The organism is Nocardia jiangxiensis NBRC 101359, assembly GCF_000308615.1.
Classification (GTDB): Bacteria; Actinomycetota; Actinomycetes; order Mycobacteriales; family Mycobacteriaceae; genus Nocardia; species Nocardia jiangxiensis.
In genome coordinates this window covers 1-57,003 of the sequence record NZ_BAGB01000164.1, presented here as the reverse complement: position 1 = coordinate 57,003, position 57,003 = coordinate 1, and the positions used below count along the sequence as shown (strand labels likewise).

Here is a 57,003-nt window from a genome sequence, read left to right as displayed (position 1 = left end):
ATGAAGCCGGCCAGCGTGCGGAGCGGATATCCGACCTGGGTGCTCTTCGCCTCGGCCAGGGGGACGCCGAGGTCCGCGCTCACGATCTCGGCGATGGTGTCGGTGCGCTCGGCGAGTATTTCGGCGATCCGGCGCAGTAGCTCGATGCGTGTGCCGACGGCAGTCTGCCGCCAGCTCGGCAGTGCTTCGGTCGCGGCGGCTACAGCCTGATCGATGTCGGCTGCTTCGGCAGCCGGAATATTTGTGATTACCTGTTCGGTGTAGGGGTTGATCACCGGGTGAGTGCGTCCACTCTCAGCGGGACGCCAGGTGCCGCCGATGTAAAGACTCTGGTAGTGCTCCACCGTGTCCTCAGCTTTTCGCATAGGTCAGTGCCGGTCTTCGGGAACGCCGAAGAAGGGCGAGTCAGGCGGGTACAGGTCGCGCAACAGCGGCCGATCCGTGTTGAGCGTGCACAGTTCGAACGTGATGTTCGACGGCCCGCGGAAAAATCCGGCGCGAGTGGGCTTCGACCGGTCCGGTGAGACACCGCAGCACGGCCAGCCGAGCGTGTCGAGGCGAGCCTCCTCCGACCAGAAATCTTCGGCCCACACGCCGACGTGATGGAAGGGATTTCCCGGGGTCGCCGCGAGCGGAGTCCCGGGATTTTCCTCGAAGAGTTCGATGACAGTGGGGCCCGGGGTCGAGAACGTCAGCCGGGTGTCGACTTCGTGGACTACCCCGTGCTCATCTCGCATCTTGCCGGCGAAGCCGTAGATATTCCGCCATTGGACACCCATCGCATCGCTGAGTTCTTTCATCGTCTCTTCGAGCCGGGGAACAGCGAACGCAATGTGGAAGATCTGAGCCATGGAACTCCCTCGTTCCGCTAGATTTTGTGTCGGTTGGTTACCGCGCTGCGGCAATGACCGCCGCTACGTCCTTGCCCTCTGCGATGGCGGCCGCTGCTGTGCCTGCGTTGCCGGCGCGGACATCCCCGATCGCGTACAGCCCGGGGGTCTTCGTTTCGTAAGCCGGACCCGTCAGGACGCGCCCGGCGACGTCTCGTTCGACTAGCTCGGCGACGAGCTTCGTGGTGGGCACCCGGCCCACGGATGCGAACACGGCGGCGACTGGAATGGGCGTCGTGGTGGTACCGGTGTCGACGACCACCGCCTCGACCTTGTCCGCCCCGTCGATCCGCAGCGCATTCCCGGTCACCCGAGTCACGTCGCGTTCCGGATCGGAAAACAACGCGGGATCGTCGATGGTCGAGTCCGCGATGACGGTAACCGGGATGCCGAAATCGGTTAGCGCACGGACCTCTATCGGCGCCCAGCGATCAGCGGCGACCACAGCCACCGGGGATCCGGCGTAGAGCGGCCCGTCACAGGGTGCGCAGTACGACACCCCACGCCCCTCCCACTCGGCGCCACCAGGGATGTCGAGCTTGCGCGGTTCGCTTCCGGTCGCGAGCACGACGAATCGCGCATCCCAGCGCTGCGACGGGGAGATCACACTGAATCCGTTCCCGCTGTGTGTGATCTCCTCGACTTCGGCCAGATCGAGCGCGGCGGTTGTGCGGTCGAGCGTGTCCAAGAGGTCACCCGCGGCGTCCTGACCGGTGAGCCCGCCGTCTTCATCGAGCGGGAACGGATTGCTCATCAGCTCACCGCCCGGCCCGAGGCGTTCGATCAGCCGGGTCGTCAGGCCGAGCTGCGCGCAGGCCGTGGCGGCCGACAGTCCGGCAGCGCCGGCCCCCACGACTACGACGTCCCACACCATGCTCACCATCGCACCCTGGTCGGGATCCGTGGTCCGTGCACGTGGTTGTTGACGTAGTACTTCGACTGATTGCGCGCAGAATCGCCGTTCACCACGATGGCGAGCCGCTCCGGAAACGGGATGACCGGCACCAGACGGTCCGGGTCATCCGATTCGCGGTAGGCGTCGCGAGCCGTGCCGTCGACAAGCCGCTCTTCGAGGTCGGACACCTGGAGTCCGACCGCCGTCGTACATCCGATCCACTGGCTCCACGGGACACGGGCGCGTTCGCCGAGCTCACGCCGGATGTCGTCCTTGCTGTAGCCATTGCGTGCGAACACCGTGGCGATGCCGGGTGACATCACCAGCAGCGGCTGCCATTCCTTGAACGTCAGGCCGGTGTGCGACCAGTGCCCGCTCGCACCCGCGATGTGCTCGGCGAGGACCCGCAGGTGCTCGTCGACGGTTTCGCCTTCGGTGTAGATCGGCAGGCTGAATCCGACCACGCTCTGTACCGCGACCGTGGTGTCTTCCGGTGCGAACCCCTGCTCTTCGCGCAGGGTCGGCCATCCGAGCTCACGGGTGACCTCTTCGTTCTCGGCCAGTGCCACATGGGTCGGAGCCCCGAAGGTGGCCTTGTCGGTCGCTCCCGGTGGGCCGACCAGGCCGGCGACGTTGTGGAAGAACATCCGAAGGAAGCGGCCGATCGTCGAGTTCGCCCGCGTTCCCAGCCGAAGTGACGCGGTCGAGCTGTTGAAGCCGAGCTCGCCGAGATCAGGTCCGCTGATCAGCGCGAACGGCTCCCACCCTGGGGTACATCCACCGTGTTCGATGCCGAAGCGCGGATCCAGGATCGACTCCACCGCCGCGAGAAGCATCGGCAGATGACGCGGATCGCAGCCGGACATCACCGCGTTCACCGCCACGTTCCACACGGTGGCCTCTTGGTTCGCTGGCAGGGCGACCCCGAGCACCTCGTGCGGATCACGAGTGGTGTGCGCCAACATGTTCGCGATCGCGTCCAGCGTCGGCGGGAGTATCGGCAGCCCGTCGGACCACAACCGGTCTTCGAAATACCGTTGCACCGCCTCGAGCGTCCCGGTGAACACCACCTGCTCGGGCCGGTACGGATCCGCCGACTCGCTGGAGCTGTCATCGGTGGCTTCTGCCCGGCGGAGCAGACCGTCCATCGCTTCAGGGACCATCGATTCCCCCACCTTGCGGTGAAAGGTGTCGAGCCCATCTGTCATCACGACGCCCGGATATCGGGCGATGACTTTGTCGGCCAGGCCCAGGGCGCGCCCGATCGCCTCGGCCTGCCGGACGAAACCTTCGGCGATGAGGCCGACGGCGGGGATACCTTCTCGCTCGGCCACTGCGCACGCTCGCATCACCGCGGGCGTGCAGCTGCCGCAGGCGCCGACGCCGATCACCACGGCATCGACCTCGGCCTCCTTCAACCGGGCCGGGAGCTGGTCCATGACCTTCGGTTCTTCGGGACCATGGAAGTTGCCGAAAGCAGGGTGGTCCACGAAGACGACCTCGTGCCACTCCTGGCGGACCGCTGCGAGGATCTGCTCCATCATCAGGTCGCCTCGGAAGAGGTGGTTCCAGACGAAGCCGATCCGCTTGCCGGAGAGGGTCGGAACTCCTTGTGCGCGGGTGATCGCCGAACCACCGAATCGCCCAGCGGGGGAGACGACGGCGTACTCACCTTCGTAGCTCATCGGGGTCAGTCACCTTCGCCGAGGAGGAACTTGATGTGCAGGTCGTTGAACTCGTCAGCCTGCTCGTACTGCGGCCAGTGTGATGCGTTCTCGATGAGCTTGAACCGGACGTCCGGAATGTGCTGAAGGTGCCGCTGGGCGTCGGCGAAGCTGTGGATCGGGTTGTGATCGGTCCACACCACGAGGGTCGGCGCCTTGATCGAAGCGAGCCGCTCGGGGGTGAGGACGTAATGCTTTTGGTCCTGAGGGTCGAACAGTTTGCGGAACAGCTTGTGCAGAGCCGCATTGACATCCGGCCGGGAATAGATTCGCTGGCGGAGAGCGACGAACTCCTCGGGAACCGCCGTTGGATCGGCGAACAGCCACTGCATCCGCTTGCGCACAGTCTCCGGGCTCGGGTCCCGCAGCGCGCTGGTCATGCGGGCCAGCAGGTCCTCGACGTCCTCTTCGTGCCGCTTCTCTTCGACCGGCAGACCGCCCGAGGTGTTCAGCACGAGCCGTTCCACCCGGTCCGGCTGGGTCATCGCCACCCATGCCGCGACACGACCGCCGAAGGATTCGCCGCTGATGTGCACGCGGTCGGCACCGATCGTGTCGAGGAAGTCGGCCATGAAGGTGCCGAAGTCGTCGGTGGAGTACTTGCCGTCGGCCGGTGCATCGGTGAAGCCGTGGCCGAGCATATCGGGCGCATAGCAGCGGAAGTGCGGCGCGTGCGCGGCGAATTGCCGGATGTACGCCTCGGCGTGCCCTCCACCACCGTGCAGGAACACCAGCGGCGGACCGTCTCCGGCCTCGAGCACCCGGGTGCGGATACCGCCGACCATGCGGTATCCCTGCGTGATCTCGGTGCCCAGCACGTCGAGCCAGATGGATTCAGTAGTCATGACATACTCCTCACACAGGGGGTTGTTCATGCTTACGGTAACCATAGTTAATGTGCCCCGCAAGCCTTGACTCCGAGGTGAAAGGCAGTTAAGTATGACTATCTTATGTACTTCATGACCATCGAGAGGGTAGTGGGGCAGCAGCTCGAAGGTGATCCGACGGATGAGGTTGGGTCGGCCCTGCCCTCGGGCAGCTACGCATCGGTTGGGGGAGCGCTCAACCGTCGAGCAGTGCCCGGACGGTCTCGACTGCGGTAGCGCGACGGCGCTCAGGGTCGGCTGCCGGGTCGATCATGGGGCTCAGGGGGGTGCAGACAAGGGACAGATGGATGATGACCGTGAGTAGCTCGTCCGGAGGGAGCGTGCTGGCCAGGTCTCCGGATTCCTGGGCCTCGAGGATGCGCTCGGTCTTTTGCTTGACGCTCTCGTGCAACGCCTCCGGCATCGGGTGACTGGGATGTTCGAGCTGTCGCCAGGCGGTCAGCCGGACCACCTCGGGGTGGCTCGCGTAGTAGTCGAACAAGGCGCCGACGTACCCTGGCAGGTTTCTTGCATCCATGGGTACGTCGTCCACGGTGTCCTCTATCAGCCGGCTGAAGACCGTATCGAACAAGTCGAGTTTGCTGCCGAAGTAGCGGTAGAGCAATGCGTTGTTGACCCCGGCGTTCTTGGTGATGCGATCGACCCGGGCGCCCGCGATGCCATACCGGGCGAACTCCTCCATGGCGGCGTCCAGGATCTTCTGACGTGTTTCTTCTGCGCTGCGTGCCATGCCTTCAGAGTAAGTAGGTAGGTGGTTACTTGACAAGCTGCGCAAGGCGTTGCTAGCTTCTTCGTTGTAAGTAACTTCCTACTTTCAACGGAGACAGACAGCCATGAACAACACCGTCGTCATCACCGGCACTGCATCCGGCATCGGCCGGGCCACCGTGGAGAAGTTCGTAGCCGAGGGGTGGAACGTTGTCGCGACCGTCCGCAAAGACGCCGATCTCGAGGTTCACCAGCACCTCGACCGGGTTCGCACCCTGCTGCTCGACGTCGACGACGAGTCGGCCGCGCCGGGCTTCGCCGAACAGGCCATCGCCCAGTTCGGTCAGGTCGACGTCCTGGTGAACAATGCCGGCTACTACCAGATGGGGCCGCTCGAGGCCTCCACTTCGGATCAGATCCACCGTCAGTTCCAGACCAACGTCTTCGGCTTGATCGCGCTGACTCGCGCCTTCCTGCCGCACTTCCGCACCCGGCGGACCGGTGTGATCGTCAGCCTCTCCTCGATCAGTGCCGAGCAGGGCTATCCGTTCACCTCGGTGTACCAGGCTTCCAAGGCCGCAGTGGCCAGCCTCACCGAGGGGCTCAATATCGAGCTTGCGCCGTTCAACGCCTCGGCAAAAGCGGTCTTCCCGGGCAGTCACAACACCCGGATCTTCTCGAAGATGGATATCGCTCAGGACATCCCGGACGACTATCAGGCCGCGCTGGACGCGTTCTTCAACACGCCCCAGGCCTCGTACGGCTCCTCGCCGGAGGTTGCCGCCGGGGTGATCTACCGCGCCGCCACCGACGGACAGCCGCAGCAGGTGCGCTACTACGCCGGCCCGGACAGCGAGATCATCCCGCGGGCCAAGCAGCTGCTCGGTCCTCAGTGGTACTGGGAGGAGTTCCGTGCCGCGAACACAACCGGCGGTAGCGTCCTGTGGTCGAGTCTGAACCGGACCGGTGACGGGACCGCCCTCGAAAAGAATCTGTGATCAGTCCAGCGACACTGGGGTGCAGGGCCATTCGATCGAATCGGGTGGCCCGCACGATCATGAAGACCGTTGATATCTCGACGTTACGGTAGATCTCGAATAAGCAAATCGGCGGCGGTGGACATCGCGCCGCTCATCGGAACGAACATGAGAAACCTGTTTGAGTGCCGCAGCCCACGAAATATGCGGCGAGGAGATGGCGAGCATGAATGAGCAATTCTCGGGAAAAGTGGCTCTGGTAACCGGGGCCGGGTCTGGTATGGGCCGCTCGACGGCGCTACTTCTGGCGGCGCGGGGCGCGGCTGTAAGCATTGTCGGGCGTCGACCCGACAGGCTCGCCGATGTGGTTGATCAGATCACTTCGGCCGGAGGACGAGCCCTCGCCATCCCCGGTGACGTCAGCCTCCCTGAGACCAATGAACGGGCAGTCCGTCGAACCGTCGAAGAATTTGGTGAGCTACACTACGCTGTCAACAACGCCGGTGTGACAGGGGTCTTCGCGGATATTCCCGACATTACATACGAGCAATGGCGTAATACGGTCGATATTGATCTGAGCAGCATCTTCTTCGGGCTCAAATACGAAATTCCCGCGATACTTCAATCGGGTGGTGGTGCAATCGTCAACGTATCGAGTGTGTTCGCTGATCGTGGTGGACCGACGGCCGACTACTCCAGTGCAAAGCACGGTATTCGCGGTCTGACCAGGACTGCCGCAATACAATATGGCGGTCGCGGCATCAGGGTGAACGAGCTGCAGCCCGGGGTGATTGATACAGAAATGACTCAGAGGGATCCCGAGGGAACTCGGCAGGTTGCCGACACCGGAATTCCGATGGGGCGTGTTGGCAGCGGTGACGAGATTGCTACCGCAGTCGCTTTCCTCCTGTCGGAGGAGGCGTCGTATGTCAACGGCTGCCACCTTGCGGTCGATGGAGGGTTCCTGGCGTGAGCTGTATCCCTGCGCGGGCGTTTCCGACTGCACGGACCTGCGGGCGCATCAGGAGGACCGTGAGCGGCTCGACGAGAAGGAACCCGTCATCCTCACCACGTGGAGGCTGCCGACGGCACTGCTCATGAAACAAGCTAGACGCGAATACGACTACGGCCCGCCGATCCCTGTGAACAGGGATCGGCGGGCCGTAGTCGTGTGGAACGGTTACCAGTTCAGTGTGGACAGCGCCAGTCGGCGTAGCTTGTGACCGCGCGCGAGAACGACGCCGCCGTCGAATGCCTCACGAAGATCCATGCTCTCCTCCTCGTTCAGCGGCTTGCTCGTGTCGAGATCCCGCAGCTCGACTCCGATGTCGGCAGACAGCGGAACTGCCTTCGTCGTGCTGCACCCTCCTGCATGTGGTGGAGCCGCCGCGGCCCTGGTCGAGCAACCGGATGGGCCTGTCGCTGAAATTATGATTATGTTCGCCATTCCTGGACGGATAAACAGGCCGCCTGTGTAAAGTGCTGCGAGCAGGACCTACCGCGCCGGTGACAGGAGAGGCCGGGAAGTACTTGGTGCAGCAGGGCGAGGCCCGTTGGCGCTGCATGTCCGGGTAGTGATCCCGGTCGGCTCTCAGCAGGGGCGGCCCGGGAGTTGGGTTCGGCCTCGGTCGTACCCAATTCGTCTGCGCCACATGCAAATCCGCTATTCCAGCTGGACGCGGACCTATGAATGAGGATGTCATGAAGAAGCTGAACTACGCCGTATCCGTCGCAACGTTGGCTGTGGGCACCATCGGCGTCATAACGGTAGGCTCTGCGAACGCCGCCGTTCCTGTCGCGGCAACACCTGTACCTGACCTGAGCACTCTGAGCGTGTCACTCGCTCCGGGTGTGCGCTATGCCGCTAATACGCAGGATCGTTCCGCGGTGCTGTCGACTCCGCTGGGAACACTCACTACCCGAGGCGGTGTGGTGCAGGTCACGGACGCAACGGGCAGGGCGGTCGTTGGGCAGAAATTCGATACGCCGCCCAAGGCGGCAAGCGACATTCCGGCCGTCGCCGCCACTGGAATTCCCCGACGAGAAGCAGATTCACCCATAGCTGCACAGCCCGTGCTGAATCCCGCACCGGTCCAGCAGGTCGACCAGCAGGCCGACTTCAATGCCGCGCTCGGTCAAGCAGGCGCCCAATTCGGACTGGCCAGCGGTGTGGGCGCGATGGTTGGTGGCGTGACCGGGGCAGCGATCGGATGCCCGCTCGGCGCTATCACGGGCGGCGCACTCATGGCGGTCGCTCCGCCGGTTACCCCACTCGCCGCGATCGGTGGCTGCATCCTGGGCGCGGGCGCAATGGGAGGTGTGGGCGCAATCCTGGGCGGGGCCCTGGTCGGCGGTACGGTCGGTGTGGCGAGTGCGGCCCAGATGTACAACACCCTGCATGCAAAGGGCGAAGCATAGAGTCGCCTCGGCGCAGTAACGAGTCGATCAGGGCGATCTGGTGGCTCCGCGCGACTACACATGATGTATGTGCGGGACCTGCCGCTCGGCTCGAGTTCTTCGTGACCGAGCGGTGATCCCGCACAACTCGTTGGTCGTCGCCTCGTATGCGGAGTCGGCGAATTCGAGATTTGGAATAGCTGTCCAATCGTCCGGCGAGGACAGAGGTGACCGGGGCGCCACGCCGTCGGTGCGATATACCGCACCGTATCGCCATCTTCGACGCCCTGGTCACTGCCGATTTCGTTCGTGGAACCGACCTATCTCACTACAGGCTCCGTGGCATCACTGCTGCCCGCTTGGGAGATTCGGCGCGGCAGGCGGCGGTCGGCGACGACGAGCACGACGCTCAGCAGGCTGGTCAGGGCGAGTAGGTTGCCCAGTGTGTGCAGGCCGTCGGTGCTGACCGTGGGTGAATAGACGAGGCTGATCAGACTCGAGGAGAACACTGCCCCGGTGTAGGTGAAGGTGCGCAGTAGCCCCGCGGCAGGTCCGATCTGTGGGGCTGGAGTCTGGTCGTACATGGACGCCTGTAGGCCGAGGGGGCCGAGTGTGAAGCTGACGCCGAAGGCGATGGTAGCCATCAAGATCAGCACAACTGGGGTGTGCACGTCCATCAGGCGTAGGCCGATCCCAACCGCCAAGGCGATGATTGCCGAGGCGAGCAGCGGGCTGCGGATCAGGTTGCGGCGGGATACGGGGCCGGAGACAAAGATCGCCACGGCCGACATCGGCAGCATAACCAGGCCCGTGATCAGGGCAGATAAGCCCTTTCCGTCCTGGAGCCACTGGGTGACGCCGTACATGACGCAGTATCCGCCGAACAGGCTGACCACGGTCCGGAGGTAGGTGAGGCAGAGCGGTCGGTTGGCTGCCAGCATCCGGACGTCGATCAGCGGGGCCGCAGCGCGGCGTTCCCAGGCGATGAGGACGGCGAACAAGACCACAGCCAGCCCCAGCGTGATCCAGTTCGGGGCGCGCAGGCCCATGAGGAAGATCAGCAGCGAGCTGAACGCCCCGCCGAACAGGAGGATTCCTGCCGGGTCGACATCCGAGGCGATGGACCGCAAGCTGGGGCGTGCTTCGGATGGTGCATCGCTGGGAATCCAGCGCCAGGCCATGGCCGCCGCGATCAGGGCGAGCGGAATGTTGATCGCGAAAGTGACTCGCCAACCAGCCGCTCCGACCAGCAGTCCGCCCAGGGGTAGACCGAAGGCGGCCGTCACCTGAGCGGCCAGGGTCAGCTGACCCAGCACGCTGCCCGGCGCATCGATGCCAGTATCAGCGGCCCTGCCGCGGATGAGGTGCATGGCGCAGGGATAACCGGCCGAGGTGCCGATGCCGAGGATGACGCGGGCCACGGTCAGCGTCGCCAGACTCGTTCCGATGGTGCCGAGGATGCCGCCCGCCAGCACCAGAATGATGCCGGCCAGGAACACCCGGCGGCCGCCGAACCGGGCCGCGAGCTTGCCCATCGTGGGCTGGGCGATCCCGCTGGCCACGTATAGGGCCGCGACCAGGATTGTGGCTCGTCCCGCCGAGACGTCGAAGGTACGGGCGATCGGGGTCAGCGCTGTGGCGATGATGCTGCTGTTGATCGGGTTGAAGGTGGACCCCACGAGAAGTGGAGTCGTGAACCGCCAGGTGAAGGGTGATCCGGCTGGCGGTGACTGCGTCGTCTGGAGTGCGCGAGGTTCGGTCAACTGGATCACTCTTTCCTTCTCTCAGGTATATTAAACAGGATACCTGTTCAGGTTACCTGTCTATATTACCGATATGCGAACAGCTGGTAACCATGCGCCCCAGGGGCATCGAGGAGTGGGTCGCTGCGGCGTTGGCCACCGATCCTGATCGGAAAGTTTTGCCGCACAAGCGAAGCTGATGGAGGTGTACGAGATGCGCGGTGTCCGTGTGACCGATATCGAAAGTCGGCTCATGACGGCGAGTCCGCCCTCGCCGCGATGTCCATCCAGCGTGGGCGGCGGGACGACTGTCGTGACCGTCAGCAGGCTTCATTGCGGCTGGTCCGACTGAATGATGATCATCATTAGGGACGCCGGCGAGGTCGGCTCATCGGCTGGATGGAGGGTGCACGGCTACTCTGCCGATTGCCTCGACGAGCGGAACTCGGTGTCTCGTCTGGTCGTGTTGGTGAGCTGTGCACCTGTCCCAGATTTTGCTGGTTGCCGAAAGGTTCGGGACGTAGCCGTCCACGTGGTTCAAGGCGTCTTCGGTGTTCGGTGACGCCTTGAACGGATCGTGGCCCGGCCTGGCAGTTCGACTACGTGATCAGTCAGGATTCGCCCGAGGGTTCGGCGGCCGCCCGAAGGCTCAGGGCGCGAGTGGGGCACGAGTCGATCGCTTCCGTGACCTGCGTCGAATCGGATGGGGCGATGCGAGCTCGGATTACCGCGACCACTCCGTCGCGTACTTCGAAGTGGTTCGGTGCGACGTACGCGCACAGGCCCGAGCCGGCGCAAACCGCGCGGTCAGCGTGTGCGATCTGTTCGTCGTTGCTCATTGGACTCCCTTGACTGTCGACAAAGTGTGATTATAGTTACTTAAGTAATCATGTTAACATTACTTCGGTACTGGGGAGTCTGCATGGACGCAGCTAACAACGTCGACTTGAGGGATGCCGTGCGCATCGAAGACCCAGCGTTCTACCTCGACGACCCCTGGACGACCTTCGACCGAATGCGTCGCGAGGCGCCGGCCTTCTACTACGAGTCGCTCGACACATTCGTGCTCACGCGGTATGCCGACATCCGCGACGTGGTGAGCAAACCTGAGGTGTTTCGCAACCGGGAGGGACAATTCCTGAACGATGTGAAGTACAAGGACCAGTTGGGCGATACCACCATGACCGATTCCTTCTTCCCCAAAGGGGGCGAGCAGGTCGGCACGACGGACGGGGTGCGACACCAAGATCTACGCAGGGTTCTGGCCCCGGCGTTCTCGGCCTCGGCGATGGAGGCGATGAGCGGGCCGATCGCGGAGTACACCGCTGAACTGCTCGATGAGGTGCCGGTCGGGGAAGCCTTCGACTGGTCGGTCATTGCGACCAACATTCCGATCAGGGCGGGATCCAATCTGATCGGGCTTCCTGCGGCGGATCATGACCGAGTTCTGGCCTGGAGTGAAGAACTCGAAAAGCTCGGCGGCAATCTCACGTTCGAGGAACTACAGGCGGCGGTCGCCGAGTTTGCCAGCCTGCAGCGCTTCATCATCGAGAACATCGAGCACAAGCGTGCGCATCCGGGTGATGCGGACCTGCTCACGGTGCTGCTCGATGCGGAACTTCACAATGACAAAGTGTCGCAAGCCAACGTCGTAACGTTCGCCATGACGATGCTCGCTGCGGGGAGTGATACAACCAGGTCGCTGCTCAATGGGCTCGTCTATCACTTCGCGCGCAACCCCGACCAGTGGGATGCTCTGCGAGCCGACAGGTCGCTGGTGCCTTTGGCTGTGGAGGAGACGCTGCGAATGGTTACTCCGGCGCGGGCGTTCGTCCGCACTGCCGCTGAAGATCATGAGATTGCTGGTCAAACCATCAGGGAAGGACAGCATCTGTACCTGGTCTACATGGCTGCGAACCGCGACGAGACCGTATTCAGTGAGCCGCATCGCTTCGACGTCACTCGCAAAGAGGCGGTCAAACACCTGGCCTTCGGTGGTGGCGCCCACGTCTGCGCCGGCTCTCGCCTGGTGCGACTCGAGGCGCCGATTGTTCTCAATGGGCTGCTCGATCGATTCTCGCGGATCGAACCCGCGGCAGATCCGGTGCCCGTCATGCACGTAGTACGTAGCGGCTGGGAGACCATGCCCGTCGTGCTCCACGTCTGACCGCGGGCATAGTAACTGTGGAGTTGCCGGTGAAAGTGCTTCGTCGTCGATCAGCCCGACCTGCTTACGAATCGGAGAAGGTCGGGGGTTGAATCGCTTCGGTCGCGCAACCGGCAGGAGGCCCTTTCGCTCGACGCGGAGGGGCCTCTGTCATTTCACCGGCGACACCGTGTGATGACACCCCACCGTCACGGTCGGTGCTGGTGCCGTCTGAATGGCGCTACGCAAACCATCGGCCTCCGTAAGCTTCGTCCGGCGCGTCGGCCGCGTTCTGACCATCTGGTGGAAGGCCGACCGGACGGCCCGATGCGGTGACCGCGCTATATCCTTGGAACTTTAGCTGGAAACCTACTAGGTAGGTATGGTGGACTGGGTGAGGATGGTGTCAGACCCGAGGAGGTCGCGATGAAGGTCGTACCGTACGACGAGAGCGCGTATCACATGGACCACCCCATGGGTACGGTGGCGTTCAATTATCTACTGTCGGGCGATGATTCGGAGACGACGGAGAACTTCCGTTACGTGCTGGGCCGGCAGGAGGGCGATTTCCACATGCCGCGGCACCGGCATTCGTTGGAGCAGATCAGGCTTCCGATCGTCGGTGATATGAACCTGGGCGAGCAGGGAATTCTGCACGAGGGGGAGATCGGATACTTTCCGGAGGGCGTCTACTACGGTCCGCAGGACGATCCGCTGGGTGACCCGAAACAACTGCAACTGGTGCTGCAGTTCGGCGGGGCGTCCGGACTGGGTATGGGGATGCCCACCGATGCACAGAAGGCAGACGCGGCCCGCGGCACCAGGCGCCCCGGCGAGCAGTTGATGCCCAGGCCCCGCTACGCGGACGTGATCAAGTTCGACCCGGCGAATTACAACTACCTGCCGGTGGCGGGCCAGCCGGGTGTGCAGCGAAAGTTCTTCGGCGCCTTCACCGAGCGGGCCTTGCGGATCGAATGGGTCAAAATCGAAACTGGGGCGCAATGGGTTTCGGCAGAGGATTCGCGCCGTTTCGTCGTCGTGCTCGGTGGCGGCGGCGTGGTCGCCGATATGCGGGTCGGATACCTGGCCGCTGTTCAGGCGGAGGTCGGTGAGACGCTGACCGTGACCGCCGAACAGGACCTCGAACTGCACGTGGTCGCCGTTCCGCCAGTGCTTCTGCCCGAGATCCCGCAACAGCATGACGTGGTGATCTCCAGGGGCGCAATCGAATTCGAGACACCCCGAGATCTGAGGAAGGCCGAAGCTGTCGCCGCCTCGAACGCGGCGCGCCGAGGCTGAGCGCCGGCCGCACTGCGGCGCTGCGGCCGATCCATCGATGCCGGGGATTTCTGCGGCCCTGTGGGATCGAGGATCCCCCAGGGCCGCGGCGGGCTTACTCGAGCGGGCCCAGATAAGGCTCACCGTCGAAAGCTTCGTCGTCGTCGATGGTTTCGGGCCAGCCGGTCGTGGCGGTGTCGAGGGGCGATTGCTGGTGTACCTGGCGCATGGTGTCGTAGAGTTCGATGAGGTGGCCGTCAGGGTCACGGACGCGGAACGCGCGGGGGATTCCGGGGAACAGCTCCGGAGGCAGCGTCACCTCCGTCATCCCGTTGCCGAGCAGATATGTTCTGGCATCGCGCAATTGGCGATAAGTGCCCACCTGCATCCCGACGGAGAATGTGGTGCTGTGCGCGCTCAGGTGCAGCCGCTCCCGCAGCTCGATCGGATACAGTGCGACGGCGTGGTGCTCGGTGCCAGCCCGCAGGAATACACAACGCAGACCCTCGTACCGGATCTCCTCGGTCAGCCGCAGGCCCAGTACGTTCCGGTAGAAATCCCGGGCGGCCTCGACGTCGGTGACGAACAGCCGCAGCGGGCCGATCCGCACGATCTTGAACGGCCGGGACAGCAGTACGCCGCCCACGTCGAAACGGCCCGCCTCGTCGGGCACGTCCCGCAGGCCCTCACTCAGGTCGACGTCGCTCGCGAGTGCGGTGGACACCTCCTCGGTCTCCGAAATCTGCGGCAGCGTAGGTGTTTTCCGCAACAGATACTTGTAGAAATGCAGCGGTTTGCTGATGCCGGTCCAGCCGACCTGCTCCATGCCGTAGAACAGTTCGTTGGTGTGCCCGTCCGGATCGGTGAAATACGTGTGCCAGTTGGATCCGGGCATATCCCGGCCGGCTCGCTGCACCGAATTGCCGGTATCGCGCAGCCAGGCCTCGCCGTCCACGACCTCCCGCAACGAGCCGACTTGCCAGGAGATCTGGTTGATCGTCACCGGGCCGGTGAGGATCTGCTGCCCGTTGATGGCGGCGTGCACGCGCCGGTTGAACAGGACGAAGCTGTGGTGCTCGGTGCCGTGCCGCATGAAATACCCGCCCGGGTCGCCGAGCCCGGCCAGGATCGCCGGATCGGATACGCGCCGGGAGAAATCGAGCCGATCCGAGATACGCAGGCCCAGCAAATCCCGATAGCAGCGGATACTCTCATCGATCAGGGTGCAGTTCAGGCCGATATGGCCGAGCCGGCGCACCCGGAACGGCCGCTCGAGCCGGTAGCCGCCGACATCGAAGAGCTCGGGACGTGGTTTCTCGGTAGCGGTCATACGGTGCCTCCGGTGACTCGGGTGAGTAGGTCGTCGGGATCCGGGAGTTCATTGCCGCGCCACCCCACATGCTGGTCGGGCCGGATGAGCGCGAGGTCGCTGCCGTAGAGCTCGGGGGCTTGCGGCAGGGTGAGATCGACGACGGCCAGTGGAATCCCACGTCGCCGCGCGGCCGCGACCAGGGGTTCGGCGGACGCGGCGTCGGAGTGTGTGCGTAACAGGGTGAATCCGGGGCCGAGCACATCGAACAGCGACTGCGACTGCGACAACCACAGGTGCGGGGCCAGCGCGCCGGGACGCGCCGTGGGCACATAGACGTCGTAACTGCTCTCCGGTTCGGGCGTCCCGTCGGGCCAGATGATCGGCGAGCCCTCGTACCGGGTGCCCAATTGCACTCCGAGCGAGGCGAACTCCTCCTTCTGATCCTCGAGGAAGCGCCCGAGCTCGGCGCGCGCCTCGCGCCCATTCGGGGTATCTGCCTCCAGGTCGGGGTCCAGCGTCACGTCCTTGACCGAGCGCCCGAGGTTGACCGCCGCGCCGGTATTGCGTAGGCCCGCGGGCTTGCGCTCGGCCTCGAAGCTGTCCACCAGATGTGGCCCGGCCCAGCCCTGTACCGCGCCCGCTAGCTTCCAAGCCAGGTTCGCCGCATCGTCGATTCCGGTGTTCATGCCGAAACCGCCTGTGGGCGTGAACAAATGCGCGGCGTCGCCGCAGATCAGCACGCGGCCGCGCTGATAGCGCTGCGCGACCAAGGCCAGACCCGCCACCCAGTCCTGGGATCCGAGGATCTCGACCTCGACGTGCTCGCCGACGCTGTCGTCGATGAATTCACGTAGGGCCTCGTCACTGTCCACGTCACCCCTGATGACGCTCATGCGGAATTCGTCGCGCCCGTTGAGCGAGATCAGGGTTGCGATCCGACCCGGCCGCAGCAGCCAGTACTGCCACGCTGGTGCGCGGATGACATCCGTGAGAAGGTCGGGTATGCGTAGGTATTTCGAATGCCGCGGGCCACTGAGGAATCCCAGGTCCTCCTCGCTGCCCGCATAGGAGATGCCCAACTGCCGGCGGACCCGGCTGTGCGCGCCGTCGCAGCCCACCAGATACCGGCACGAGACGATTTCTTCGGTCTCACCGCCCACCGGCCGGACGCGCGCATTGACCCCGCCGCAGGTTTCCTCGAAGCCGAGGAATTCGGTGCCGAGCCGGAAGGTGATCTCATCGGTCCGCTGTACATGCTCGAAAAGCACCTGTTCCACGTACATTTGGTTGGCGCGGTGCACGGGCTCGGGAATCTGGCCGGTCACCGAGTGCGCCGCCGCCTCCACCATCTTCTCCGCGGCCGAGGGCATCCGCAGCCGGTGCAGTTCGTGGCCGTTGAGCCTGGTCATGTAGACCACATCGGTCGGGTATCCGGGCGGCAGACCGACCGCGCGGACGGCATCGGCCAGGCCGAGGCGACGGTAATGCTCCATGGTGCGGGCGTTGTGGGTATTGCCCTTGGGGTACGCGCGGTGGGACGCGTTCTGCTCGATCACCGTGGACCGGACGCCCTTGGCCGCCAGATCGAGGGCCAGGAACATGCCCACGGGCCCCGCTCCGATGATGACCACCGGAGTATCGACGGGGTGCTGGTCGTCCCGGGAAGATGGATGTGTCACTGGTGCGCTACCTCACGGGATATTCGGAAGTTCGGCTCCTGGTCGCGTCGCGAAATCATCGCTCGGTGAGTGGGTTTCGTGCGAGGGCAGACCGAAGTGCGTGCGATGGACGGTGCTGGGCGTTGGCCTCGACACCACGTCCACCTCGGTGCCGGAGCGAGAGGAGGCCGGTAGTACCGGTATGACGAACTTCCGATCCGGACACCGAGGTGAACGCCGTCAGCATGCCAATCGGGGATGGCCCGTGACCATAAGCGTTCCACTCAATGATCGGAAGGCGTTGGGCGTCTGGACGATCGGCTTTCTTCTCCTATTCTGAGCAGACCGGTGCTCCGGCCTGTGCGCTCGGCCGGTACGCCGGGTGGCGACGGTTCACGTCGCTCGCCGTCGACACGTCCCGTCGAGGCGTACCGGAACCGTCGAATTTCCGCCTGGTCACGCCATCGAGGCCGTGCCCGATGATGCGCAGAAGGAGTTGGCACGCACTATGCGAATGACCGGTGGCGAGGCACTTGCCGCACAGTTGGTGCGGGAGGGCCAGCGGACCGTATTCGGTGTTCCAGGTATCCAGCTGGACTACGCGATGGATGGGTTGGCGCAGCAGCGCACCAGGATTCGCTTCGTCGGGGCTCGGCACGAGCAGGGCGCGGGCTATTTCGCGGACGGTTTCGCGCGCGCCACCGGTGATCCCGCGGTGTGCATGGTGGTTCCCGGGCCTGGGTTGCTCAACGCCGGGGCGGCGCTGTCGACGGCCTATGCGTGCTCGAGTCGCGTGGTTCTTCTCGCCGGGCAGATCCCCTCGCCGGCGATCGGGCAGGGACTCGGGATGCTGCACGAGATTCCGGGGCAGAGCGAGTTCGTCGCGTCACTGACGAAATGGTCGGCCATGGCCCGCACACCGCAGGAGATCCCGGCCCTGGTGCGCCGGGCATTCCACGAGGTGCGCTCGGGCCGACCGCGACCGGTCGGGCTGGAGATTCCTCCCGATGTCCTTGCGGCACAGTCCGATATCACGCTCGTCGATCCCACGCCCGCCGAGCACCCGGCCCTCGACGCGGACGATATCGAGCAGGTCGCCGCGCTGCTCGCCGCCGCCTCGCGTCCGGTGATCCTCGCCGGTGGCGGCGTGGTGGCCGGTGGGGCGTCGCGGGCCCTGGCCCGGCTCGCTGAAACCCTGGACGCACCGGTCGTCACCACCCGCAACGGCCGGGGTGCGATCAGCGATCGGCATCCGCTGGCCCTGACGATGCTGGGTGGGCGCCGGGTGCTGCCCGAGGCCGATGTGGTGCTGGCCGTGGGAACCCGGTTCATGACGCTGCGGGGCAGGCCCCTGATCACCGCGCCCGGTACCAAGGTCGTCCTGGTCAATGTCGAGCCCGCCGATCTCGGCGGCCCGCGCAAACCGGAGATCGCTGTCCTGGCTGATGCGTTATCCGCGCTGGAGGCGCTGGCCGATGCCCTGCCCGCGCGGTCCGGGCCCTCCCGACGGGCGGCCGAGGTGGCGCGGGTTCGGGCCGAATGCACCGAACAGTTGACGGCGATCGCGCCGCAACTCGCGTGGCTGACCGCGATTCGCGAGGCGCTGCCCGACGATGGCGTGCTCGTCGAGGAGCTGACCCAGATCGGGTACGCCTCGCGGATCGCCTATCCCGTGTACGAACCCCGAACCTTCATAACCCCGGGCTACCAGGGCACCCTGGGCTACGGCTTTCCGACCGCGCTGGGGGCGAAGGTCGGCCGCCCGGACGTTCCGGTGGTCTCGATCACCGGTGACGGTGGATTCGGCTGGGGCCTACAGGAATTGGCCACCGCTCGCAAATACGGCATCGGCTTGATCACGGTCGTGTTCGCCGACGGCTACTTCGGCAACGTGCGGCGCATTCAGCAGGAGGATTTCGGACGCACCATCGCCACCGAGCTGGTCAACCCCGACTTCGTTGCTCTGGCAAGAAGTTTCGGGATCAGCGGATTCCGAGTGCAGTCACCCGGGCAGCTATCCGGCGTGATCCGCGAGGCTGGGTCCGAGCCGGTGCTGATCGAGGTGCCGGTGGGCGAATTCCCGTCTCCCTGGGAACTTCTCGCAGAGCCCACCTACGGCGGCCCGGTCGCGGCCGGGTAGCGGAACACCCATCATTCACCCGATCGGATGGACTTTCGATGACGAGTCTCGAACGACATTTCCCGCGCTTGGAGGATTTCGCGCCGCTGCTGAAACCCGCACCCCGCGAACGCGATTCGACCAAGCGCCGACTGGCTGAGGCGCACAACATCTGGGATCTGCGCCGAATTGCCAAGCGCCGCACCCCGTCCGGTCCGTTCGATTACGCCGATGGCGGCGCCGACGGCGAGGTCGGTCTCGGGCGTGCGCGAGAGGCCTTCACGGATCTGGAATTCCGGCCCGGAGTGCTGCGCGATGTCTCCAAGACCGACACCTCGACCACTGTGCTCGGCAGGGCGTCCGCGCTGCCATTCGGCCTCGCGCCCACCGGATTCACCCGGATGCTGCATTCCGCGGGTGAACGCGCGGCGGTGGCCGCCGCCGCGCGTGCCGGGATACCCTTCTCACTCTCGACCGTCGGCACGACCTCGATCGAGCGGATCGCGGCGATCGCGCCCGAGGCCCGCAAGTGGTTCCAGCTGTATCTGTGGAAGGACCGTGATCTATCGCTCGAGCTGGTACGCAATGCGAAGGCCGCCGGATACGAGGCCCTGCTCGTAACGGTCGACGTGCCGGTCAGCGGCAATCGCCTGCGGGATCAGCGCAACGGCATGACGATTCCGCCCCGGCTGACCGCGAAGACCTTCCTGGACGCCTCGTACCGGTGGCGCTGGTGGTTCGACTTTCTGACGACCGAGCCGTACAGTTTCGCCTTCGACACCACTGGCCGCGGCTCCACCAGCGATCTGGTGCGCCGACTGGCCGATCCGAGTGTGACATTCGAGGATCTGGCGTGGGTGCGCAAAGCATGGGACGGGCCGTTACTGGTCAAGGGCATCCAGACCGTGGGCGATGCGTGCCGCGCGCTGGACCACGGCGCGGACGGCGTGATCGTTTCCGGTCATGGCGGGCGCCAGCTCGACCGCGGCCCGGTGGTGCTCCATATCCTCCCCGAAGTCGTTGCGGCCGTGGGTGATCGGGGTACGGTGATGCTCGATACCGGCATCATGAACGGCGCGGACATCGTCGCGGCCCTCGCCCTGGGCGCGGATTTCACCCTCGTCGGGCGCGCGTTTCTCTATGGCCTGATGGCAGGTGGCGAGGCCGGAGTCGCTCGTAGCTTGGAGATCCTGTCCGCGGAGATCGAGCGGACGATGAAGTTCCTCGGGGTCAGTGCCATCGACGAACTCGAGCCAGCTCACGTGCGGCTGATGAGCAGGCGAGGGCCCGTGGGTAGCCAGAACAGTTGACCCGGACAGCGAAACCCGGTTCTGCTGGTGGCAGGACCGGGTTTCCTTCGTTGGAAAGGACTTTCGTGCGGACGCCGTGGCCGCGCGCCACCGCCGTTACTGAAGCCCGATCCAGACGCTCTTCACCTCCGTGTATTCCTCGATCGCCTCCGCGCCCATCTCCCTGCCCCAGCCGCTGGCCTTCACCCCACCCCACGGGACGGCCGGATCGAGGCTGGCAACGATATTCACCCGCACGCAGGCGGCCTGGATCTGCTCGGCGAGCCGATGCGCCAAGGCCAGGTCCCGGGTCCACACCGAGGCCACGAGTCCGAACTCGGAGTCGTTCACGCGTGCCGCGATCTCGTCGAGGTCGTCGAAGGGCATGACGGTCAGGACCGGCCCGAAGATCTCCTCCCGGGCGATTCGCATATCGTCCCGTGCGTCGGCGAAAACGGTTGGCGGATAGAAGCTTCCCGCCGCGAGGTCGCCGTCGGCGCGCTTCCCGCCGGTCACGATGGTTGCGCCCTGCGACACTCCGCTGCGCACATAGCCGTCCACGCGGGCCAGATGTTCCTCACCGACCAGCGGGCCCATCTGCGTGCCCACGTTCAGTCCGGGCCCCACGCGCACGGCCGCGGCTGCGTCCGCCAACCGCTGCGTGAACTCGTCGTATCGGGAGCGCGCCACGTAGAAGCGCGAGGACGCGCCGCAGACCTGCCCGGAATTGTTGATGCCGCTACGCAGATTGGCGGGCACCGCGACATCCAGATCGGCGTCGGCGGTGACGACGCTCGCGGCCTTGCCGCCCAGTTCGAGGGACAGCCGCTTGAGGTTTCCGGCCGCCGCGCGCACGATGTCGCGCCCGACTTCCGTGGACCCGGTGAACGACACCTTGTCCACGCCGGGATGGTCCACCAGAGCCCGGCCGGCGTCCGGGCCGCCTGTCACCACGTTCACCACGCCGGGCGGAAATCCTGCCTCGGCGAACAGGTGTGCCAGCCGCACCGCCGAAAGTGGTGTCTGCTCGGCCGGTTTGAGCACGACGGTGTTTCCGCAGGCGAGCGCAGGCGCCAGCTTCCACGCGGCGATGAGCAGCGGGAAATTCCACGGTGTGATGAGGCCGCACACGCCCACCGGCACGCGCGTGGTGTAGTTCAGCGCCTGCGGAACCGAATGCGCGGGCACCCGGCCGTCGATCTTGGTCACCCAGCCGGCGAAATAGCGGAAGTGCTCGGCGGCTCCGGCGACGGAGACGGCACGCGCGATCGGCAGTGGCTGCCCCTGGTCGCGAGTCTCCAACTCGGCGAAGGCATCCGCGTCGCGCTCGAGCAGTTCGGACACGCGCCAGAGCAGCCGGGCGCGTTCGGACGGCGGCATCGCGGCCCAGCTCGGATTGCGCAGGGCCGCCCGTGCCGCGGCGACCGCGGCATCGACGTCCTTCTCGCCGCCGTCCGCGACCGTCGCGAGCGCCTCGCCCGTGGCCGGATCGACCGTGGTGAGCGTCGCCTCCGAGGCGGCCTCGCACCACTCCCCGCCGATCAGCAACTGTCCGTTCCGCATCCGCGCCTCCGTGACTACTACGCCGTGGTCGTGCCGACAGACGATTGTGTACGCCGCAGCGCGGGCGCCTCAATGCGTTGCCACGAGTTGCCCACGGTTGCAGGAAGTTTCGCTCAGTGGATGGTATTGATCAAACCTTTTATCGGTGTGCGGGCGGTTGTTAGCGTGCCATGACGCGCACCATCGGGCGCATTCTGGCGGTTCTCGGACGAGAGGCAACGATGACAATCGTCGACGTGCACACCCATATGCTGAGCGAGGCCTTCCTCGACGCGCTGGCCGCGGGCAGCGGCGGCAAGTATCGAGTGGGTCGGGTTCCGGCGGGCGATCGGGCGATCTTCACGAGGGATACCGCGTTCGTGACGCTGACCCAGGGCATGTTCGATTACGAACTACGTGTGGCCGCAATGGATTCCGCCGGTGTCGACATGGCGATCGTATCGCTCACCTGTCCGAACGTATTCTGGGGCGACGTGGCGGCGAGCACCGCGGCCGCGGAGCTGATCAACGACGATATGGCAGCGGCGCAGACGGCATATCCGGACCGGATTCGCTTCTTGGCCACCATTCCTTGGCAGTACCCGGACCGCGCGGTGCAGGAGCTCGAACGGGCGTGTGCGCGCGGCGCGGTGGGAGTCATGGTGCTGGCCAACATCGACGGGGTGTCGCTGACAGATCCGCGGTTCGCGCCCGTCTGGGACGAGATCGACCGCCGGGGGCTGCCGGTGCTGGTGCATCCCACCTCGCCCATCGGTGAGTATCAGCTCGACATCAGCCGGTACCACCTGGTGTGGAGCGTGGGCTTCACCTTCGACACCACCCTGGCCCTGTCCCGGATGATCATGGACGGATTCTTCGACCGCTACCGGAATCTGAAGATCATCGGCGGCCACGCGGGCGGCTACCTGCCCTTCGTGATCAGCCGCCTGGACGCGGGTTTCCGGTCGTTCGAGTCCTGCCGCGCCGCGATCGACCGGTTGCCCAGCACCTACCTGGAGCAGATCTACGTCGATTCGATCGTCTATTCACCGGAGGCGCTGGCGATGACGCTCGAGGTCATGGGGCCGGAGAACGTGCTGTACGGCTCGGACTACCCGCACAAGAACGGAAAGATGGAGGAAATCATCGAGATTGTCGGCGCCGCACCGGGTTTCGCCCACTCGGGGATCATGAGCGGCAATGCGGAGAAGATCTTCCGGCTCTGATGGGCGAATGCCCGCCGTCAGAAGCGCTTTCGAGAGGCGGTGTCATTGACGCCGTGCATGAGTTTGCCCAGCAGCCCGATCAGGATCTGCCGCTCCGGTGCGCTCAGCGCGCCCGCCCAGGCGCGCTCGCGATCGTTGTGATCGGCGAAGGCGTCGACGATGGCGGCGTGACCGGCGTCCGTCAGCGCGATCTGCACTGCCCTGCGGTCGTATTCGGCCCGGGTCTTATCGATCAGGCCGTCACGTTCGAGCGTGGCGAGCAGCGCCGAGACCGCCGCGCGGCTCATGCCGGACAGCTCGGCCACGCGCTTGGCCTCGAGCGGCCCGGCCAGCCACAGCACGAACAGCACCCGGAATCCCGCCCAGCTCCATCCGCGCGGCCGGTGCACCGCCGATTCGAGGTCGTAGACCAGCGCGCTGGTGACCCGGTGCAGCGTGAGTACCAGCCGCATCGCCGTTGCATCGACCGAACCCAGCTCGCGCGTGGCCTTCTCGACCGCGAAGTCCACGAACGACAGATAGTCGAGCTGGTCCGGGTCGATCGGCGGTTTGCGCATGGACCCAAGAGTATGCGTGATCGGCGCTCACCCATTCAGTGAGCAATTGGCCCGGAGGGCTTCTCCGAGAACACGTGCGCGAGTTACGTTGAGAGACAAAGCAATCAAAGCATTGATCAAATCGAAGTCATGAGAGAGGTGTCAGCGGTGACCACCAAAGCCTTCGCATCCTCCGCGGACCTGGGGGAGAAACAACAGCGACTGGAGGTCCTGGCGGACGGTGTGTACGCGCTGACCGCCGAGGGCGACCCCAACATCGGCGCTATCGAGGGCGAGGATTTCCTCGTCTGCTTCGAGGCGCTGGCCACGCCGGTCGCGGCAGCCGAATGGCTGGCGACGCTGCGCGAGCACACCGATAAACCGGTTCGGTATCTGGTGCTGTCGCACTATCACGCCGTGCGGGTGCTGGGCGCTTCGGCGTTCGACGCGGAAGAGATTGTGGCCCATGAGAATACGAAGGCCCTCATCGCCGAACGCGGCGAACAGGACTGGGTCAGTGAGTTCGCCCGGATGCCGCGGCTGGCCAAGGCCGCGGAGTCCGTGCCCGGATTGACCTGGCCGACAGTCACATTCGCCGACCGGCTCACCATCGATCTGGGTGGCGATCGCGGCGAACTGGTGCTGCAGTACTGCGGCCGCGGACATACCGAGGGCGATATCGTGGCCTGGCTGCCGCGGCACCGGATCCTGTTCGCCGGGGATCTGGTCGAGGCCGAGGCCGCGCTGTACACCGGGGACGCATTCCATCGGGACTGGTCCACTGGAACCCTGGACCGGGTCAGCGAATTCGGCGCGGAACAGCTGGTCGGCGGCCGCGGCGGGGTGAGCCGGGGCACTGCGGCGGTCGAGGCCGCGATCGAGCAGACGCGGTCGTTCCTGCGGGTGATGATCCGCGAGGTGGGGGCGGTACAGCGCGCGGGCGGCACGCTGAAGGAGGCATTCGAGGCCACGCACACGGCGCTGGTGGGCGACTATGGGCACTGGCCGATCTTCGAGCACTGCCTGCCGTTCGACGTCTCGCGCCTGTGGGACGAGCTGTCCGGCATCGAGCGTCCGATCATCTGGACCGCCGAGCGGGACCGCGAGGTGTGGGATCAGCTGCAGGACTGACCGCGAGAGCCGAATTGTCATGAGCACCAACACTGATCGGCCGGCCGCGGTCGCGGTGCTGGGCAACGGCCCGGTGGGCCAGACCGCCGCGCTGCTGCTCGCCCGCTGGGGTGTGCCGGTGATCCTGCTGGACGACCGGCCGCATCGTGACCCGATCGGCTCGAAGGCCATCTGCCAGCAACGGGATGTGCTGGATATCTGGGAATCGGTGGGCGTCGGCCACCGGGTGGCACGGGAGGGCCTGACCTGGACCACGGCGCGCACCTTCTATCGCGACCACGAGCTGTTCGCCTACTCGCTGCCGGACCCGGGCCGCTCGGTGTTCCCACCGTTCGTCAACATCTCCCAGGCGCGCACGGAATCCCTGCTCGACGAGCGGATTCGCGCCCACGAGTCGATCGACGTGCGCTGGGAGCACCGGGTGGTCGCGATCGACCAGAACGACGAGCGTGTCCGCATTGCGTGCGAAACCCCGGGCGGCAGCGTGGATGTCGCTGTCGGCTATGCGGTCGCCTGTGCCGGTGCGCGCGGCGAAGACATCCGGGGGATGCTCGGCCTGAGCTTCGACGGGCACTCCTTCGACGATCGCTTCCTGATCTGCGATATCCGGGCCGAATTGCCCGGATGGGCAGACGAGCGCCGGTTCTACTTCGATCCGGAGTGGAATCCCGGGCGGCAGGTGCTGATTCACCCCTGCCCGGAATCGACCTTCCGCATCGACTGGCAGGTGCCCGCCGACTACGACCTCGCCGCCGAGGAGCAGGACGGCGGCCTCGACGCCCGCATCCGGGCGATCATCGGGGATCGATCGTACGAGATCGTGTGGAAGTCGGTGTACCGCTTCCACTCTCGCGTGGTTGACCGAATGCGGGTTGGGCGCGTGCTGATCGCGGGCGACTGCGCGCACCTGGTGTCGCCGTTCGGCGCCCGTGGCCTGAATTCCGGTGTCGCCGACGCGGAGAACGCCGCCTGGAAGCTGGCCTATGTGCTGTACGGCTGGGCGGGCGACGTACTACTGGACAGCTATCACGACGAGCGGCATGCAGCGGCGCTGGAGAACCTCGAAGTCACCACTGCAACAATGGATTTCCTGGTCCCGCAGACCGAGGATCAGCGTCGTCGCCGCCTGGTGGCGCTGGGCCGCGCCGATGCCGATCCGAGCTATCGCGCCCGGGTCGATTCGGGGCGGTTGGCCGAACCGTTCTGGTATGTCGACTCGCCGCTGACCACCCTCGATCCGGCGCGTCTGTTCGGTGGGCGCCCTGCGCGGGGCAGTTCCGTGCCCGCCGGGCCGGGCATCCTCGTTCCGGATGTGCCGATCGCGCCCGTATCCGAGAGTGCACTCGCTGCGGTCCGTGATGCGCAGTGCGCGATGATGTCCGACGGGTGGCCCGCCTTGGTCTCTGGTGCCGAACGCGGATCGGCGTCCGGTGCGCCGTACACGGGGACGGGCATGCGGCTGCGTGCGGTGGCCAGGTCGGGCCTGCTGATCCTGGCCGGTCCCAAGGTGGACCCCGTCGTACTCGAGCAGGCGGCCGGCGCGGCGGCCGGCCCTGTGCGTGTTGTGGACCTCGCCGAGATCGACCCGGGCGGTACGCTGACGCACGCGCTGGGCGCGGGTGCCGGTGAGGTCTGGGTGATCCGGCCGGATGCTCACGTCGCCGCCGTGCTCGACCAGCCGGACACCGCGCGGCTGGCTGCGGCCCTGCGTCGGGCCCTGGGTGCGGGCATGGTGGAGGCGAGCAAGGAGGTGCGTTTTCGTGAGGAATGAGGCGATATTCGGCACGATCTGCGACGCCGCCGCGGTGTTCCCGCCCCGCAATCTGCCCGAGGGTGCGCGGTAGACGAACTTTCCGCGGCCGTACGAGAACTCGGGCCGGAGGTCACTCGATGCGTCGAGGTCCCGCGCGACTCCCGTCGCGGCTCGCTGCTGGAGCTGTCCTGGGGCGGCAAGGGACCGATCACCCTGTCCGACAGGAGGATTCGCAGCTTCTCGAGAACGGCGGTGAGGTCTCCATCACCGCGACCGCGCCGGGACCCGGGGACGCGACGATCGGGTTCGCCGAGGTTCCGGGCCGGATTCTCCCGGCGGTCGATGTCTCATAACATACGCACCGTGGATGTTTCCATTCAGCGAATGAAATAGCGTTTTCCGCAGAGCAACCGGCGGCCCGGCAGTTGAATCGGCAGGATGGGTACACCGCACTCCGACCTCGACCCGATCACGCGCGGCGGCAGGGGATTTCGGGCCCGCGTCATCGCCCTGTGCGTCGCGGTGGTGGTGCTCGACGGCTTCGACACCCAGGAGATCTCGTTCGCCGCGCCCGCCATCGCGCGGGCCTGGCACGTCTCACCGGCGGGCTTCGGCGTGATCTTCGGCATCGGACTGTTCGGCGGGCTGGTGGGTGCGGTCGTGAGCGGGGCGGTTTCGGACCGGTTCGGGCGTAAACCGGCGCTGGTCGTGACCGTTGTCCTGTTCGGTGTGGTCACGCTGCTCACGCCGCTGGCGCGGGATACCGCGACCCTGGGCGTGCTGCGCTTCGTCACCGGCCTCGGGGTGGGCGGGGCGCTGCCCGGTGCGATCGCGATCGCAGCCGAGCATTCCCCGCAGCGCTCGCGCGCCGCGATGGCGACACTCACCGTCTGCGGTATCCCACTCGGCTCGGTGCTGGGCAGTGTTGTTGCCGCACAGCTTATTCCGCGCTTCGGCTGGGGAAGTATCTTCATCGTCGGCGGTGTGCTGCCGCTGCTGCTCGCGCCCGTTCTGCTGCTTTTCGTACCCGAGCCGACCCGCTTCTCGACTCTGCGCGCGGGCCGGTCGGGTGCCGCAAGGGGTGATGCCGGTCCGGTGCCGGCACGGGTTCCGGTGTGGGCGTTGTTCACCGGTGGCCGGTTGGCGGGCACGATGCTGCTGTCGGCGGCGCTGTTCCTGACCCTGCTGATGGCCTTTTTCCTGGTGAACTGGCTGCCCACGGTGGCGACTCGTGCCGGAATCGGTGCCTCGGCGGCAATTCTGACGGTGGGCGCCTGGAACACCGGAGGCATCCTCGGCGGCCTCGCCCTCGTCCGGCTGGCGCCGCGGTACCGGCCCGGTCGGGCGATAGCCCTGGCGTATGTGCTGGGCGCGTTCTCCGTCGCCGCAGTCGGTCAGGTTGCCCGGTCGGGCGGCTGGCTCCTGCTGACGACCTTCCTGGCCGGATTCCTGGCCATCGGTGCGCAGATGTGTACCGTGTCCCTGCTGGCCACCCATTACGACACCGCGTTGCGCGCGACCGGTGTCGGTTGGGGGATGGGCTGCGGGCGTGTCGGCGGCATTGTGGGGCCCACCCTGGGCGGCTGGCTAATCGGCGCGACCCACAGCACCGGGCCGATCTTCGCAGTCGCGGGCGTGGTCTGTCTGTCCTGTGCCCTCGTGGTATGGCTCTTCGGCCGCCTGACACAAGCGCCGGGCGACCAACTCGCCGGCGGGTCTCTATAGCGCATGGCCCGCGTCCGCCGTGCGAGGAATCAGTTCCTGCTTCCAATAGATGGAATCTCGGTAGTCGTACAGGCGGCGGTGACGAGATGCTGGAGTCCATCGGGGAACTCTTGCTCCCGGAGTTGTCCTGGGGCACAGGGGAAATCATTGAGGAGCCTGGTTGATGCGAACTCGTGTGGTGATCATCGGTGCGGGCCCGTCCGGGTTGTTGCTATCGCATCTGCTCGGGCTGGCCGGCATCGAATCGGTGTTGCTCGAGCGGCAGGCCGCCGAGCACGTACAGGCCCGGGTGCGGGCCGGAATTCTGGAATCATCGACGGTGCAGTTGCTGCGGCAGGTGGGGCTGGGCGAGCGTCTGGACCGGGAGGGGATCGAGCATCGCGGCATCTACTTGCAGTGGCCACAGGAGCGGCATCATCTGGACTTCGTCGAGCTGACCGGTCGTTCGGTGTGGGTGTACGGGCAGGCAGAAGTGACCAAGGATCTGATGGCTGCCCGAGCCGAGGCGGGGCAGGTTGCGTACTACGAGGTTTCGGACGTGGAACTGCACGACGTCGACAGCGATCGGCCCGCGGTGAACTTCGTCGACTCGACGGGTCGGCCGCAGCGGATCGACGCGCAGATCGTGGTCGGCTGCGACGGGTACCGCGGGCCGAGCAAACAGGCCATCCCGGGGCGCGAGCGCCAAACCTACGAGCGCACTTACCCTTTCGCGTGGCTGGGCGTGCTGGCCGAGGTCGAGCCGTCGACCGATGAGCTGATCTATGCCTGGCATCCGGATGGGTTCGCACTGCACAGCATGCGCTCGCGCTCGGTCAGCCGCTTCTACCTTCAGGTGTCCCCCGCAGAGGACATCTCGCAGTGGAGCGACGACCGGATCTGGGACGGTTTGGCAACCCGGTTCGCGCTCGACGGCTGGACTTTGAAGACCGGCGCCATTGCGGAGAAGAGTGTGTTGCCAATGCGGAGCTTCGTCACCACCCCCATGCGGTACGGACGTCTGTTCCTGGCCGGCGACGCCGCGCACATCGTGCCGCCGACCGGTGCGAAGGGCTTGAACCTGGCGGTGGCGGACGTGGATTTGCTGTCGCGGGCGATCATCGCTTGGCTGCACGAGGGTAATACCGGGCCGGCCGCAACGTATTCCGAGACCGCCCTGAATCGGGTCTGGCGGTCCACGCACTTCTCCTGGTGGATGACGACGATGCTGCACCGCCACGGTGATGACTTCGACGCCGAGCTGCAACTGTCGCAGTTGCGCAGGATTGTGCAATCACCTTCCGCCGCAACTGAACTCGCAGAGAACTATGCCGGGCTACCGCTCGAAAGGGTAACTCGGCGGGCTCAGTCGACGGAGTACGCCACCGGGGTCGGCCCTGCGTATGCGGGGTATCTGGATCTGGACAAGGTGTCGGCACGGGCCGAATTCCGTGACGATCCGGACCTGACGGAATCGTCGGTGGATGATGGCTGGGAACCGTTGCTGCGCGGCTGGATCGAGGAGGCCGCTTGCGCGGGAATTGTCGAAGCGACCGCCATGCTGGTGTCGACCGTGGAGTGCACCGACAACGGTCCTCGGCCGACATCGCGCACGGTACTGTGTTCGGGGTTGTCATCCGGGGGAGTGGTGTTCTTCACCGATCGCGGTTCCAGCAAGGGCCATCAGTTGACCGACGTGCCTTATGCCTCGGTCACCTTCGTCTGGCCCGCGCTGGGGCGACAGGTGCATCTGCGCGGGCCGGTTCGGCAGGTTCCGGCGGAAGTGACTGCTGTGCATTGGCATTCGCGTCCACGCGGTGTGCAATTGGGGGCATGGGCCTCGCAGCAGTCCCGGCCCATTGCTTCGCGTGTGGAGCTGGATCGGGTGAGCGCCGAGATCGCGGAGCGTTTCGCGGATGTGGAACGGATCCCGGTTCCGGCACGCTGGGTCGGCTACCAGGTACAAGCGGAGCAGGTCGAATTCTGGCAGCGGCGCCGTGGCCGGTCACATAACCGGATCCGAGTCGATCTGGATGTCAGCGGCAACAATGCGGCCATACGGATCACCCGCCTGCAACCGTGAGCGGCCCCCGATGTACGCCGCTGCAACCGTGCTGAATCATCGGGTTGTGCAGAACAGGATCGGGGTTGCCGGCTCCGCCGGACGACCGTGATCAGTGGTGCGAATCCGGCGCGGCGTCGGGGCTGATGTTGGTACCGAGCCAGGTGGCCAGGAGCTGGGTCAGTCCGGGGTCGGTTTTGCTGATCTGTTTGGCGCGGGGAAGGTTTCGTGTGCGCTTCACGACGTTCTGATGGTATTCGCGGACCAGATCGGGGGTGGCGGGATCGCGGCGGGCGAGTGCATCGACGATGGCGATGCGGGCCTTGTACATCGCGCCGGCGACGCTGCCCCAGCTGCCGGACTCGCCGCCGGACAGTTCGACCGCCAGGCCGATCTGAATTTCGCTGAGCGCCTTGCAGAGCGCGGAGAGCAGCGCGTTGTGCGAGGCGACCGAGAGCGCGACGAAGAACTCGCGCAGGGCCGCGGCGGAGAGACGGACCTCGCTCGTATCGGCGGTTCGTTCGGCCGCGGCACGGAGGGCGGCGATGTCGTCGTCGGTGGCGTATTCCACCGCGAGCTCGGCGGCATAGCTGTTCAGAACGCCGAGCAGGCCCAGCACATCACCGGGACGCATCTTGTCGAACTGCACAACGGAGGCGATGGACATACGCAGCAGGCTGTCGCCGTTGGCGGTGACCGTGGTGCGGCTGCCGTTGCGGGTGTGGAGCAGGCCCATCACGGTGAGCACCCGGATCGCCTCGCGGACGGTAGGCGCGCTGACGTCGTAGTGTGCAGCCAGCTCGCGTTCGGAGGGCAGCCGGGCGCCGTCGGCCAGCTCGCCGTCGAGGATCTGGCGGCGCAGGTCCGCGGCGATCTGGTCGGCGACGCGGCCGCGATAGAGCTTGGCTCCCGGTTGTGTCATCGTCTCCTCTTCGACGGATCCGCAAATACGGACAAAGCATTCAGAACACCAATCTACCTGGTAGGTATCACCTGAGCGGCATCCTCCCCGGACGTTGCCCTGCCAACTCATCCCGCACGAGGGCAGGATCGGCTACTTTTCAGGGGTTCGCGGCATCGGCTCGATCGATCGAATCCAGCTGCAGGCCGCAGGTTTCCCGCGCTGCGAGTACCGCGCCGCGAGTGACCAGTGCGGCCGCGAACAGGTCTGCAGGAGCTTGATCGCGATGATCGGCGCGAGCGATCCCGCCACGATCGAGGCACCTGATAGCCCAGGGAGACATCGGCATACCGCATTCGTGTCGGGAACATCGCCGGCGTGCGTTCTGGCCAGGCCGCCCAAAATCCGCGGTCGCGGGTGGATCGGTAGGGTACTAGGTAGGTAAAAAGGATGGCCGGATGATTGAAGATTTGGCTGGGATCTATCTTCTATAAAATGTAGAGTATGCACTTGGCGGCTGCGATGGCCTGGCCGCCTCTCGTTCATGTCACGTATCCCCTGGAGATGGGTTGCTTCCGATGACGTCCCGACCAGCGGCCTCCGCCGCCGACCTCGCCGCGCGGCTCGCAAGGCTGGACACCTGCGTTCTGTCCGACGCGCTCGACATCCTGAAGTTGCCCGGTGTGGTAACGGGACCGGCCGCCTTGTGGGCGGGTGCCCGGCTGGCCGGGCCCGCGGTCACGGTGAAACTGGCGGCCGGGGTGTTTGATGCCGAGCAGCGGCGAGTGCATCTGGGCGCCCGGGCCATCGAGCGTTCCGAGCCGGGCAGTGTCATCGTCGTCGACAATGCCGGCCGGACCGAGATGGGCGGCTGGGGTGGCCTGCTGTCGCTGGCCGCGCATCGCGCGGGTGTGGCGGGGGTCGTGCTCGACGGCGCGTGCCGCGACGTGGACGAGGCGCGTGAGCTGGGATTTCCCGTATTCGCCCGGTGCGGCGTGCCGCGCACTGCACGGCGTCGGGTGTACGAGGAGTCGACCGGGGAGCCGGTGTGTATCGGCGGAGTGACCGTGGCCGCGGGGGATTTCGTCGTCGCAGACGGCAGTGGGGTGGTGGTGCTGCCGCGCGCACGCGTCGAGGAGATCATCGGCGAGGCGGAACGGCTGGCGGAGCGGGAACGGGAGATGGTCGCGCGCCTGACCATCGGTGAGCGGGTCGGCGTCGTCCTCGGTGGGAATTACGAATCGATGACCGCCGGTCGCTCGCAGCGTGGGGCGGAGGGAGAGTGGACATGACCTCCGAAGGGACCGAGGATCAGCCGGAGGAAGGCGATCTTATTGCCCGTGCAGCCGCACTCGGGGCCGCCACCCTGCATGAGGCGGCCGGCAAGGTGGGCGCGTTACCCTCCGGAATCCGCTGCCTGACAACGGGATTGATACTGGCCGGGCGAGCGGTCACGGTGTCCGGGCCGCCGGGCGACAACCTGTGGCTGCACCGCGCGGTCTACGCCGCCGAGCCGGGCGATGTGCTCGTGGTCGAACCCGGGCACCACTACGAGGCCGGATACTGGGGCGAGGTGCTCTCCACCGCCGCTCGGGCCCGCGGGCTGGCGGGTTTGGTGATCGACGGGTGCGTGCGCGATCGGGATCGGTTGACCGACATCGGTTTTCCGGTATTCGGACGCGGCTTCTGCATCCGTGGTACCAGCAAGTACGCAGATGGGGTCGGCGCTGTCGACGAGCCGCTCACCCTCGGCGAGATCGTCGTTCACCCTGGTGATTTCGTGATGGGTGACGGCGACGGTGTGGTCGTGCTGCCCTTCGACCGGCTGTCCGAGGTGGTCGAGCGTTCGGTGGTCAGGCAGGACGAGGAGACCCGCATCCTCGCTGCGCTCACTGCCGGAGCCACCACACTGGAGCTGTACGGCTTGCCGCGGTGAGTGATTCTCCGGCTGCTATAAAGTATCGGCTATGAGTGAGAGCGCCCTCGGCCGTGCTACCGCGTTGGGCGGTGCGGTGACCATTCAGCCGGTGACCAAGGCCGACCTGGCGTATCGGCAGATCCGGCAGAAGATTCAGGAGGGGGAGCTGGCGCCGGAGACGTCCCTCGATCAGGAGGCGCTGGCCAAGTGGCTGGGGCTGTCCACCACGCCGGTGCGAGAGGCGTTGCGCCGGTTGGAATCCGAGCGCTTGGTGGTCAGCCGCGCGCACCGGGACACGATCGTCGCGCCGGTGTCGCGGGAGCGCCTGGAAGAGGTGTACGCGGTACGGCTTTCGCTGGACCCGCTGGCCGCCGCCGCAGCGGCCGAGCACGCCGACGGAACCGCGCGGGCGCAGATGCTGGCCCTGTCCAAGGAGCGACCGGTCAAGGGCGATCCCCTCAGCGCGGTGACTCTCAACCGCCGCCTGCACCGGGCCATCTACGCCGCCAGCGGCAACGACACCCTGATCGAGATCCTGGACTCCCTGTGGGATATCAGCGATCGCTACCGGCTGATCGCTGGCCGGGACGTCGTCGTGCGCGGTCCGCGGCACGATGAGCATGCCGCGATCGTCGCGGCGGTGATCGAGGGCGCCCCGGACCGAGCAGCCGACCTGATGCGCGCCCACCTGACCGCCGGACTACAGCGTATTCGCGAAGGCGGCTGATACCTCAGCCCCGCAACGCAACAGAGCGTGCCCGCCGGAAAGGCGGGCGCGCTTTTTTCATTCATCGGACCGATCGCCGCAGTCTCTTGTCGCGCGTTCCGCCGCGTCCTACATTACTGAATGCACTATAGATTATAGGATCTGCGAGGTTGCATGACGGCAGGTGAGGTCGCAGTCAGCAGTCGGCGACCTATCACTGGAAAGTGAGGTGTGAGCGCATGGCCGAAATCGTCGTGGGCATTGGTTCTTCCCACTCGCCCCAACTCAGTTCTGGTGTCGAATGGTGGGAGGATCACGCCGAGCGGGATCGGAAGCAATCGAAGCTGCTGGGCACTGATGGCGCATTCCACACTTACGCCGAGCTGCTCGCCGCGGCCGATCCCTATATCGCCGCCGAGCTGATGCCCGAGGTATGGGAGAGCAAGCACCGTCGCGGCCAGGATGCGGTGGCCGAGCTTGGCCGGCGGCTGGCTGCGGCGCGCGTCGACGTCGTGCTGGTGGTCGGCGACGATCAGCGAGAGATGTTCCGCGACGAGGGAATTCCGGTGTTCGGGTTCTTTCTCGGTGACCAACTCGTCGATCAGGCACCGCCCCCGGAGCAGGCCGCGTTGGTCGCCGAGGGCATCCGGGCGGCGTACTGGGCCCGGTTCGGTGAGGGGGTGACCCCCCATCCGACCAGCGCGGCGCTGAGCCTGCATCTGGTCGAGGAATTGGTGGCGGCCGAGTTCGATGTGCTGGCATTGACCAAACAAGCGCCCGGCACCTCGCTCGGGCATGCTTTCACGTTTCCGCGGTACCGGCTCGGGCTGCCACCGGACGTGCCGATCGTGCCCGTATTCATCAATACCTATATCCCGCCGAATGTTCCGTCCCCTGCACGCTGTTATCGCCTGGGGCAGGTCTTGGCTCAGGCGGTGGCTTCCTGGCCCGAGGACCTGCGGGTGGCGGTCATCGCGTCGGGTGGTCTGAGCCATTTCGTCGTCGACGAAAAGCTCGACAGGCGGGTTTTGAACGCATTGGTCGACGGCGATTCCGAGCCGCTGTGCGCCATACCGCGCACCTTCATGCGCTCCGGGACCTCGGAAATCCTCAACTGGATCACCGCTGCGGGTGCATTGGAGAAACTGTGCGCCACCGTCGTCGACTACGTGCCGGGCTACCGCTCGCCGGCCGGGACGGGCACCGGCATGGCGTTCGTCTACTGGGAATGACACAGACAAGGAAGATTTTCACCGATGTACGACAACCTGCCCGTGCTCGATGTGCACGGCCACGTGTCCACGCCGCAGGCGGCCAATTACCACCTGGTTCGCATGCTCGCCACGAATACCCCGATTGCCAGCCCCATCGGCACGTCGGGTCCTGGGCCCGCGGGCGTGACGACGGAGGAGTTCCACGCCGCGGCACGTAAACACGTCCAGTACCTCGACGAGCGCACCATCGACGCGCAGGTCATCGGGCCCCGTCCGTTCATGCATCTGGGCTGGATGCAGCCGCACCTGGCCCCGGCGTGGGCGCGGTTCGTCAACGACACCATTCACCAGCAGGTCCGGTTCTTTCCCGACCGTTTCCTCGGGGCCGCGCAGCTGCCGCAGCTCAGTGAGGCGCCGGACCTGTCGAACTGCTTGAACGAATTGAACCGGTGCGTCGGCGAATACGGTTTCGTCGCTGCCTATGTCAGTCCGGATCCGGGCGGGCGGCGCATGACCCCGGGTATGCACGAGCCGTACTGGTATCCGCTGTATGCCCAGGCCCAGGAGCTCGGCATTCCACTGATCGTGCACGGCACCAACTCGCTGGATCCGCGCTTCGCGGTGGTGCCACACAACTACCAGCTGGGCTTCATCACCGAACAGTACCTGGCGGGTCAATTCCTCTCGCACAGTGACGTTTTCGAGCGGTTTCCCGAACTGAAGATCATCATCTGCCACTGCGGCGGCGCGCTGGACCGGTTCATCCCGACCGATCACCACATCGCGCAGAAGGACCTGAGCGAGAACCTGTTCTACGACACCTGCGGCTATGACCTGCCGTTCCTGGAGGCCGCGATCAAACAGCGCGGTGTCCCGCAGTTGGTGTTCGGCACCGAGGCGCCGGGCTCGGGCAATGCTGTCCGTCCGGAGACCGGCCGCACCAGCGACGATCTGGTGCCGGTGATCGACGGCTTCGACTTCCTCAGCGCGCAGGACAAGCGGGCGATCTTCCACGCCAACCCCGCGAAGGTGATTCCCGCCCTCGCCAAGATCGCCGGGTAGATGAGCGCGACAACACCATTCGCAGGAGGTACGCGATGCTGAGCGTGGAGAACAACGAACTGCTGACCAGGACCGGATCCGGTACACCGATGGGGCAGCTGCTGCGCCGGTACTGGGTTCCGGCGCTGCTGAGCGAGGAGGTCGCCGAGCCGCAGTGCGCGCCGGTGCGCCTGACGCTGATGGGGGAGTCGCTGGTGGTGTTCCGCACCGCCGACGGGCGTCTCGGGGCGCTCGAGGAGCACTGCGCACACCGACAGGCGTCACTGTATTACGGCCGCAACGAAAGCGAGGAATCCCGCGACGGGCAGTGCGGGCTGCGCTGCGTCTATCACGGGTGGAAATACGGCATCGACGGCCGCTGCATCGATATGCCCAACGAGCCGGCCACGAGCAAGTTCAAGGAGCACATCCGGATCCGGTCCTATCCGGTGGCCGAACGCGGGGACATGATCTGGATCTATCTGGGTCCGAGCCGGGACATTCCCGCGCTGCCCGACCTGGAATGGGCGGTGATCCCAGAAACTCATCGCTACCTGTCGAAGCGATTGCAGCGCAGCAACTTCGCGCAGGCGATGGAGGGCGGCATCGACTCGAGTCATGTGTCTTTCCTGCATTCGGATGCCCGGCTGTGGAATCCGGACTGGACGCACGCCAAGGACAGCACCCGCGACCATCTGACCGACGACGGTTCGCCGAAGTTCTTCGTCGAGCCCACCGATTACGGGATGCTGATCGGCGCTCGCCGCAACGCCGTCGACGGGCAGTATTACTGGCGCATCACCCAGTGGCTGATGCCCTGGTACAACCTGGTCGCGCGCGATGGTGACGGGCCGATCACCGCGCACGCATGGGTACCGATCGACGACGAGAACTGCTGGGCGTTCAGCATCACCTACAACCCCGACAAGGCGTTGACCAAGGAGCAGACCGACCACTACCGCCACGGTGGCAGCGTGCACGCGCAGGTGCTGGCGGACGGCTCGTACCTGCCGACCCGCAACTCCGACAACGACTACCTCATCGATCGCACCCTGCAGAAGACGGTGTCGTTCACCGGAATTCGCGGCATCGCCATCCAGGACGTGGCGATGCAGGAGAGCATGGGCCGCGTCGTGGACCGCACCAAGGAACACCTGGGCAGCTCGGACGCGGCGGTCATCGCCGCGCGCAAGCGGCTGCTGGCCGAGGCCCGCGCCCTGGCCGAGGATGCCACCGTCGCGCCGTCCGGCCTGGACCCGGCGTCCCAGCGCGTGCGTTCGGCGAGCGCCATCCTGCCCCGGGACGTGTCGTGGGTCGACGCGACGGCCGAGAGCCGTCAGGCCGCGCAGCGGCATTACCAGCCTTCGTAGAGAAAGGAGTTCGACGAGATGAAGGTGATCACCGATCGTGGCCTGTGCCAGGGCCACGCCCAGTGCGAGGGCGCTGCCCCCGAGGTCTTCGAGGTGGGTGAGGACGCAGTGGTCCGGCTGAAGCTGGAGAACCCGCCCGAGGAACTGCGCCCCGGGATCGAGAATGCGGTGCGCTGGTGCCCGGTGGAAGCGGTCCGCATCGAGGAATGACTGGAAGACCTTCACTCGCCGTTCTTCTGGCCCGCGCGGCGCGGACCGGAAGTACGGCGTAGTGGTATTCGAAGGGAGATGATCATGGATCTCATTGAGCTCCTTGCTGTTCCGTACGTAGCGGTGGTCTATTCCGTGCAGCGTTCCGACGGCAGCTGGTGGCGGCGCGCGGAGTATCCCGAACTGCCCGGCTGCGCCGCGGAGGCGCGGTCCGCTGCCGAGGCGATGGATCTGCTGGAGCAGCAGCGCATCCGCCTCATCGTGGCGGCCCACGCTCGAGGTGAGCAGTCGCCGATACCGCGTCCGCCGCTCGCCGCGGGGGTATCCGGGCTGAGTGGACAGCCGCTGCGCGGCATTATGCGCGCTGTCGAAAACGACGGTATCGCAGCAATTCCCAGCTGACAGTAGGCGATGCGGCCGAAAGTTGAAGTCACCCAGCGGAAGACCGGAGATGATGGTGATATCGACCCCTTTGCGATATCACCATCATCTCCGGTCTTCTGATCGTCGAGTGAGTCGGTCGCAGCTGCGAAGTTACTGACCCGCGGGCCGCAGGATCACCTTGCCGATCAGATCGCCCTTCTCTACGAGCTCATGGGCGCGCCGCGCCTGCGATAGCGGGAGTATCTCGGCGATGAGTGGGTGCAGCTCGCCCTTGGTGGCGGCCGCGGTGGTGCGCTCCCAGCTGCGCGGGTCCGACCCCGCGCCGCCGAGAATTCGCAGGCGGTTGCGATAGAGCGCACGCACGTCCAGCGGGACGATCGGACCGGCGTGTGCGCCCGCGGTGACCAGGCGGCCCTCGCGGGCCAGGCTCGCGAACGCCTTCGGCCACAGGTCCGGATCGGAGATGTTCTCGAAGACGACGTTCACCCCCGCACCCTCGGTCAGCTCCATGACCGCGTCGCGCAGGTCCTGGGTGCGGTAATTCACCGTATGCTCGGCGCCCAGCGAGCGTGCCACCTCGGCCTTGGATTCGCTTCCGACGCAGGCGATCACCCGCCCGCCGAGCAGCCGGGAAGCCTCGATACCGGCCGAGCCGAGCGCACCGGTCGCACCCATCACCAGCACTCGCTCGCCCGGCTGCACGTCGGCCATGGTGTCCAGCAGATGAAAGGCGGTGGGGTAGTGGCGGAAGATGACTGTCGCTTCCGGAAAGTCCAGTCCCGCAGGGATATCGGCGAGTGCCGCAGCGGGAACGACAACGCGATCGGCGTAGCCGCCCCAGCGGTCGACCCCCAGATGGGCGCGACCCGGCAAAGGCGACCGGACCGCCACCCGCCGGCCGAGCAGTCCGGGATCCACGCCTGCGCCGACCTCGTCGACGGTGCCTGTCGGATCCACGCCCAGCACCATGGGCAGCTGTGCTCGCCGCCCCTTCCCGGCACGAACCCCGATATCGAGCGACCGGTTGACCGAGACGGCCCGGACCGCGATCGCGGCCTCGCCGGGGCCGGGCCGGGGGGCGGGTACCTCACGGTATTGCAGCACCTCCGGTGACCCGAAACTATCGATGACGACTGCGTGCATGTGGTTGACCTATCTTCCCGTGCAATGCTTTTCAGCGATCTTGGAGGTTCCGTGCCTGATGTCGTTGCCTGCCCGGGGATGCCGACGGCGCGTCGTGGCGCTCATTCGAGAGGGCCGAAGAAGGGCTCGCCGAACAGCGCGATCCCATCGTCGTCCACGGTTTCCGGCCACTCGTCGGCGAGGCTGTCGAAATGCGGCGCGGCGTCGAACACCTGGCTCATGCTGTCGTAGAACTCGATCAGATGCCCGTCGGGATCGCGCACGCGGAAGGCGCGCGGCATGCCGGGGAACAATTCCGGCGGCAGCTTCACCTCCGCCAGGCCGTGATCGCGCAGGTACGTTCTGGCGTCATGTAATTGGCGATAGGTACCGATCTGCATGCCGACGGAGAACGTGGTGCTGTGCGGGCTCAGCCGCAACCGCTCGCGCAACTCGATCGGATACAGTGCGATGCAGTGGTGCTCGGTGTTCGCCCGCAGGAATACACACCGCAGGCCCTGGTAATCGATCTGCGTGGTGACCCGCAGGCCGAGTATGTCCCGATAGAAATCCTGGGCGGCGTCGACATCGTTGACGAACAGCCGCAGCGGGCCGATCCGGACGATTTTGAACGGCCGGGACAGTAGCACGCCGCCCACATCGAAGCGCTCGGTCGTCCGGTTCACGTCCCGCATCCCGGAATTGAGATCGACGCCGTTGCCGATCGCAGTGTCGACCTCCTCGGTCTCGGAGATCTGCGGCAGCGTGGCGGTGGTGCGGGCGCCGTACTTGTAGAAGTCCAGCGGCTTGCTGACCGCGGTCCAGCCGATCTGTTCCATGCCGTAGAACAGCTCGTTGGTGTGACCGTCCGGATCGTAGAAGTAGGTGTGCCAGTTGGAGCCGGGCATATCGCGCCCGGAGCGCTGGATCTGGCAGCCGCCGCCGCGCAGCCAGCTCTCGCCCTGGGCGACCTCGCGCAGTGAGCCGACCTGCCAGGAGATCTGGTTGACCGTCACTTCCGGCGGGAAGACGCGATGTTGATCGACGGCCTCACGCACCCGCCGGTTGAACAACACGAAGCTGTGGTGGTCGGTGCCGTGGCGCATGAAGTATCCGCCCGGATCGCCGAGTCCGTCGATGATCTCGGGATTCGGGATCCGCTGCGAGAAATCGATGCGATCGGATATGCGCAGGCCGAGTAGATCCCGGTAGCAGTGCAGGCTCTCATCGATCAGGGTGCAGTTGAGGCCGATGTGGCCGAGCCGGCGTACTCGGAACGGCCGGGCGAGCCGATAGCCGCCGACATCGAAGAGCTCGGTGCCATCGCTTTCCTGCGTGGTCATCTGGGGCCGCCTCGGCCCGCACCGGATGTGACTGCCTGGTTGTCGACGTCCGCGTCCTCCGCGGCGACGATCCGGGTCTCCAGTTGTCCGACCCCGCCGATCTCGGCAACTACGGTATCGCCGGGAGCCAGGAAGGATTTCCAGGCCGCTCCCGTGCCGGCGGGAGTGCCGGTGAGTATCACGTCACCGGGCCGCAGAGGCACGATGCCGGAAAGGTATTCGATCTGCTCAGCGATGGAGAAGATCATCTCGGCGGTATTCGAGTGCTGGCGGCGCTCGCCGTTCACCGACAGGCTCAGCTCGAGATTCATCGGATCGGGCACAGCGGCGGCGGGCACGAGTACCGGGCCGATCGGAGTGCAGCCGGCGTGGCCCTTCATTCCCAGCCAATCCGGAAAGAACGGAGTGTCCTCGCGGCGTGCGAAATCGCGCAGCGACAGATCGTCGGCCACCGCATATCCGGCGATCACCGTATACGCGTCACCGGCCGGCACCTGCCATGCCCGTCGGCCGATGACCACCGCCAGCTCGACCTCCCAGTCGAAGCGTTGGCACCCGTCCGGGCGGGCGGCCGCGCCACGATGTCCTGCCAGCGAGGCCGGGGGTGCCAGAAAATACAGGGGAGCGCGCGCCTGCGAACGCTCGGTCGTGCCGCTCATCTCCCGGATATGGTCGTGGTAATTGGCGGCGGTGCAGTAGACCGTCGACGCGTCGATCGCCGGCCGGAACTCGACCTCGGTGTCGGGCAACCAACCCTCGCCGCCGACATCCGCGCTCACCCGGTCGATCAGCGAGCACCAGGACTCCCAATCGAGCAAGGCGGTGCGGGCCGATCCAGGCACGCTGTCGCTGCCGACGCGAGGGGCTGCCTCGGCGAGCGGCAGCACGTGGCCGTTCGCCCAGATCGCCAGGGTTGGGGCGCTGTCGAGGCTGATCGTAGCCAGCCCGGAGGGAAAGGTCGATAAAGATTGCACCGCCAAGTGTATGCACTATAGAACATTGAATGTCAAGGATGCCGCTGGTTGCCGATTCCGGCAGTAGACTCGGACAACACTGACCCGATGCGACAAGAGAGGCGTGTGGTGACCGACCCGGACCTGTCCCTGCTCGTCGGTTCCCGCAAGCGCCGCGCCGCCTCGGCCATCTCAGGGCTGAAGCCTCCCGACACGGGCGGCCCGCGCGGGCTGGCTCTTGCGGTGCACGAGCATCTGCGCCGCCTGATCGTGGACGGGGTGCTGGAGCCCGGCGGTGTACTGAACCAGGCCGAACTCGCCCGCGCGCTCGGCGTCAGCCGCACGCCGATGCGCGAGGCGTTCCGAATGCTGCAGGAAGAGGGCCTGATCGACGCCGAACCCGACCGGCGCGCCGTCGTCGTCGGGCTGGACCTAGCGGACCTGGACTCGCTCTACAGCACCCGCATTCTGCTCGAGGCTCTGGCGGTCCGCCTGACGGTCCCCGCCGCCACCGCAGCGGTAGTCGAGTCCCTGACGCAGGCCCTGCGGCAGATGCGCGAGTTGCGCGATGAGCGGCAGACCTCGCCCGCCTGGCGCCTGGCGCACGACGAATTCCACCGGATCTCGACCGCCGGTGCGGATTCCCAGATGCACAAACTGCTGGAGATGCTTCGCGAGCGCACGCATCCCTACCTGCGGCTGGCTCAATCCAGTACCCCGGAGAGCTGGCGTCATTCCGAGCGCCGTCATCAGGCGATCCTCGATGCCTTCGCCGCGCGCGATACCGACGCCGCGGCGATCGCCATGGCCGAACATCTGGCCGCGACCGCGACTCGTGTGGTCGCCGACGCCGATCCGGGGCGTGAGCTGCGCGGGGTGCGCGATGCGCTGGCCATGCTGGGAGCACAGCAGCCCGACCCTCGGTGATCACCAGCACTCTGTGCGATCGGGCTCGGTGACGTGACGTCATCGGGCCCGATTTCATTGTCGCTGCTGCTATCTCATCCTCTGCCGTCGTCTCGACCGCTTCCCTATAACCAATAATGTATGTACTCTGACGGCGGGGTGGGCGGGGAACGAGGCGGGATGATCGTGCAAGACATCGGTGAACTGATCGCGGACGCGGCGGGACTGCCGGAGGCAGTGGGACTGCGAGTGGGCGAGCTGGTCTACGGCAGTGGTGTGACCGGCTGTGACCCACAGACCGGGGAATATCGGTCCGGCCTGACGGGCCAGGTCGACACGGCTCTGACGACCATCGAGTCGTACCTGAGGGATCTCGGTGGAGATCTGGCCGCTGTTGTGCGCGTCGGCTTCTACCTGCCGGACCCGTCGGATATTCGCATCGTGAACGGCGTGTGGACGGCGAGATTTCCGAACGACCGGGACCGGCCGACCTACAAATTCATGCGGTCACGTTTCGATGGTCCGCAGCGGGTCCGCCTCGATTTCTGCGCGGTGCTGGGCCAGCGGCGGGAATGCCTGTATCTGCCGAAGGTGGCGCACGGCAACCCGATTCCGATGGCCGTGCGGATGGGTGGGTACCTGTTCACCTCGCGCGTGTTGCCGCTGGATCCGCGCAGCGGTGCACCCGGCCGCGACGCGCCGGAGCAGGCCGCGTTCGCCGCGGCGAATTGTGATGCGCTGCTGGAGATGTCGGGAATGTCGTGGCGGGATGTGCGGCAGGGCAGGGCATTCGCGGCCGACTCCGCGTACGACGAATTGATCCGCGCGCAATGGCGGCGGCGGATGGATCCGGCCGCGACGGCGCCGCCGCTGCGCGTGACGCGTTATCGCGCGGGCGCGTTGGGCGTGTTGCTCGAGTTCATCGCGGCCCAGTGAGAGCGAAGGAGAGCCCATGTCGGCGATCGAACGGGTGAGCGAGATCTATCCCCAGGTTCCCGAGCGGGCCGCAGCATGGGGACTCCAGGCGGATCGCCTGGTGGTCGGCCTGGGTATTGCCGCGACACCCGGTGAGGACGACGTCGGTGACCTCGAGCACCAGGCGCGCTCGACGCTGCGACGGATGCAGGCGCTGGTCGAGGCGTCCGGGGGCAGTCTGGACAACGTTGCCAAGGCCACCGCCTATGTCACCCGGGAGAAGCATAGAGAGCCGGTGAACGGGCAATGGTGGCAGGAGCTGTTCCCGGATCCGGGTAGCCGCCCCGCCTATAAGGTGCTACTCGCCGATCTGCCGCCGGGCCGGCTGGTGGAGCTGGACGTCACGGCGGTGCTCGGCGCGACCCGGCGCAGGATCGATCTGCCCGGCGTGCCAGCGCGCGACCCCACGGTGGAGATCGGCGGGATGGTTTTCACCTCTCGCGTACATCCTACGTTGCCCTTCGCCGAAGGGGCGGTGGCTGCCGGAGGGCTGCGGGCGCAGGCGCGGCAGGCCTTCGAGAATGTGCTCGCGCTGCTCGAGCAGGCGGGAGGTACTGCGACGGACATCGTGCAGCTCATCAGCTTCGGGCGCACACGGGACCACATCGAGCCGACCCGGGAGGCACTCGCGGAGATGTTCCCGGACGAGGCGACCCGGCCTCGGCTGGAGACATTGGTGAACTTCATACCCGCCAAATTCGAGGTGATGGTCGAGATGGCTGCGGCGATCGGAGGACAGCAGTGAGTTCCTCTCCCGAATTCCGGGAAATAGTCGTGGAATTGGATGACGGCGGGCGAGTACGAGCAGTGCAGCTGGGACAGCTGGTGTACGTCCAGGGGCTTTTGCCCGCCGTAGCCGTCGGAGCCCCGCTCTCGATGCAGCTGAACTCGGTGCTCGAGCGCATGCGGCTGGTGATTGTGGCGGCGAGTAGCGGGTCGGATGCAAGGAACGAGTGTCTGGACGCAACGGGCGGCGGATCTGACTCTGCGAGTCGGGGATTGGACGTGGTGGCGCGCGTGACGTTCCGGATGCGCGAGGTCACCGACCGCAGTGTGCTCAACGACGTCTGGCGCACCTGGTTCCCCGACCCGCAGAATCGCCCGCCGCACAAGTACGTTCCCGTCGAGGTACCCGGCGGCTACGACGTGGCGGTGGATGCGCTCGCCGTGCTGGGCACCGAGCGCCGCACCCTCGAGATCGCCGGCGTCCGGCACCGCGACCCCATGTCGATGGGTGCGCTCCTCGGCAACCTGGTGTTTTCCTCACGACTGTTCGCCGCCCAGACGTCCCCGCGGCGTCAGTTCGCGGTCCTGCTCGACCAGGCCCGGGCTCTGATGGCCGACGCGGGCGGCGACCTGGACGAGCTGACACAGGTCACAGTGTTCGCACCGACACCCGAATCCGCCGCCACGATGACTCAGCTGTGTCATGAGCGTTGGACCTTGGCGCCGACGCCACCGGCCGTGCATGTTCTGGTCGCGGATCTGGGCGGCAGCGCGGCACCGCGGATGGAGATCATCGGGGTGCTGGGCGACAGGTCGCGGACAGCGGCGGGGGTCCGAGATGGTCTATGAGAAGGGCACCGTCGGCTTGGAGGAGGGGCTGCGCGTCGTGGATGCGGTGGTCCGGGCGGCCGGGGGTACCGATCCGCGCACGTGGCCGGGTATCGCGGTCGTCGTGGTGGACAAGGAGGGTGAGCTGGTCGCCGCGGCGCGGATGGACGGCATGGCAGCCCGTTTCGTGCGTGCCGCGCACCGCAAGGCCTATACCGCTGCGGTCATGGAGCGCGACACCGCCGGGGTGATGGAGTTCTGGAATCGGCAGCAGGCCGCCGGTCATCGCGGCCCGCACGACTGGAACGACCCGATGCTGACCACACTGCCCGGTGGCTACGTGGTCAAGTGCGACTGCCGGATCGTGGGCGGGATCGGAATATCGGGTGGCTCGGGCGATTTCGACGACGATTACTTCGCCGAGATCGCGATCGCGGCGCTCGGAGAACCGTTCCGGCACACGCCGGACTGGGAAGTGAAGCACGTCGGGGACTGAAGGTGCTGGTGCGCCTGAAGTTTTCGGCACTAGGTGAGAAAGCGGATGACGATGGAGCTGGAGCTCTCGAAGTTCTCGACGCCGACCATTTCCGACGCCCTGGATCGGCTCGGCATCGCGGGACAGGTGGAAGGCGTGTACCCGGCGGCCCGGGGACCTCGGTTGGCCGGGCGTGCGTTCACGGTGCTGTATCAGCCGATCGATGTGGACGGGGGCACGGTAGGGGACTACATCGATGACGTACCGCCGGGAGATGTGGTGGTCCTGGACAACGGCGGACGGTTGGACGTCACGGTGTGGGGCGACATCCTCACCATGGTGGCGCAGCGGCGCGGGCTCGGCGGTACCGCGATCAACGGGGTCTGCCGGGACACCGACCGGGCCCTCGACCTGGGGTACCCGCTGTTCAGCCGGAGCCGCTGGATGCGGACCGGCAAGGATCGGGTAAAGGTTGCCGGGAGGCAGGTGCCGGTCGTACTCGGCACCGTGCGGGTGCGCCCCGGTGACGTGCTGATCGGTGATAATGACGGCCTGGTCGTCGTGCCCGCCGAACGCGAGCAGGAAGTGCTCGATATCGCAATGGAGATCGAGACGGTCGAGGAGGCCATCCGCCGGGAGGTGGAACTCGGCACCCCGCTGAGGCAGGTCCGCGAGCGGCTCGGCTACCACGCCCTGCAGACCCGCCGGGACGGCTGACTCCCGCGCGTCGCGGCGAAGCCACGCGAACGACTTCTTTTGCGACTCCAGCCATTTCGCGGCCTCGGCACGTACCTGGTGACCCTACGGGCCGCCTTTCCCGGGAGAACGGGCATACCCGTCCCAGTACGAGAGTCCGTACCCGATCTTGTGAACTCAGATGTGTTGGCACAAGCGGGATTTCACTGTATGAAAGAAGGCTCCGACCGCCGGATTCATCAGCAATCTACTTGGTACGTTGCGGGAGCTCGCGGAATTGGGGGCGCGGTGAGGTCTGTATCGCGGCGAGGTCTATATGAACGGTGATATTCGAGGAGAGATTTTGCAGGACCGTCGCAGCAAGTTTTCTGTCATCGTGGCACTCGCAGGCCTGGGCATCGCTTCATATTCGGCGGCTCCGGCGCAGGCCGTGTCCACGCCGCTGAGCAATATGACGACCGTCGCCAAATTCACCTACAGCTCTGGGCAGCAGGCGGAGAACCTGGCTCTGGAGCCGAACGGCAACGTGGATGTCACGTTCAACCAGGGGCATCAGGTCGCTCAGGTGAACCCGTCGACCGGTGCGACCACAGTATTGGCCACGTTGCCCGCGTCCACCAACGGTGTCGCGGCGACCGCCGACGGCATCGTGCGAGGCGCCAACGGTGTGCTTTATGTCGATTACGGCGCCGGGAACCAGTCGGCGATCTACATGCTCGATCCGAGCAACAATTACAGCCCGCAGTTGTTCGTTTCCTTGCCGAATATGGGCTGGATCAATGGACTGGCGCTGGACTCCACCCACGGAAATCTGCTCGCGACCGATTCGACCAATGGCACGGTTACGGCGGTGTCATTGCAGAACAAGACATCGGCCGTCTGGGCACAGGGCAGCGCGTTGCAGCCGACCAGCAGTACTTCCAAGGGTGCCAACGGCATTCAGGTCTACAACGGCAACGTGTATGTCAGTAATACCTCCACAGGTGATCTGCTGAAGTACCCCATCAATTCCGATGGTTCGGCAGGCACGATGAGCACCGTGGCTACGGGCGTGACCTCGATCGACGACTTCACCTTCGATTCGAAGGGAGACGTGCTGGCCGCGGAGAACTACTCGAGTCAGCTGGCCTACATCCCTGTCGGCAGTAGTACCCCGCAGATCGTGGCGACCACCTCGGACGGTTTGGACAACCCGTCGTCGGTCAAGATCTCCGGCACGTCCGTATACATCACGAACGCTGCCTATTTCGTGCAGACCAACCCGAGCCTGATGAAAGCGACGCTGAGTAGCTGAATCCGGTCCCTTGCACACCGCACGGTATCCGTGCGGTGTGCAACATCGGCGGCGGGTGCTATCGGGCACCGCTGTGGCCACAAAACAGCCCCGAGATCCCCGGCCGGGGATCTCGGGGCCTGTTGGTTATGAGGATGCCTGTAGTGCAGCCGGTTTCGGATGATTTCAGATCCGGAACTTGCCGGATACCTGCCGCGTGGCGATGGTGATCCACCGCGTGTTGGAGAACGCCTCCGTCGACCAGCGTCCGCCGAAGCGGCCCACACCCGAGTCCTTGAAGCCGCCGAACGGGACCTGCGGTTCGTCACCGAGGGTCTGATCGTTGATGTGCACGATTCCGGTCTGCAGGCGCTGCGCGATCAGCAGACCATGCGTGGCGTTCTCGGTGATTACACCTGCGGTCAGGCCGTATTCGGTGTCATTTGCCTTGGTGACGGCCTCGTCATCGGTGGTGAAGGTGTCGATCGCGCATACGGGGCCGAAGGTTTCGCCGTAGTAGAGCGAGGCCGTGCGCGGGAGAGCGGTGAATACGGTGGGCGGGTGGATCGCGCCCTCGGGTTCGCCTCCACCTGCCAGCACCGTGGCCCCCGCCGCCACCGCATCCGCCACCAGGCCCGAAACACGCTGAGCGGCAGCAGTATTGATCATCGGCCCGACCCTGGCGGCGGGGTCGTCGGGGTTTCCGGTGTGCAGCGTGGCCACCTTCGCGAGGAATTTCTCGGTGAACTCGGCGCTGCGCGCGGCGTGCACCAGGATCCGATCGCAGGACATGCAGACCTGTCCGGCATTGGAGAACGCGGCGAATGCCGTTGCGGCGACGGCATAGTCGATGTCGGCGTCGTCGAGCACGATGATCGAGTTCTTGCCGCCCAGTTCCAGTACGGCGGGCTTGAGATATTTCCCGGCCAGGGAACCGATGACCGAGCCAACCTTGGAGGAGCCGGTGAAGTTCACCGCCCGCACCCGGGGATCGGCAATCAGCGTCTCCACGATCGCGGGGGCGTCGGCGGGATCGTTGGTGACCACGTTGAGCACCCCGTCGGGCAGCCCGGCCTCGCGCAATACGTCGGCAATGAACAGGCCCGACATGAGCGGGGCCTCCTCACTCGGCTTGAGCACCACAGTATTTCCCGCAGCCAGCGGCGCCGCGGCAGCCCGCACACCGAGAATCAACGGCGCGTTCCAGGGCGCGAGCCCGGCGACCACTCCCATCGGAACCTGCGCCGCGAGGCTCATCGTGTCGGGTTCTACGCTCGTCAGCATCTCACCGCGCGGGGCGGTCATGCTTGCGGCCAGCTCGCGGAAGATATCGGCCGCCCTGTGCGTGTTGAACCGGGCACTCATACTCAGCGCTCCGGTCTCCTGTCCGATCAGCGCCACCGCCTCGTCGCTGCGCCGGATCATCACGTCGGCTGCGGCCAGGAAGATTTCCCGCCGCGCGTACGGCGACAACTCGGCCCACTCCTGGAAACGGTCCTGTGCGGCATCGACCGCCGCGACCACGTCCTGCACCTCGGCCGCCGCGACGGTGGCGAACACCTCCCCGGTGACGGGGTTCAGGTCGGCGGTCGTGCGACCCTTGGCGGCGGGGGTGCTCTTCCCGCCGATCAGCAATTCCCGAGTCGAAGTCATTCCCCGAGAATCGCGGTCGCGTGGCACGTCGCACTACACCGGTTCCATTGGATGGCAGAGTGATTGCCGCCTGAGCCGCGTCGCGAGATCAGCTGCGGTCCGGGGTGTTGTCCGGGCGGACGTCGTCGTCGAGCCAGGTGGACAGCAAACCGGTGAGGCCGAAGTCCGAGTCACGGAGCTCCTCCGCGCCAGGCATGCCTCGGGTGCGCTTGATAACGGTGCGATGGTAGTTGCGGACCCGCTCGGAGGCGGCGGGGTCGCGGTGCGCGATGGCGTCCACGATGGCGAGACGAGCATCGTACATCGAGCCGGCGACCGTGCCCCATGAGCCCGAGTCGCCGCCGGACAACTCGACGGCGATGCCTACCTGAATCTCGCTGAGCGCCTTGCACAACGCAGCCACCAGAGGGTTGTGCGAGATCGCGGACAGGATGGCGAAGAAGTTGTGCAGCGCTGCCCCGGCGGCTCGCACATCGCTCATATCGCCGGTGCTCTGGGCCGCGGCGCGCAGCTCCTCGATCTCTCCGTCGGTGGCGTTCTGAACGGCCAGTTCGGCGGCATAGGCATTGAGGGCGCCCAGCAGCGCCAGCACATCGCCCGGGCGCATCTTCTCGAACTGCGCCACCGAGGCGATCGAGATGCGCAGCAGGGTGTCGCCGTTGGCGATGACGGTGGTGCGGCTGCCGTTGCGGGCGTTGAGCAGCCCCATCACGGTGAGGACGCGGATCGCCTCGCGGATGGTCGGTGAGCTGACGTCGTAATACGCGGCGAGTTCGCGCTCGGACGGCAGCCGGGCACCGTCGGCCAGCTCGCCGCTGAGGATCTGGCGGCGCAAGTCCGCGACGATCTGGTCGGCGACGCGGCCGCGATAGAGTCGGGCTCCCGGTTGCGACATGGTTCCCTCCTGGATGTGCTGCGTCGCAGAGCGAATCCGCAGTAGCTTCTAACCTACCTGGTAGATATGGATACTGTGCGGTGCTCCATGGCCGGGTAGCTGTGGTCTCGACGATCGACCGAATCGGCTTCTCCTTCGTTTTCCTGTGAATCTGCCTTAGCTACCTTTACATTAAACCTACCAAGTAGGTAGCTTGGTGGAGGCGGGGAGACATGAGAGTGAGGAGGCCGATATGAAGGTCGTACCGTTTGATGAGAATGCTTTTCTCATGGACCATCCGCGTGGGACGGTGGCGTTCAATTACCTGCTGATGGGCGGGGAGAAGGGGTCGCCGGAGAACTTCCGCTACATCCTGGGCCGCCAGGAGGGCGACTTCCACATGCCCCGGCACCGGCACGCGTTCGAGCAGATCCGGCTACCGCTGATCGGCGATATGAACCTCGGTGAGCAGGGCATCCTGCACGAGGGCGAAATCGGCTACTTTCCCGAGGGCGGCACCTATGGCCCGCAGGACGATCCACTGACCGAGCCCAAACAGCTACAGCTGGTGTTGCAGTTCGGTGGTTCCTCCGGACTGGGCATGGGCGCCGGTCGTGGTGGCGGTCCGGACAACAAGGAGGCCCAGGCCCGTCCGCGTGCACGTGGCCCGCAGAGGCTGCCGCGTGCGCGATACGCCAACACCGTCAAGTTCGATCCGGCGCGGTTCACCTACCGGTCGGTGGACGGTCAGCCCGGGGTGGAGACGAAGTTCTTCGGCTCCTTCACCGAGCGCCGGTTCTGGATCGAGCGGATCAGGATCGATGCGGGCGCCACCTGGGTGTCCGACGAGGCCACGGCGCGGCGTCTGATCGTGGTGCTGGCCGGTGCGGGTACGGCGGAGGGCGTGAAGATCGGCAAGCTGGCCGCGATCCAAGCCGAGGGCGGCGAGAAGCTGACCGTCACCGCGACCGAGACGCTCGAGCTGCACGTGGTCGCCATCCCGCCGGTGCCGCGCCCGGTCGAGCAGGAGGAGTACGACGTCGTCGAGAGCGACGCGCCGATCGAGTTCGAGAAGCCCAAGGCGACCGTCTGATCATGAAACTTGCCGTCAGACGTACCTATCTGGGCGATCGGGTGTGCGTGGCGGGCATCGCCGGTGATCGGCTGGTGGACCTGCGCGCCGCGCATGCCTACCAGCTGAGCCGGTGCGGCCAGGACCGTGCCGATGCCATCGTGCGCGCCGAACGTGAACTGCCGCAGGACCTTCCGGGTCTGCTCGCGGCCGACCCGAGCCTGGGTATCGCGCGGCGCGTGGCCGAGCAGGCCGAGGCCGACGCCGCGCGCGGAGACCTGCCCGCCGAGATCCTGTGGTCGGCCGAACCGGGCGCGCTCGCCCCACCGGTCGGCCGGCCCCGCACGGTGTGGGGCATGACCGGAAACTATCCGCGCACTCGTCCGGCCCCCGGCGAGCCTCCACCGCCGGCGCGCTCGATGACCGGATTCCTCAAAGCGGCAGGCTCGCTGACAGGGCCGCACGATGAGGTGATCTATCCCGCGGTCACGTCCGTCGTCCATCCGGAGGTCGAACTCGGTGTCGTGATCGGCAGCCGGGCACGGCGGCTGACCGAGGAATCGGCCATGGACGCGGTGGCCGGATACGTCATCGTCAACGATCTCGGCTCGCGTGACATCGGTGAGACGGACAACCGGAATACCGGACGTGCCAAGGGATTCGACACCTACACGGTGCTCGGCCCCTGGTTCGTGACCGCGGATGAGATCCCCGATCCGCACGCCCTGGCGATCCGTTTCTGGGTGAATGGCGAACTGCGCCAGGACGGTTCGACCGCCGAGATGTACCACCGGATCCCCGAACAGCTGGCCTGGCTCACCACCGCGCTGACGCTGTTCCCCGGCGATGTGGTGTCCACCGGCACACCGCCCGGCGTGCGGGCCGTCGTGCCCGGCGACAAGCTCCGCGGCGAGATCGAGGGGCTGGGCGCCATCGAGAACGCGGTAGTTCCGGAATGAACACAAAACCATCTGACACAGCACCGGAATCGGTGCCTGGAGAAAGGATTTCCATGACCTCCCTGACGTTGGAGCAAGCATCCATCATCGTGGACGCGGCGCTGGCCGCCGGGCGCGAGCTGGACCTGCGACCCCTGTCCGTCACTGTGCTCGATCCCGGGGGCCACCCGATCGTGCTCAAGCGCGAGGACAATTCGGGGATCCTGCGGCCCGAAATCGCGCACGCGAAGGCATGGGGGTGCCTGGGCATGGGACACGGCGGCGGCCGGATCGCCCGGCACGCCGAGCGGAGCCCGGAGTTCTTCACAGCCCTGACCGCGATCTCCGACGGTCGCATCGCCTCCTCACGGGGTGGGGTGCTTATCCGCGATGCCGAGGGCGCTCTGCTGGGCGCGGTCGGGGTCAGTGGCGATAACCCGGACAACGACGAGAAGGCGGCCCTCGCGGGTATCGCGAAGGCCGGTCTGGTCGCCGACGCGGGCTGACTCCGCGTAAACCCCCACCCCCGAACGGAATCCGATAGCCTATGTCCACACCACCCGATGCCACGACACTGATGTCCGGGCCCGCGCGGCGCCAGGCGCTGGTGGTCTGCCTGACCACCATTTTCATGACTCTGCTCGATATGAGCATTGTCAACCTCACCCTGCCGCAGATCGAGCAGACCCTGCACCTGAGCCCGGTCGACACCACGCTGATGGTCGCCGGAAATGCCCTGGTGTTCGGTCTGTTCCTCATTCCGTCCGGCCGGTTGGGGGATATGTACGGTCGCCGAAGACTGTTGCTGATCGGCCTGTGGCTGTTCGCCCTCACCGCGGTCGGCTGTGCCGTCGCACCGAACGCTGCGGTGTTGGTGGGTGCTCGTCTACTGCGAGGCGCCGCGTCGGGACTGATCGCGCCGCAGGGGATGGGCATCATTCAGCGGATGTTCGACGGTCCGCGGCGTGGGCGGATCTTCGGCTACTTCGGTGCGATCGTGGGGCTGTCCACGGCGGCGGGGCCGTTGCTGAGTGGTGTGCTGATCCAGGCGTTCGGTGCGGACGCCGGGTGGCGGCTGGCGTTCTGGGTCACCGTGCCGGTGGTGCTGGTCGCACTGGTTCTGGGCTACCGCTCCCTGCCCGCGGATCCGGAACGCGGCACGGCGCACCGGCTCGACATTCCGGGGACCGCGCTGCTGACGCTCGCTCTGCTGTTCGTCATGCTCCCGGTGCTGCAGATGTCGAACCGGAGCAGCAAGCCGCACTGGTGGATCCTCGCCGTGGGGGCGGTATTCGCTGTGCTGTTCGTGTGGTGGGAACGGCGGGTGGACCGGCGGGGCGGCGAGCCGCTGATCGCGATCTCGCTGTTGCGCGTGCGCACCTTCACCGTCGGCGTGATCGTGGTGACCGTCTTCTTCTGCGGATTCGTCAGCATCTCGCTGATCGTCTCGATGTTCCTGCAGCAGCGGATGCATTACACGGCGCTGCACGCCGCGCTGTTGATGCTGGTCTTTACCGCCGGATCCGCTGTGACGGCGATCGTCGGCGGCCGGCTGGCCTTCCGGTACGGCCGATGGGTCGTGCCGGTGGGCGCCGTCGTCGGGGCGGCGGGTGTGATCTCGCTGGCGCTCGTCGGGCGGGGAATCGCGGGCTCCCAGAGCGCGATGGTGCTGGTCGTGCCGCTGCTGGTGACCGGCGCCGGATGCGGATTGTTCATCTCCACCAACCAGTTCCGGTCATTGCAGAACGTCCGGCATCTGCACGGTGGCGTGGCATTCGGGGTGTACGAGACTGCCCAGCGGATCGCCACCGCTGTGGGCACCGCGGTGGCGACGGCACTGTACCTCCACGCCGCCGGCGGCTCCGGCGCACGTGGCGGTACCCAAAACTCCGCCAGTGGCGCGCAGCTTCCGGGCGCAAATAGCGCTGTGCCGCAAAGCAATCCGGGTAATGGTGCGGTGAACCACGCTCCTGGTGGCGGCGCGATGCACCACTTCCCGGGCGGTGGCGCGAACCCCGGAGGCGGCGCGATACACCAATTCCCCGGAGGGGGTGTGAACCCCGGTGGCGGCATGGTTCCCAACGGTGGGGGCGGAAGTGTCTCGAGCCACGGAGGCGCCCTGCACAGCGCAGGCATGGTGAGCGGCGCGCACAACGCGATCGCCATGGGCCTGATCGCGCCCGCGATATTCCTGGCGGTGGCGGCGGTGATCGCGCTCATCGATGCACTGTGGCCGCGGCACGCGGAACCGGGGGCGGCGCCGCACGAGCGGGATTCAGGCCGTCGGACTCCGTCACGGCGCGCATCGGCGACGCTGAGCGGGCGGGGCGACGGGAAATGACATCGGCATCGAATTCGGTGCCCGGACAAAGGATTCAATAATGTTGACACTGGAACAGGCGTCGGGGATCGCGGATGGGGCGCTGGCGGCCGCCCGCGGGCTGGAGCTGCGGCCGCTGGCCGTGACCGTGCTCGACCTCGGCGGGAATCCGATCGTGACCGTCCGTCAGGACAATGCCGGGATCCTGCGCCACGACATCGCGCACGCGAAGGCATGGGGCTGCCTGGGCATGGTGCGCGGGGGTGGTGGCGTCGCCGCGCATGCCGAGCGGACCCCGATCGGATTCACGGGAATCAGCGCGATTTCCGGTGGACGCTTGGCTCCCGCGCGCGGCGGCGTGCTGATCCGGGATGCGGACGGGAACATCCTCGGTGCGGTCGGCGTCAGCGGCGACAGCCCGGACAACGACGAAAAGGCTGGTATCGCGGGCATCGTGAACGTCGGCCTCATCGCCGGCGCGGGCTAGAGCCTGCGCGATCACGGAAGGTAATCGATCTCATGGACCGCGAAGCGGAATACGTTGTCGAGGTCGCGGCCCGGCACGAGATCGCCGACCGGGTCATCGAATTGAGGCTGCGTCCTCTCGACGGAGACCTCCCTTCGTGGCGGCCCGGCGCGCATATCGACCTGATCCTCACTTCGCGGGTGACGCGGCAGTATTCGCTGTGCGGCGATCCGGACGACAACGGCATGTACACCATCGCGGTGCTGCGCGAACCCGGCGGCGGACGCGGCGGGTCGTCCTACATTCACAATATGGTCCATGCCGGGTACCGGCTGCGAATTCGGGGTCCGCGCAATACCTTTGCGCTGGTCGATGCCGAACGATATCTATTCATCGCTGGTGGTATCGGCATCACGCCGCTACTGCCGATGATCCGCGCGGCCAGTGCACGCGATACTCACTGGTCGCTGATGTATGGCGGCCGCACTTGCGCGAGTATGGCCTATCTGGCCGAGCTCGGCGACCTGTCCGCGCACGGTGCGGTCGAAGTATGCCCGCAGGACCGGACCGGCCCGCTGGATGTCGAGAAGGTGTTGGCGGCCCAGCCGGCGGGTACCCAGGTGTACTGCTGCGGTCCTGAGTCACTGCTGGCAGCGGTTGAACAGTACGGTGCCACTTGTCTTTCCGAGTCACTCCACGTCGAGCGATTCGCCGCACCGCCGCCGGATCCGAGCGCGTGGTTCGACGAGGAGTTCGAGGTCGACTGTGTGAAGGCCGGGGTGAGCGTACGGGTTCCGCCGGGCACCTCGATCCTTCAGGCTCTGGACCGCGTCGGTGTCCATGCTGCGGCGTCCTGTATGGAAGGCATCTGCGGCATCTGCGAAACCGTTGTGCTGGAAGGGATCCCAGAGCACCGAGACCATGTGCTCACTCCACGCGAACGCGTCGACGGGAATCGAATGATGCTCTGCTGCTCTCGCGCTCGCACGCCGAGACTGGCGCTGGATCTGTGAACAGTTGCCATCGAGAAAGATCAGGGGTTGATAGGACATGACGGAATTCGAGCTGATCGAACCGGTGGAACTGCCCTCGCACCAGGTCCCCGTCGAGGAGCTGCCTTCGTCGCTGCGGGAATCCGGAATGATCAACTGGGTTCGTGAGCCGCTGGACGAGGCCCTCGATCGGCGCATCCGCGTGATGATGCCGTCAGCGATATCGGTGATGGGTACCGGCTGGTACGAGCAGCGCGACGATCTGCTGCCGCTCACGCACCGACCCGATACGACCATGATGATGGGCGACAATCCGGATCTGCCGACGATGCCCGAGCGTCCGACGCTCGCGGACTTCTTCCGGCTGCGGATATTCCGCAAGGACGTGCAGCACATGCTGCAGAGCGCTCGCCTGGCTCGCCTGAACGGCATGGGCGAGAAGGTCATCATGGCCGCGCTCGTGCACGACATCGCCGTCGGTGGGCTGATCCGCGTCGACCACGGCTATTGGGGTGCGCAACTGGTGCGGCCGTACGTGGACGAGGAGGTGGCGTGGGCGATCGAGAAACACGAGGCACTGCGCTACTTTCCCGATGAATCGGTCGGATACACGTACCCGGAGAATTACATTCGCCTTTTCGGGGCGGATTACCGTGTGCCGGAATATCTTCGGCACGAACACGAGCAGGCGCGCAAGCATCGCTGGTATATGACTTCGCGGCTGCTCACGCTCAACGACTATTACTCGTTCGACCCGAATGTGCAGGTCGAGTTCGAGGAATTCGAGGACATCGTGGGCCGGAATTTCCGCCAGCCGGAGCAGGGCCTCGGATTCGACGGCTCACCGGTGGCGCATATGTGGCGAACGATGATCTGGCCCAACAACTTTCTGTGAGGAGAGCAGGAGACGTGCGTGAGGATTTGCGGGGACTTGCCGCGCTGGTGACCGGTGCGTCCAGCGGCATCGGCGAGGCGACGGCGGTGGAGTTGGCCACGCGGGGTGCGGCGGTCACCCTGGTGGCGCGCCGCGCCGACCGGTTGAAGACGCTGGCCGAGCGGATCGGCGAGACCGGGGGAACGGCACTGGCGGTGGAAGCCGATGTCGCCGACTACGACCAGGTGAGCGCGGCGGTGGAGCGGAGTGTCCAGGAATGGGGGCGCCTTGACATTGTCATCAGCAATGCCGGGCTGAGTCGCCCGGAGCCGATTACGGAGGGGGCGGCGGCGAATTTCGACCTGGTCGTGGGGGTCAATCTGCTGGGTTCGATGTATTGCGCCCGGGCCGCCCTGCCGCATCTGCTGCGGGCGGCGCGGACAGCGCCACGCGGGGTGGCGGATTTCGTGCTCGTCAGCTCGTTGTCGGGCCGGGTGCACCGGGCGGACAGTGCGGTGTACACGGCGACCAAACACGCGGTGAACGCGTTCGGCGAGTGCGTCCGTCAGGAGGTCGCCGATCGCGATGTGCGGGTCTGCACCGTGGAGCCTGCTGCGGTGGACACCGAGTTCTTCGCTCCCGGCGTTCTGCAACGGCGCCGGGCGAATTCGAGCCTGACCCCGCTGCGCCCGCAGGACGTCGCGGACACCATCGGTTACATGGTTTCTCGGCCCGCCCACGTCGCAATCAGCGAACTGCTCGTCCGTCCGGCTCGCCAGGGGGCACCGCGCTAAGCG

The 57,003-nt window shown here is 66.1% G+C and carries 53 protein-coding genes (1 of these 53 only partly in view); 35 read left to right on the top strand and 18 right to left on the bottom strand.

The features are described 5' to 3' along the window. The 6 genes from ON40_RS39535 to ON40_RS39510 form a co-directional block, all read right to left on the bottom strand. Positions 1-365, bottom strand: partial view of an aldehyde dehydrogenase family protein gene (locus ON40_RS39535; RefSeq protein ID WP_051194287.1) — the beginning only. The gene continues 1,102 nt to the left of window position 1, outside the view; 365 of the gene's 1,467 nt are visible here — the first part of the coding sequence; its start codon is at positions 363-365; the stop codon falls past the left edge of the window. Positions 366-368: 3 nt separating this feature from the next. Further along, positions 369-905 (bottom strand): VOC family protein, encoded by a 537-nt coding sequence (locus tag ON40_RS39530; protein ID WP_157186731.1) that lies wholly within the window; start codon positions 903-905, stop codon positions 369-371. Next, a complete protein-coding gene (locus ON40_RS39525) occupies positions 889-1,764 on the bottom strand; it encodes an NAD(P)/FAD-dependent oxidoreductase (protein ID WP_040830601.1) in 876 nt (291 codons plus the stop codon). The genes ON40_RS39530 and ON40_RS39525 overlap by 17 nt, the downstream gene beginning before the upstream one ends. Positions 1,765-1,766: 2 nt before the next feature. Continuing rightward, positions 1,767-3,470, bottom strand: coding sequence for a UGSC family (seleno)protein (locus ON40_RS39520; protein ID WP_040830600.1), 1,704 nt, complete (start codon positions 3,468-3,470; stop codon positions 1,767-1,769). 5 nt (positions 3,471-3,475) lie between these two features. Next, positions 3,476-4,354, bottom strand: a complete 879-nt coding sequence (locus tag ON40_RS39515) for an alpha/beta fold hydrolase (RefSeq protein WP_040830598.1) — start codon at positions 4,352-4,354, stop codon at positions 3,476-3,478. 217 nt (positions 4,355-4,571) lie between these two features. Continuing rightward, complete coding sequence (locus tag ON40_RS39510) at positions 4,572-5,126, bottom strand: TetR/AcrR family transcriptional regulator (RefSeq protein WP_040830597.1); 555 nt, start codon at positions 5,124-5,126, stop codon at positions 4,572-4,574. A gap of 103 nt (positions 5,127-5,229) precedes the next feature. Here ON40_RS39510 and ON40_RS39505 point away from each other — a divergent pair, with 103 nt between their 5' ends. The 3 genes from ON40_RS39505 to ON40_RS52810 all read left to right on the top strand — a co-directional run bounded on the left by ON40_RS39505 (position 5,230) and on the right by ON40_RS52810 (position 8,499). After that, entirely contained in the window at positions 5,230-6,102 is an 873-nt protein-coding gene (locus ON40_RS39505; protein ID WP_051194286.1) for an SDR family oxidoreductase, read from the top strand. Positions 6,103-6,307: 205 nt separating this feature from the next. Further along, on the top strand, positions 6,308-7,054 hold the full coding sequence (locus tag ON40_RS39500; RefSeq protein ID WP_040830682.1) for an SDR family NAD(P)-dependent oxidoreductase: 747 nt from the start codon (positions 6,308-6,310) through the stop codon (positions 7,052-7,054). 728 nt (positions 7,055-7,782) lie between these two features. After that, the gene (locus tag ON40_RS52810) at positions 7,783-8,499 is read left to right on the top strand and encodes a hypothetical protein (RefSeq protein WP_157186730.1); all 717 of its coding nucleotides are present in this window, start codon (positions 7,783-7,785) and stop codon (positions 8,497-8,499) included. 299 nt (positions 8,500-8,798) lie between these two features. Here ON40_RS52810 and ON40_RS39485 read toward each other — a convergent pair whose 3' ends face one another. Then, positions 8,799-10,241 carry an MFS transporter gene (locus ON40_RS39485; protein WP_063713186.1) on the bottom strand — a complete coding sequence of 481 codons (1,443 nt, stop codon included), beginning with the start codon at positions 10,239-10,241 and terminating at the stop codon, positions 8,799-8,801. Positions 10,242-10,831: 590 nt separating this feature from the next. Beyond that, complete coding sequence (locus tag ON40_RS56385) at positions 10,832-11,059, bottom strand: ferredoxin (protein ID WP_040830593.1); 228 nt, start codon at positions 11,057-11,059, stop codon at positions 10,832-10,834. Positions 11,060-11,142: 83 nt separating this feature from the next. Here ON40_RS56385 and ON40_RS39475 point away from each other — a divergent pair, with 83 nt between their 5' ends. Both ON40_RS39475 and ON40_RS39470 read left to right on the top strand, forming a co-directional pair. Continuing rightward, positions 11,143-12,387, top strand: a complete 1,245-nt coding sequence (locus ON40_RS39475; protein ID WP_157186729.1) for a cytochrome P450 — start codon at positions 11,143-11,145, stop codon at positions 12,385-12,387. Positions 12,388-12,792: 405 nt separating this feature from the next. Beyond that, positions 12,793-13,665, top strand: coding sequence for a cupin domain-containing protein (locus tag ON40_RS39470; RefSeq protein WP_040830591.1), 873 nt, complete (start codon positions 12,793-12,795; stop codon positions 13,663-13,665). 94 nt (positions 13,666-13,759) lie between these two features. On the opposite strand, the gene ON40_RS39465 is transcribed toward ON40_RS39470, so the two are convergent. Next, on the bottom strand, positions 13,760-14,974 hold the full coding sequence (locus ON40_RS39465) for a VOC family protein (RefSeq protein ID WP_040830590.1): 1,215 nt from the start codon (positions 14,972-14,974) through the stop codon (positions 13,760-13,762). Continuing rightward, positions 14,971-16,635 carry an FAD-dependent monooxygenase gene (locus ON40_RS39460; protein ID WP_063713183.1) on the bottom strand — a complete coding sequence of 555 codons (1,665 nt, stop codon included), beginning with the start codon at positions 16,633-16,635 and terminating at the stop codon, positions 14,971-14,973. Before ON40_RS39460 ends, ON40_RS39465 begins: the two co-directional genes overlap by 4 nt. Positions 16,636-17,122: 487 nt before the next feature. On the opposite strand from ON40_RS39460, the gene ON40_RS39455 reads away from it, so the two are divergent. Together ON40_RS39455 and ON40_RS39450 are read left to right on the top strand one after the other, a co-directional pair. Next, positions 17,123-18,754 carry a thiamine pyrophosphate-dependent enzyme gene (locus tag ON40_RS39455; protein ID WP_040830679.1) on the top strand — a complete coding sequence of 544 codons (1,632 nt, stop codon included), beginning with the start codon at positions 17,123-17,125 and terminating at the stop codon, positions 18,752-18,754. A gap of 38 nt (positions 18,755-18,792) precedes the next feature. Then, positions 18,793-20,043: an alpha-hydroxy acid oxidase gene (locus tag ON40_RS39450; protein WP_040830589.1), complete on the top strand. Its 1,251-nt coding sequence runs from the start codon at positions 18,793-18,795 to the stop codon at positions 20,041-20,043. Positions 20,044-20,139: 96 nt separating this feature from the next. Here the strand turns inward: ON40_RS39450 and ON40_RS39445 are convergent, their stop codons facing one another. Further along, positions 20,140-21,585 (bottom strand): aldehyde dehydrogenase family protein, encoded by a 1,446-nt coding sequence (locus ON40_RS39445; RefSeq protein WP_040830587.1) that lies wholly within the window; start codon positions 21,583-21,585, stop codon positions 20,140-20,142. 221 nt (positions 21,586-21,806) lie between these two features. On the opposite strand from ON40_RS39445, the gene ON40_RS39440 reads away from it, so the two are divergent. After that, a complete protein-coding gene (locus ON40_RS39440; RefSeq protein WP_157186728.1) occupies positions 21,807-22,790 on the top strand; it encodes an amidohydrolase family protein in 984 nt (327 codons plus the stop codon). Between the two features lie 17 nt (positions 22,791-22,807). Here ON40_RS39440 and ON40_RS39435 read toward each other — a convergent pair whose 3' ends face one another. Beyond that, on the bottom strand, positions 22,808-23,347 hold the full coding sequence (locus ON40_RS39435; RefSeq protein ID WP_040830586.1) for a MarR family winged helix-turn-helix transcriptional regulator: 540 nt from the start codon (positions 23,345-23,347) through the stop codon (positions 22,808-22,810). Positions 23,348-23,494: 147 nt separating this feature from the next. On the opposite strand from ON40_RS39435, the gene ON40_RS39430 reads away from it, so the two are divergent. The 4 genes from ON40_RS39430 (at position 23,495) to ON40_RS55840 (ending at position 29,997) form a co-directional block, all read left to right on the top strand. Then, a complete protein-coding gene (locus tag ON40_RS39430) occupies positions 23,495-24,457 on the top strand; it encodes an MBL fold metallo-hydrolase (protein WP_085997876.1) in 963 nt (320 codons plus the stop codon). A gap of 19 nt (positions 24,458-24,476) precedes the next feature. Beyond that, positions 24,477-26,228 (top strand): FAD-dependent monooxygenase, encoded by a 1,752-nt coding sequence (locus ON40_RS39425; RefSeq protein ID WP_051194281.1) that lies wholly within the window; start codon positions 24,477-24,479, stop codon positions 26,226-26,228. 420 nt (positions 26,229-26,648) lie between these two features. Beyond that, the gene (locus ON40_RS39420; RefSeq protein WP_051194280.1) at positions 26,649-27,935 is read left to right on the top strand and encodes an MFS transporter; all 1,287 of its coding nucleotides are present in this window, start codon (positions 26,649-26,651) and stop codon (positions 27,933-27,935) included. 163 nt (positions 27,936-28,098) lie between these two features. Continuing rightward, complete coding sequence (locus ON40_RS55840; protein ID WP_083896264.1) at positions 28,099-29,997, top strand: 4-hydroxybenzoate 3-monooxygenase; 1,899 nt, start codon at positions 28,099-28,101, stop codon at positions 29,995-29,997. 91 nt (positions 29,998-30,088) lie between these two features. On the opposite strand, the gene ON40_RS48855 is transcribed toward ON40_RS55840, so the two are convergent. After that, complete coding sequence (locus ON40_RS48855; protein WP_051194279.1) at positions 30,089-30,898, bottom strand: FadR/GntR family transcriptional regulator; 810 nt, start codon at positions 30,896-30,898, stop codon at positions 30,089-30,091. A gap of 557 nt (positions 30,899-31,455) precedes the next feature. Between ON40_RS48855 and ON40_RS39400 the strand changes: the two genes are divergently transcribed. The 8 genes from ON40_RS39400 (at position 31,456) to ON40_RS39365 (ending at position 37,738) form a co-directional block, all read left to right on the top strand. Further along, positions 31,456-32,169, top strand: coding sequence for an RraA family protein (locus tag ON40_RS39400; RefSeq protein WP_040830583.1), 714 nt, complete (start codon positions 31,456-31,458; stop codon positions 32,167-32,169). Continuing rightward, positions 32,166-32,813 carry an RraA family protein gene (locus ON40_RS39395; RefSeq protein ID WP_040830582.1) on the top strand — a complete coding sequence of 216 codons (648 nt, stop codon included), beginning with the start codon at positions 32,166-32,168 and terminating at the stop codon, positions 32,811-32,813. The genes ON40_RS39400 and ON40_RS39395 overlap by 4 nt, the downstream gene beginning before the upstream one ends. Positions 32,814-32,844: 31 nt before the next feature. Then, positions 32,845-33,522 (top strand): GntR family transcriptional regulator, encoded by a 678-nt coding sequence (locus ON40_RS39390; protein WP_051194278.1) that lies wholly within the window; start codon positions 32,845-32,847, stop codon positions 33,520-33,522. Positions 33,523-33,740: 218 nt separating this feature from the next. Beyond that, on the top strand, positions 33,741-34,733 hold the full coding sequence (locus ON40_RS39385; RefSeq protein ID WP_040830581.1) for a DODA-type extradiol aromatic ring-opening family dioxygenase: 993 nt from the start codon (positions 33,741-33,743) through the stop codon (positions 34,731-34,733). A 24-nt stretch (positions 34,734-34,757) separates the two neighbouring features. Further along, a complete protein-coding gene (locus tag ON40_RS39380) occupies positions 34,758-35,777 on the top strand; it encodes an amidohydrolase family protein (RefSeq protein ID WP_040830580.1) in 1,020 nt (339 codons plus the stop codon). Between the two features lie 35 nt (positions 35,778-35,812). Further along, positions 35,813-37,126, top strand: coding sequence for a Rieske 2Fe-2S domain-containing protein (locus tag ON40_RS39375; RefSeq protein WP_040830578.1), 1,314 nt, complete (start codon positions 35,813-35,815; stop codon positions 37,124-37,126). Between the two features lie 18 nt (positions 37,127-37,144). After that, entirely contained in the window at positions 37,145-37,336 is a 192-nt protein-coding gene (locus ON40_RS39370) for a ferredoxin (protein ID WP_040830576.1), read from the top strand. A gap of 84 nt (positions 37,337-37,420) precedes the next feature. Then, positions 37,421-37,738 carry a hypothetical protein gene (locus tag ON40_RS39365; protein WP_157186727.1) on the top strand — a complete coding sequence of 106 codons (318 nt, stop codon included), beginning with the start codon at positions 37,421-37,423 and terminating at the stop codon, positions 37,736-37,738. Positions 37,739-37,870: 132 nt separating this feature from the next. Here ON40_RS39365 and ON40_RS39360 read toward each other — a convergent pair whose 3' ends face one another. The 3 genes from ON40_RS39360 to ON40_RS39350 all read right to left on the bottom strand — a co-directional run bounded on the left by ON40_RS39360 (position 37,871) and on the right by ON40_RS39350 (position 41,159). Further along, positions 37,871-38,863 carry a quinone oxidoreductase family protein gene (locus tag ON40_RS39360; protein WP_040830574.1) on the bottom strand — a complete coding sequence of 331 codons (993 nt, stop codon included), beginning with the start codon at positions 38,861-38,863 and terminating at the stop codon, positions 37,871-37,873. Between the two features lie 101 nt (positions 38,864-38,964). After that, a complete protein-coding gene (locus tag ON40_RS39355) occupies positions 38,965-40,185 on the bottom strand; it encodes a VOC family protein (RefSeq protein ID WP_040830572.1) in 1,221 nt (406 codons plus the stop codon). Further along, on the bottom strand, positions 40,182-41,159 hold the full coding sequence (locus tag ON40_RS39350; protein ID WP_245568196.1) for a fumarylacetoacetate hydrolase family protein: 978 nt from the start codon (positions 41,157-41,159) through the stop codon (positions 40,182-40,184). The genes ON40_RS39355 and ON40_RS39350 overlap by 4 nt, the downstream gene beginning before the upstream one ends. Positions 41,160-41,246: 87 nt before the next feature. Here ON40_RS39350 and ON40_RS39345 point away from each other — a divergent pair, with 87 nt between their 5' ends. The 7 genes from ON40_RS39345 (at position 41,247) to ON40_RS39315 (ending at position 47,038) form a co-directional block, all read left to right on the top strand. After that, complete coding sequence (locus ON40_RS39345) at positions 41,247-42,065, top strand: GntR family transcriptional regulator (protein WP_083896262.1); 819 nt, start codon at positions 41,247-41,249, stop codon at positions 42,063-42,065. Positions 42,066-42,224: 159 nt separating this feature from the next. Beyond that, positions 42,225-42,980 (top strand): RidA family protein, encoded by a 756-nt coding sequence (locus ON40_RS39340; protein ID WP_040830570.1) that lies wholly within the window; start codon positions 42,225-42,227, stop codon positions 42,978-42,980. Positions 42,981-42,996: 16 nt separating this feature from the next. Next, positions 42,997-43,764 carry a RidA family protein gene (locus ON40_RS48850; RefSeq protein ID WP_051194274.1) on the top strand — a complete coding sequence of 256 codons (768 nt, stop codon included), beginning with the start codon at positions 42,997-42,999 and terminating at the stop codon, positions 43,762-43,764. After that, positions 43,761-44,594, top strand: coding sequence for a hypothetical protein (locus ON40_RS51435; RefSeq protein ID WP_157186725.1), 834 nt, complete (start codon positions 43,761-43,763; stop codon positions 44,592-44,594). Before ON40_RS48850 ends, ON40_RS51435 begins: the two co-directional genes overlap by 4 nt. Then, the gene (locus ON40_RS39325; protein ID WP_051194273.1) at positions 44,584-45,069 is read left to right on the top strand and encodes a GlcG/HbpS family heme-binding protein; all 486 of its coding nucleotides are present in this window, start codon (positions 44,584-44,586) and stop codon (positions 45,067-45,069) included. Before ON40_RS51435 ends, ON40_RS39325 begins: the two co-directional genes overlap by 11 nt. Positions 45,070-45,114: 45 nt before the next feature. Continuing rightward, positions 45,115-45,765, top strand: coding sequence for an RraA family protein (locus tag ON40_RS39320; protein WP_040830567.1), 651 nt, complete (start codon positions 45,115-45,117; stop codon positions 45,763-45,765). 295 nt (positions 45,766-46,060) lie between these two features. Then, positions 46,061-47,038, top strand: coding sequence for an NHL repeat-containing protein (locus tag ON40_RS39315; RefSeq protein WP_051194272.1), 978 nt, complete (start codon positions 46,061-46,063; stop codon positions 47,036-47,038). Positions 47,039-47,203: 165 nt separating this feature from the next. On the opposite strand, the gene ON40_RS39310 is transcribed toward ON40_RS39315, so the two are convergent. Both ON40_RS39310 and ON40_RS39305 read right to left on the bottom strand, forming a co-directional pair. Further along, positions 47,204-48,670 (bottom strand): aldehyde dehydrogenase family protein, encoded by a 1,467-nt coding sequence (locus ON40_RS39310; RefSeq protein WP_040830565.1) that lies wholly within the window; start codon positions 48,668-48,670, stop codon positions 47,204-47,206. Positions 48,671-48,758: 88 nt separating this feature from the next. Then, positions 48,759-49,565, bottom strand: a complete 807-nt coding sequence (locus tag ON40_RS39305) for a FadR/GntR family transcriptional regulator (protein WP_040830564.1) — start codon at positions 49,563-49,565, stop codon at positions 48,759-48,761. Positions 49,566-49,833: 268 nt separating this feature from the next. On the opposite strand from ON40_RS39305, the gene ON40_RS39300 reads away from it, so the two are divergent. The 8 genes from ON40_RS39300 to ON40_RS39265 are packed head-to-tail and all read left to right on the top strand — an operon-like array spanning position 49,834 to position 57,000. After that, the gene (locus ON40_RS39300) at positions 49,834-50,637 is read left to right on the top strand and encodes a hypothetical protein (protein WP_040830563.1); all 804 of its coding nucleotides are present in this window, start codon (positions 49,834-49,836) and stop codon (positions 50,635-50,637) included. 2 nt (positions 50,638-50,639) lie between these two features. Then, entirely contained in the window at positions 50,640-51,575 is a 936-nt protein-coding gene (locus tag ON40_RS39295; RefSeq protein WP_051194271.1) for a fumarylacetoacetate hydrolase family protein, read from the top strand. Positions 51,576-51,628: 53 nt separating this feature from the next. After that, positions 51,629-52,060, top strand: coding sequence for a GlcG/HbpS family heme-binding protein (locus ON40_RS39290; protein ID WP_040830562.1), 432 nt, complete (start codon positions 51,629-51,631; stop codon positions 52,058-52,060). Between the two features lie 41 nt (positions 52,061-52,101). Beyond that, positions 52,102-53,895 (top strand): MFS transporter, encoded by a 1,794-nt coding sequence (locus tag ON40_RS55635; protein ID WP_051194270.1) that lies wholly within the window; start codon positions 52,102-52,104, stop codon positions 53,893-53,895. A gap of 40 nt (positions 53,896-53,935) precedes the next feature. After that, complete coding sequence (locus ON40_RS39280) at positions 53,936-54,361, top strand: GlcG/HbpS family heme-binding protein (RefSeq protein WP_040830561.1); 426 nt, start codon at positions 53,936-53,938, stop codon at positions 54,359-54,361. 32 nt (positions 54,362-54,393) lie between these two features. Beyond that, positions 54,394-55,353: a PDR/VanB family oxidoreductase gene (locus ON40_RS39275; RefSeq protein WP_040830560.1), complete on the top strand. Its 960-nt coding sequence runs from the start codon at positions 54,394-54,396 to the stop codon at positions 55,351-55,353. A gap of 37 nt (positions 55,354-55,390) precedes the next feature. Continuing rightward, positions 55,391-56,227 carry an HD domain-containing protein gene (locus ON40_RS39270; RefSeq protein ID WP_218008951.1) on the top strand — a complete coding sequence of 279 codons (837 nt, stop codon included), beginning with the start codon at positions 55,391-55,393 and terminating at the stop codon, positions 56,225-56,227. 14 nt (positions 56,228-56,241) lie between these two features. Then, a complete protein-coding gene (locus ON40_RS39265; RefSeq protein WP_083896259.1) occupies positions 56,242-57,000 on the top strand; it encodes an SDR family oxidoreductase in 759 nt (252 codons plus the stop codon). Positions 57,001-57,003 lie beyond the last annotated feature (3 nt).

What these genes read in the sequence shown, in the direction of transcription:
- ON40_RS39525 (WP_040830601.1), bottom strand. Translation starts at nt 1,764, where the DNA reads ATGGTGTGGGACGTCGTAGTCGTGGGGGCCGGCGCTGCCGGACTGTCG.
- ON40_RS39520 (WP_040830600.1), bottom strand. Translation starts at nt 3,470, where the DNA reads ATGAGCTACGAAGGTGAGTACGCCGTCGTCTCCCCCGCTGGGCGATTC.
- ON40_RS39515 (WP_040830598.1), bottom strand. Translation starts at nt 4,354, where the DNA reads ATGACTACTGAATCCATCTGGCTCGACGTGCTGGGCACCGAGATCACG.
- ON40_RS39510 (WP_040830597.1), bottom strand. Translation starts at nt 5,126, where the DNA reads ATGGCACGCAGCGCAGAAGAAACACGTCAGAAGATCCTGGACGCCGCC.
- ON40_RS39505 (WP_051194286.1), top strand. Translation starts at nt 5,230, where the DNA reads ATGAACAACACCGTCGTCATCACCGGCACTGCATCCGGCATCGGCCGG.
- ON40_RS39500 (WP_040830682.1), top strand. Translation starts at nt 6,308, where the DNA reads ATGAATGAGCAATTCTCGGGAAAAGTGGCTCTGGTAACCGGGGCCGGG.
- ON40_RS52810 (WP_157186730.1), top strand. Translation starts at nt 7,783, where the DNA reads ATGAAGAAGCTGAACTACGCCGTATCCGTCGCAACGTTGGCTGTGGGC.
- ON40_RS56385 (WP_040830593.1), bottom strand. Translation starts at nt 11,059, where the DNA reads ATGAGCAACGACGAACAGATCGCACACGCTGACCGCGCGGTTTGCGCC.
- ON40_RS39475 (WP_157186729.1), top strand. Translation starts at nt 11,143, where the DNA reads ATGGACGCAGCTAACAACGTCGACTTGAGGGATGCCGTGCGCATCGAA.
- ON40_RS39470 (WP_040830591.1), top strand. Translation starts at nt 12,793, where the DNA reads ATGAAGGTCGTACCGTACGACGAGAGCGCGTATCACATGGACCACCCC.
- ON40_RS39465 (WP_040830590.1), bottom strand. Translation starts at nt 14,974, where the DNA reads ATGACCGCTACCGAGAAACCACGTCCCGAGCTCTTCGATGTCGGCGGC.
- ON40_RS39455 (WP_040830679.1), top strand. Translation starts at nt 17,123, where the DNA reads ATGCGAATGACCGGTGGCGAGGCACTTGCCGCACAGTTGGTGCGGGAG.
- ON40_RS39450 (WP_040830589.1), top strand. Translation starts at nt 18,793, where the DNA reads ATGACGAGTCTCGAACGACATTTCCCGCGCTTGGAGGATTTCGCGCCG.
- ON40_RS39445 (WP_040830587.1), bottom strand. Translation starts at nt 21,585, where the DNA reads ATGCGGAACGGACAGTTGCTGATCGGCGGGGAGTGGTGCGAGGCCGCC.
- ON40_RS39440 (WP_157186728.1), top strand. Translation starts at nt 21,807, where the DNA reads ATGACAATCGTCGACGTGCACACCCATATGCTGAGCGAGGCCTTCCTC.
- ON40_RS39435 (WP_040830586.1), bottom strand. Translation starts at nt 23,347, where the DNA reads ATGCGCAAACCGCCGATCGACCCGGACCAGCTCGACTATCTGTCGTTC.
- ON40_RS39425 (WP_051194281.1), top strand. Translation starts at nt 24,477, where the DNA reads ATGAGCACCAACACTGATCGGCCGGCCGCGGTCGCGGTGCTGGGCAAC.
- ON40_RS39420 (WP_051194280.1), top strand. Translation starts at nt 26,649, where the DNA reads ATGGGTACACCGCACTCCGACCTCGACCCGATCACGCGCGGCGGCAGG.
- ON40_RS55840 (WP_083896264.1), top strand. Translation starts at nt 28,099, where the DNA reads ATGCGAACTCGTGTGGTGATCATCGGTGCGGGCCCGTCCGGGTTGTTG.
- ON40_RS48855 (WP_051194279.1), bottom strand. Translation starts at nt 30,898, where the DNA reads ATGACACAACCGGGAGCCAAGCTCTATCGCGGCCGCGTCGCCGACCAG.
- ON40_RS39400 (WP_040830583.1), top strand. Translation starts at nt 31,456, where the DNA reads ATGACGTCCCGACCAGCGGCCTCCGCCGCCGACCTCGCCGCGCGGCTC.
- ON40_RS39395 (WP_040830582.1), top strand. Translation starts at nt 32,166, where the DNA reads ATGACCTCCGAAGGGACCGAGGATCAGCCGGAGGAAGGCGATCTTATT.
- ON40_RS39390 (WP_051194278.1), top strand. Translation starts at nt 32,845, where the DNA reads ATGAGTGAGAGCGCCCTCGGCCGTGCTACCGCGTTGGGCGGTGCGGTG.
- ON40_RS39385 (WP_040830581.1), top strand. Translation starts at nt 33,741, where the DNA reads ATGGCCGAAATCGTCGTGGGCATTGGTTCTTCCCACTCGCCCCAACTC.
- ON40_RS39380 (WP_040830580.1), top strand. Translation starts at nt 34,758, where the DNA reads ATGTACGACAACCTGCCCGTGCTCGATGTGCACGGCCACGTGTCCACG.
- ON40_RS39375 (WP_040830578.1), top strand. Translation starts at nt 35,813, where the DNA reads ATGCTGAGCGTGGAGAACAACGAACTGCTGACCAGGACCGGATCCGGT.
- ON40_RS39370 (WP_040830576.1), top strand. Translation starts at nt 37,145, where the DNA reads ATGAAGGTGATCACCGATCGTGGCCTGTGCCAGGGCCACGCCCAGTGC.
- ON40_RS39365 (WP_157186727.1), top strand. Translation starts at nt 37,421, where the DNA reads ATGGATCTCATTGAGCTCCTTGCTGTTCCGTACGTAGCGGTGGTCTAT.
- ON40_RS39360 (WP_040830574.1), bottom strand. Translation starts at nt 38,863, where the DNA reads ATGCACGCAGTCGTCATCGATAGTTTCGGGTCACCGGAGGTGCTGCAA.
- ON40_RS39355 (WP_040830572.1), bottom strand. Translation starts at nt 40,185, where the DNA reads ATGACCACGCAGGAAAGCGATGGCACCGAGCTCTTCGATGTCGGCGGC.
- ON40_RS39345 (WP_083896262.1), top strand. Translation starts at nt 41,247, where the DNA reads ATGCGACAAGAGAGGCGTGTGGTGACCGACCCGGACCTGTCCCTGCTC.
- ON40_RS39340 (WP_040830570.1), top strand. Translation starts at nt 42,225, where the DNA reads ATGATCGTGCAAGACATCGGTGAACTGATCGCGGACGCGGCGGGACTG.
- ON40_RS48850 (WP_051194274.1), top strand. Translation starts at nt 42,997, where the DNA reads ATGTCGGCGATCGAACGGGTGAGCGAGATCTATCCCCAGGTTCCCGAG.
- ON40_RS39325 (WP_051194273.1), top strand. Translation starts at nt 44,584, where the DNA reads ATGGTCTATGAGAAGGGCACCGTCGGCTTGGAGGAGGGGCTGCGCGTC.
- ON40_RS39320 (WP_040830567.1), top strand. Translation starts at nt 45,115, where the DNA reads ATGACGATGGAGCTGGAGCTCTCGAAGTTCTCGACGCCGACCATTTCC.
- ON40_RS39315 (WP_051194272.1), top strand. Translation starts at nt 46,061, where the DNA reads ATGAACGGTGATATTCGAGGAGAGATTTTGCAGGACCGTCGCAGCAAG.
- ON40_RS39310 (WP_040830565.1), bottom strand. Translation starts at nt 48,670, where the DNA reads ATGACTTCGACTCGGGAATTGCTGATCGGCGGGAAGAGCACCCCCGCC.
- ON40_RS39305 (WP_040830564.1), bottom strand. Translation starts at nt 49,565, where the DNA reads ATGTCGCAACCGGGAGCCCGACTCTATCGCGGCCGCGTCGCCGACCAG.
- ON40_RS39300 (WP_040830563.1), top strand. Translation starts at nt 49,834, where the DNA reads ATGGACCATCCGCGTGGGACGGTGGCGTTCAATTACCTGCTGATGGGC.
- ON40_RS39295 (WP_051194271.1), top strand. Translation starts at nt 50,640, where the DNA reads ATGAAACTTGCCGTCAGACGTACCTATCTGGGCGATCGGGTGTGCGTG.
- ON40_RS39290 (WP_040830562.1), top strand. Translation starts at nt 51,629, where the DNA reads ATGACCTCCCTGACGTTGGAGCAAGCATCCATCATCGTGGACGCGGCG.
- ON40_RS55635 (WP_051194270.1), top strand. Translation starts at nt 52,102, where the DNA reads ATGTCCACACCACCCGATGCCACGACACTGATGTCCGGGCCCGCGCGG.
- ON40_RS39280 (WP_040830561.1), top strand. Translation starts at nt 53,936, where the DNA reads ATGTTGACACTGGAACAGGCGTCGGGGATCGCGGATGGGGCGCTGGCG.
- ON40_RS39275 (WP_040830560.1), top strand. Translation starts at nt 54,394, where the DNA reads ATGGACCGCGAAGCGGAATACGTTGTCGAGGTCGCGGCCCGGCACGAG.
- ON40_RS39270 (WP_218008951.1), top strand. Translation starts at nt 55,391, where the DNA reads ATGACGGAATTCGAGCTGATCGAACCGGTGGAACTGCCCTCGCACCAG.